Origin of the sequence: Inquilinus limosus DSM 16000, assembly GCF_000423185.1 — a bacterium.
GTDB classification, from domain to species: Bacteria; Pseudomonadota; Alphaproteobacteria; order DSM-16000; family Inquilinaceae; genus Inquilinus; species Inquilinus limosus.
The window spans coordinates 55,702-104,910 of record NZ_KE383987.1; the positions used below are offsets into that span (position 1 = coordinate 55,702).

49 protein-coding genes, 1 tRNA gene and 1 riboswitch (1 of these 51 only partly in view) are annotated in these 49,209 nt (G+C 69.9%); of the genes, 30 read left to right on the forward strand and 20 right to left on the reverse strand.

The features are described 5' to 3' along the window. The 9 genes from G537_RS41375 to G537_RS0133405 form a co-directional block, all read left to right on the forward strand. Positions 1–183, forward strand: the 3' portion of a protein-coding gene (locus tag G537_RS41375) for a putative quinol monooxygenase (protein ID WP_051249450.1). 123 nt of this gene lie to the left of the window's left edge; only the last 183 of its 306 coding nucleotides appear in the window; its start codon lies beyond the left edge, outside the window; the stop codon is at positions 181–183. Positions 184–242: 59 nt separating this feature from the next. Further along, the gene (locus G537_RS41380; protein ID WP_051249451.1) at positions 243–1,031 is read left to right on the forward strand and encodes an HpcH/HpaI aldolase family protein; all 789 of its coding nucleotides are present in this window, start codon (positions 243–245) and stop codon (positions 1,029–1,031) included. Positions 1,032–1,035: 4 nt separating this feature from the next. Further along, positions 1,036–2,091, forward strand: a complete 1,056-nt coding sequence (locus tag G537_RS0133375; protein ID WP_026873730.1) for an NAD(P)-dependent oxidoreductase — start codon at positions 1,036–1,038, stop codon at positions 2,089–2,091. A gap of 122 nt (positions 2,092–2,213) precedes the next feature. Further along, positions 2,214–3,869 carry an extracellular solute-binding protein gene (locus G537_RS0133380; RefSeq protein WP_026873731.1) on the forward strand — a complete coding sequence of 552 codons (1,656 nt, stop codon included), beginning with the start codon at positions 2,214–2,216 and terminating at the stop codon, positions 3,867–3,869. A gap of 165 nt (positions 3,870–4,034) precedes the next feature. Continuing rightward, entirely contained in the window at positions 4,035–4,874 is an 840-nt protein-coding gene (locus G537_RS0133385) for a carbohydrate ABC transporter permease (RefSeq protein WP_026873732.1), read from the forward strand. Next, complete coding sequence (locus tag G537_RS0133390; protein WP_026873733.1) at positions 4,874–5,737, forward strand: carbohydrate ABC transporter permease; 864 nt, start codon at positions 4,874–4,876, stop codon at positions 5,735–5,737. Before G537_RS0133385 ends, G537_RS0133390 begins: the two co-directional genes overlap by 1 nt. A gap of 13 nt (positions 5,738–5,750) precedes the next feature. Then, positions 5,751–6,851 (forward strand): ABC transporter ATP-binding protein, encoded by a 1,101-nt coding sequence (locus G537_RS0133395; RefSeq protein WP_026873734.1) that lies wholly within the window; start codon positions 5,751–5,753, stop codon positions 6,849–6,851. A gap of 219 nt (positions 6,852–7,070) precedes the next feature. Next, the gene (locus G537_RS0133400) at positions 7,071–9,224 is read left to right on the forward strand and encodes a ferredoxin family protein (protein WP_026873735.1); all 2,154 of its coding nucleotides are present in this window, start codon (positions 7,071–7,073) and stop codon (positions 9,222–9,224) included. Between the two features lie 5 nt (positions 9,225–9,229). After that, positions 9,230–10,777 (forward strand): indolepyruvate oxidoreductase subunit beta family protein, encoded by a 1,548-nt coding sequence (locus G537_RS0133405; RefSeq protein ID WP_162146189.1) that lies wholly within the window; start codon positions 9,230–9,232, stop codon positions 10,775–10,777. 164 nt (positions 10,778–10,941) lie between these two features. Here the strand turns inward: G537_RS0133405 and G537_RS0133410 are convergent, their stop codons facing one another. Continuing rightward, positions 10,942–11,445 carry a MarR family winged helix-turn-helix transcriptional regulator gene (locus G537_RS0133410; RefSeq protein WP_026873737.1) on the reverse strand — a complete coding sequence of 168 codons (504 nt, stop codon included), beginning with the start codon at positions 11,443–11,445 and terminating at the stop codon, positions 10,942–10,944. A gap of 40 nt (positions 11,446–11,485) precedes the next feature. Next, positions 11,486–12,277 carry a cyclase family protein gene (locus tag G537_RS0133415; RefSeq protein ID WP_026873738.1) on the reverse strand — a complete coding sequence of 264 codons (792 nt, stop codon included), beginning with the start codon at positions 12,275–12,277 and terminating at the stop codon, positions 11,486–11,488. A gap of 356 nt (positions 12,278–12,633) precedes the next feature. Between G537_RS0133415 and G537_RS0133420 the strand changes: the two genes are divergently transcribed. The 3 genes from G537_RS0133420 (at position 12,634) to G537_RS0133430 (ending at position 15,491) form a co-directional block, all read left to right on the forward strand. Further along, on the forward strand, positions 12,634–13,422 hold the full coding sequence (locus G537_RS0133420) for an ABC transporter substrate-binding protein (protein ID WP_026873739.1): 789 nt from the start codon (positions 12,634–12,636) through the stop codon (positions 13,420–13,422). Between the two features lie 104 nt (positions 13,423–13,526). Beyond that, positions 13,527–14,204 (forward strand): amino acid ABC transporter permease, encoded by a 678-nt coding sequence (locus tag G537_RS0133425; protein ID WP_026873740.1) that lies wholly within the window; start codon positions 13,527–13,529, stop codon positions 14,202–14,204. Between the two features lie 33 nt (positions 14,205–14,237). After that, a complete protein-coding gene (locus G537_RS0133430; protein WP_034853898.1) occupies positions 14,238–15,491 on the forward strand; it encodes a cysteine desulfurase-like protein in 1,254 nt (417 codons plus the stop codon). On the opposite strand, the gene G537_RS41385 is transcribed toward G537_RS0133430, so the two are convergent. Further along, the gene (locus tag G537_RS41385) at positions 15,476–16,471 is read right to left on the reverse strand and encodes a MurR/RpiR family transcriptional regulator (RefSeq protein ID WP_245579195.1); all 996 of its coding nucleotides are present in this window, start codon (positions 16,469–16,471) and stop codon (positions 15,476–15,478) included. The two genes, G537_RS0133430 and G537_RS41385, sit on opposite strands and share 16 nt — an antisense overlap. A 116-nt stretch (positions 16,472–16,587) precedes the next feature. On the opposite strand from G537_RS41385, the gene G537_RS0133440 reads away from it, so the two are divergent. The 7 genes from G537_RS0133440 to G537_RS0133470 all read left to right on the forward strand — a co-directional run bounded on the left by G537_RS0133440 (position 16,588) and on the right by G537_RS0133470 (position 24,132). Then, positions 16,588–18,054: an ABC transporter substrate-binding protein gene (locus G537_RS0133440; RefSeq protein ID WP_245579196.1), complete on the forward strand. Its 1,467-nt coding sequence runs from the start codon at positions 16,588–16,590 to the stop codon at positions 18,052–18,054. Positions 18,055–18,121: 67 nt separating this feature from the next. Beyond that, the gene (locus tag G537_RS44160) at positions 18,122–19,099 is read left to right on the forward strand and encodes an ABC transporter permease (protein WP_026873743.1); all 978 of its coding nucleotides are present in this window, start codon (positions 18,122–18,124) and stop codon (positions 19,097–19,099) included. Continuing rightward, on the forward strand, positions 19,096–20,016 hold the full coding sequence (locus G537_RS0133450; protein WP_051249453.1) for an ABC transporter permease: 921 nt from the start codon (positions 19,096–19,098) through the stop codon (positions 20,014–20,016). The genes G537_RS44160 and G537_RS0133450 overlap by 4 nt, the downstream gene beginning before the upstream one ends. Next, a complete protein-coding gene (locus G537_RS0133455; protein WP_026873745.1) occupies positions 20,013–21,005 on the forward strand; it encodes an ABC transporter ATP-binding protein in 993 nt (330 codons plus the stop codon). Before G537_RS0133450 ends, G537_RS0133455 begins: the two co-directional genes overlap by 4 nt. Continuing rightward, entirely contained in the window at positions 21,002–22,036 is a 1,035-nt protein-coding gene (locus tag G537_RS41390) for an ABC transporter ATP-binding protein (protein WP_051249454.1), read from the forward strand. The genes G537_RS0133455 and G537_RS41390 overlap by 4 nt, the downstream gene beginning before the upstream one ends. Further along, positions 22,014–22,889, forward strand: coding sequence for a hypothetical protein (locus G537_RS0133465; protein ID WP_026873746.1), 876 nt, complete (start codon positions 22,014–22,016; stop codon positions 22,887–22,889). Before G537_RS41390 ends, G537_RS0133465 begins: the two co-directional genes overlap by 23 nt. 31 nt (positions 22,890–22,920) lie before the next feature. After that, on the forward strand, positions 22,921–24,132 hold the full coding sequence (locus G537_RS0133470; RefSeq protein WP_026873747.1) for a M20/M25/M40 family metallo-hydrolase: 1,212 nt from the start codon (positions 22,921–22,923) through the stop codon (positions 24,130–24,132). A gap of 253 nt (positions 24,133–24,385) precedes the next feature. On the opposite strand, the gene G537_RS0133475 is transcribed toward G537_RS0133470, so the two are convergent. From G537_RS0133475 to G537_RS0133500, 6 genes are all read right to left on the reverse strand, one after another. Further along, positions 24,386–24,461 (reverse strand) — tRNA-Glu (locus G537_RS0133475). Between the two features lie 38 nt (positions 24,462–24,499). Then, on the reverse strand, positions 24,500–26,323 hold the full coding sequence (recJ, locus tag G537_RS0133480) for a single-stranded-DNA-specific exonuclease RecJ (RefSeq protein WP_081689226.1): 1,824 nt from the start codon (positions 26,321–26,323) through the stop codon (positions 24,500–24,502). Between the two features lie 26 nt (positions 26,324–26,349). Further along, positions 26,350–27,321 carry a class II fructose-bisphosphatase gene (gene glpX / locus G537_RS0133485; RefSeq protein WP_026873749.1) on the reverse strand — a complete coding sequence of 324 codons (972 nt, stop codon included), beginning with the start codon at positions 27,319–27,321 and terminating at the stop codon, positions 26,350–26,352. Positions 27,322–27,469: 148 nt separating this feature from the next. Further along, positions 27,470–28,762, reverse strand: coding sequence for a homoserine dehydrogenase (locus G537_RS0133490; protein WP_026873750.1), 1,293 nt, complete (start codon positions 28,760–28,762; stop codon positions 27,470–27,472). After that, positions 28,759–29,979, reverse strand: a complete 1,221-nt coding sequence (locus tag G537_RS41395; protein ID WP_051249455.1) for an LL-diaminopimelate aminotransferase — start codon at positions 29,977–29,979, stop codon at positions 28,759–28,761. The genes G537_RS0133490 and G537_RS41395 overlap by 4 nt, the downstream gene beginning before the upstream one ends. Before the next feature lie 217 nt (positions 29,980–30,196). Beyond that, positions 30,197–31,240 carry an OmpA family protein gene (locus G537_RS0133500; protein WP_026873751.1) on the reverse strand — a complete coding sequence of 348 codons (1,044 nt, stop codon included), beginning with the start codon at positions 31,238–31,240 and terminating at the stop codon, positions 30,197–30,199. Positions 31,241–31,376: 136 nt separating this feature from the next. Here G537_RS0133500 and phaC point away from each other — a divergent pair, with 136 nt between their 5' ends. Further along, on the forward strand, positions 31,377–33,203 hold the full coding sequence (gene phaC / locus G537_RS0133505; RefSeq protein WP_026873752.1) for a class I poly(R)-hydroxyalkanoic acid synthase: 1,827 nt from the start codon (positions 31,377–31,379) through the stop codon (positions 33,201–33,203). Between the two features lie 40 nt (positions 33,204–33,243). Here the strand turns inward: phaC and G537_RS0133510 are convergent, their stop codons facing one another. Further along, complete coding sequence (locus G537_RS0133510) at positions 33,244–33,522, reverse strand: hypothetical protein (RefSeq protein WP_026873753.1); 279 nt, start codon at positions 33,520–33,522, stop codon at positions 33,244–33,246. Positions 33,523–33,567: 45 nt separating this feature from the next. Beyond that, a riboswitch (SAM-I-IV-variant riboswitch) is annotated at positions 33,568–33,678 on the reverse strand. A 103-nt stretch (positions 33,679–33,781) separates the two neighbouring features. Here G537_RS0133510 and coaA point away from each other — a divergent pair. The 5 genes from coaA to G537_RS0133535 all read left to right on the forward strand — a co-directional run bounded on the left by coaA (position 33,782) and on the right by G537_RS0133535 (position 36,461). After that, positions 33,782–34,750 (forward strand): type I pantothenate kinase, encoded by a 969-nt coding sequence (gene coaA / locus G537_RS0133515; RefSeq protein ID WP_081689227.1) that lies wholly within the window; start codon positions 33,782–33,784, stop codon positions 34,748–34,750. A 2-nt stretch (positions 34,751–34,752) separates the two neighbouring features. Then, positions 34,753–35,514 carry a phosphotransferase family protein gene (locus tag G537_RS0133520; RefSeq protein ID WP_026873755.1) on the forward strand — a complete coding sequence of 254 codons (762 nt, stop codon included), beginning with the start codon at positions 34,753–34,755 and terminating at the stop codon, positions 35,512–35,514. A 211-nt stretch (positions 35,515–35,725) separates the two neighbouring features. Beyond that, positions 35,726–35,935 (forward strand): cold-shock protein, encoded by a 210-nt coding sequence (locus G537_RS0133525; RefSeq protein WP_026873756.1) that lies wholly within the window; start codon positions 35,726–35,728, stop codon positions 35,933–35,935. 103 nt (positions 35,936–36,038) lie between these two features. Next, positions 36,039–36,203, forward strand: a complete 165-nt coding sequence (locus G537_RS44575) for a hypothetical protein (RefSeq protein ID WP_169516748.1) — start codon at positions 36,039–36,041, stop codon at positions 36,201–36,203. Positions 36,204–36,227: 24 nt separating this feature from the next. Beyond that, on the forward strand, positions 36,228–36,461 hold the full coding sequence (locus G537_RS0133535) for a hypothetical protein (RefSeq protein WP_026873757.1): 234 nt from the start codon (positions 36,228–36,230) through the stop codon (positions 36,459–36,461). Between the two features lie 40 nt (positions 36,462–36,501). Here G537_RS0133535 and G537_RS0133540 read toward each other — a convergent pair whose 3' ends face one another. Further along, the gene (locus G537_RS0133540; protein ID WP_026873758.1) at positions 36,502–37,275 is read right to left on the reverse strand and encodes a transporter substrate-binding domain-containing protein; all 774 of its coding nucleotides are present in this window, start codon (positions 37,273–37,275) and stop codon (positions 36,502–36,504) included. Positions 37,276–37,373: 98 nt separating this feature from the next. Between G537_RS0133540 and G537_RS0133545 the strand changes: the two genes are divergently transcribed. Then, a complete protein-coding gene (locus G537_RS0133545; protein WP_026873759.1) occupies positions 37,374–38,102 on the forward strand; it encodes a DUF6065 family protein in 729 nt (242 codons plus the stop codon). A 181-nt stretch (positions 38,103–38,283) separates the two neighbouring features. On the opposite strand, the gene G537_RS0133550 is transcribed toward G537_RS0133545, so the two are convergent. Together G537_RS0133550 and G537_RS0133555 are read right to left on the reverse strand one after the other, a co-directional pair. Continuing rightward, positions 38,284–39,666 carry a tetratricopeptide repeat protein gene (locus tag G537_RS0133550; RefSeq protein WP_026873760.1) on the reverse strand — a complete coding sequence of 461 codons (1,383 nt, stop codon included), beginning with the start codon at positions 39,664–39,666 and terminating at the stop codon, positions 38,284–38,286. 34 nt (positions 39,667–39,700) lie between these two features. Next, a complete protein-coding gene (locus G537_RS0133555; RefSeq protein WP_026873761.1) occupies positions 39,701–39,901 on the reverse strand; it encodes a hypothetical protein in 201 nt (66 codons plus the stop codon). A 317-nt stretch (positions 39,902–40,218) separates the two neighbouring features. On the opposite strand from G537_RS0133555, the gene G537_RS41400 reads away from it, so the two are divergent. Continuing rightward, positions 40,219–41,139 (forward strand): lysophospholipid acyltransferase family protein, encoded by a 921-nt coding sequence (locus tag G537_RS41400; protein ID WP_051249457.1) that lies wholly within the window; start codon positions 40,219–40,221, stop codon positions 41,137–41,139. On the opposite strand, the gene G537_RS0133565 is transcribed toward G537_RS41400, so the two are convergent. The 3 genes from G537_RS0133565 to G537_RS0133575 form a co-directional block, all read right to left on the reverse strand. Continuing rightward, the gene (locus tag G537_RS0133565) at positions 41,136–41,687 is read right to left on the reverse strand and encodes a gamma carbonic anhydrase family protein (protein WP_026873762.1); all 552 of its coding nucleotides are present in this window, start codon (positions 41,685–41,687) and stop codon (positions 41,136–41,138) included. The two genes, G537_RS41400 and G537_RS0133565, sit on opposite strands and share 4 nt — an antisense overlap. Before the next feature lie 4 nt (positions 41,688–41,691). Then, positions 41,692–42,651, reverse strand: a complete 960-nt coding sequence (gene argC / locus G537_RS0133570) for an N-acetyl-gamma-glutamyl-phosphate reductase (protein ID WP_026873763.1) — start codon at positions 42,649–42,651, stop codon at positions 41,692–41,694. 281 nt (positions 42,652–42,932) lie between these two features. Further along, positions 42,933–44,081: an aminotransferase class I/II-fold pyridoxal phosphate-dependent enzyme gene (locus tag G537_RS0133575; protein ID WP_211230607.1), complete on the reverse strand. Its 1,149-nt coding sequence runs from the start codon at positions 44,079–44,081 to the stop codon at positions 42,933–42,935. 53 nt (positions 44,082–44,134) lie between these two features. On the opposite strand from G537_RS0133575, the gene G537_RS0133580 reads away from it, so the two are divergent. Beyond that, complete coding sequence (locus G537_RS0133580) at positions 44,135–44,692, forward strand: helix-turn-helix domain-containing protein (protein WP_026873765.1); 558 nt, start codon at positions 44,135–44,137, stop codon at positions 44,690–44,692. Positions 44,693–44,782: 90 nt separating this feature from the next. Further along, positions 44,783–45,736, forward strand: a complete 954-nt coding sequence (locus tag G537_RS0133585; RefSeq protein WP_155888900.1) for a hypothetical protein — start codon at positions 44,783–44,785, stop codon at positions 45,734–45,736. Here the strand turns inward: G537_RS0133585 and rpsI are convergent. The 4 genes from rpsI to G537_RS0133605 all read right to left on the reverse strand — a co-directional run bounded on the left by rpsI (position 45,654) and on the right by G537_RS0133605 (position 48,464). Then, positions 45,654–46,130, reverse strand: coding sequence for a 30S ribosomal protein S9 (gene rpsI / locus G537_RS0133590; protein WP_026873767.1), 477 nt, complete (start codon positions 46,128–46,130; stop codon positions 45,654–45,656). The two genes, G537_RS0133585 and rpsI, sit on opposite strands and share 83 nt — an antisense overlap. A gap of 4 nt (positions 46,131–46,134) precedes the next feature. Further along, positions 46,135–46,593, reverse strand: a complete 459-nt coding sequence (gene rplM / locus G537_RS0133595) for a 50S ribosomal protein L13 (protein ID WP_026873768.1) — start codon at positions 46,591–46,593, stop codon at positions 46,135–46,137. 203 nt (positions 46,594–46,796) lie between these two features. Further along, positions 46,797–47,939, reverse strand: a complete 1,143-nt coding sequence (locus G537_RS0133600; RefSeq protein WP_026873769.1) for a helix-turn-helix transcriptional regulator — start codon at positions 47,937–47,939, stop codon at positions 46,797–46,799. Between the two features lie 102 nt (positions 47,940–48,041). Continuing rightward, positions 48,042–48,464 (reverse strand): PaaI family thioesterase, encoded by a 423-nt coding sequence (locus G537_RS0133605; RefSeq protein ID WP_034853901.1) that lies wholly within the window; start codon positions 48,462–48,464, stop codon positions 48,042–48,044. A gap of 197 nt (positions 48,465–48,661) precedes the next feature. On the opposite strand from G537_RS0133605, the gene G537_RS44450 reads away from it, so the two are divergent. Then, positions 48,662–49,209, forward strand: a 548-nt coding sequence (locus tag G537_RS44450; RefSeq protein ID WP_034853902.1) for a hypothetical protein, incomplete at its 3' end; no start/stop codon positions are given.

The window sequence follows — 49,209 nt, forward strand, 5'->3', positions numbered from 1 at the left end:
GACGTGATCGAGCCTGCGGACGGTCCCGACACTGTCCTGCTCTATGAGATCTACGACAACCGCGCCGCCTTCGACGCGCATGTGGCGTCCCGGCACTACGCGAAGTTCGACACTGAAAGTGCGGGCTATGTCGTCGGCAAATCGGTGACGGTGGGCCAACTCGTCTGTGAGGGGTCGGCCTAGGAGTTTCGAACACGCAGCCCAGGACCAAAGGACCGGGCGGAGCAATGGGAGGAACCGGAGTGGCGTACGAAGACCTGAAGACCATGGCCGGCACCAAGGCGCCGAAGTTCGGGCACTTCATCGTCGAATTCGCCACACCGGGCATCGGGCACATCCTGAAATCGGCAGGCTGCGATTTCGTGCTGTTCGACCTCGAGCACTCCGGCTTCCATTTCGAGACGGTGAAGAGCGCGCTGCGCTATTTCGAGGCCGCGCAGCTGCCCGCGATCGTGCGGGTGCCGTCGCGCGAGTACCATCACATCGCCCGGGCGATGGATATGGGCGCCGAAGGGCTGATGCTGCCGATGGTCGGGTCCGCCGTCGAGGCGCGCGAAATCGTGCGCTCGATGAAATACCATCCGGCCGGTGGACGGGGCGTGGCCCTCCAGGTCGCCCATGACCGGTATAGGCCGGGCAGCGTGGCGGACAAGCTTTCCGCCGCCAACCGGCGCTCGACGCTGTTCTGCCAGATCGAGACGGCCGACGGCGTGAGGAATGTCGACGAGATCGCGTCCACCGAAGGCGTCGACGCTTTGTGGGTGGGGCATTTCGATTTGTCCGTGTCTCTCGGCATCCCAGGCCAGTTCGACCATCCCGACTTCCGGCGCGCCATCGACCGCACGATCGAGGCCTGCGAGAAGCACAAGAAGGCGTTGGGGCGCCTGGTGCCGACGGTCGCCCAGGGCATCGAACTCAACGCCGCCGGCTTCGATTTCATCTGCTATTCCGGCGACGTGTGGGTGCTGCACGACGCCTTGGCCGACGCCATGGCGCGCCTCCGCGAAGGCGCAAAGGCCGTGAGGAGCTGAGGCCATGACCACGCCGTTCCGCATCGCCCTGTCGGGCGATTTCCGGAAGGCCGACGGGTCGCCGACCTATCCGGATTTCGATCTCTCGCCCCTGCGCTCGGCCCCGGGGGTCGAGGTGACGTTCCTCGAGCCGGCCGATCCGCTGCGCGCCGACCAGCTCGAGGATGTCGACGCGCTGATCCTGCTGGCCCATCGCTTCACGGCGGACAGCGTGCCGCGGAGCGGCCGACTGGCCGTCGTCGCCCGCTTCGGCGTCGGCTACGACACCGTGGATGTGGATGCGTGCACCAAGGCCGGGACCGCCCTGGTGATCACGCCGGACGGGGTGCGCCGCCCGGTGGCGGTGTCGATCATCACGCTCATGCTGGCGCTCACCGGCAAGCTGCTGATCAAGGACCGGCTGACGCGGCAGGGCGCGGCTGGCTTCGCCAAACGGTCCGAGCACATGGGCATGGGCCTCGTCGGCCGGACCCTCGGTTCGATCGGCATCGGCAATATCGGCGCCGAGATGTTCCGGATGGCGAAGCCGTTCGAGATGAGATTCATCGCCCATGACCCCGCCGCCGACCGAGCGGTGGCGGAGGAGCTGGGGGTCGAGCTCGTCGGGCTGGAGGATGTGTTCCGCCGCGCCGACGTGGTCTCGGTCAGCTGTCCGCTCACGCCGGAGACCCGCCATCTCGTCAACGCCGACCGGCTCGCCCTGATGAAGCCGACGGCCTATCTGATCAACACCGCGCGCGGTCCGATCGTGGATCAGGCGGCGCTCACCCGGGTGCTTCAGGACCGGCGGATCGCCGGGGCCGGGCTCGACGTCCTGGAGCGGGAACCGCCGGATGCCGACGACCCGATCCTCAAGCTCGACAACGTCATCCTGACGCCGCATGCCCTGTGCTGGACCGATCAATGCTTCGCCGGCAACGGGGCAGCGGATGTCCGGGCGGTGCTGGAGGTGCAGCAGGGGCGCGTGCCCCGCGGTGTCGTGAACCGGGCGGTGCTCGACACGCAGCTCTGGCGGCAGAGGCTGGAGGATCTGGGGCGGCGCTTCGGCGCCGGACCGTGAGAGCGGTACCCCTTCCGATCGAGGGCGGTCGCCTGAACGCGGCGCTCGCGGACGGAAGAGAAGAGTGAAGATGGAGTGCAGCCGGCGCTGACGACCGGCAGTTCCAGGGAGGACAGGCGACCATGAACGATCAGAAGAGGCGCGAGTTCGAAGCCGGCTTGGCAGCCGAGGTCGACGCCTGGCTGCGCGGGGAGCCCACCCGGCGCAGCTTCATCAAGAGGTTCGGCCAGATGACCGGCATGCTGGCGGTCTCCGGCCCGCTGCTGGCCTCGATCAGCCGCTCGGCGCTGGCGCAGGCGGCAGCGCAGCTGGCCGACCCGTCGACGCCGCTCGGCCAGGCCCAGGCCGCCGCGCTCAAGGCCTCCACCGAGGGCCCGGCCGACGGATCGGCCTACCGGGCCGTCCAGGCCGCCAAGCAGTACCAGGGCATCGCCCTGAACATGACCTATGAGTCCGGGCTCCAGGCGCTCGATCCGCGGCATTTCTCCGGGCCGCTGTGGGAACAGCTGACCGGCATCAAGTCCAATGTGATCGAGCTGTCGCATCCCGACCAGTATTCCAAGCCGGTGGCCGAGCACATCGCCGGGTCCGGCGCCTACGACATCCTCGACATCGAGCCGGCCTGGACCCCGTCGCTCGCCGAGGGTGGAGTCATCGCGCCGCTGGACGACTACATCGCCCAGTACATGAACAAGGCGGATTTCGACGACTATCATCCGCTGTACAAGGCATTGCCGACCTATAAAGGCAAAATCTGGGGCTTCTTCGATGACGGCGACATGTTCGCCCTGTACTACCGCAAGGACATCTTCGCCGATCCGAAACTCAAGGATGCATACAGCCAGAAGTTCGGCAAACCGCTGGAGGTTCCGAAGACCTGGGAGGACTACGCCCAGGTCGCCCAGTTCATCACGGACCAGATGGCCCCCAATCTCTACGGCGCCGGACATTTCCGGAAGGCCGGCAGCCCGGGCAACCAGTTCGATTTCCTGCAGCAGTTCCGGGCGAACAAGGGCGAGCTGTTCGACGGCAACATGAAGGCCCAGCTGGCCTCGCCTGCCGGAATCAAGACGCTGGAGAACATGATCGCGGCCAACAAGGCCTCGATCCCGGGCAACAACGAGCTCGACGCCGTGTCGCTGTGGGCCGCCTTCCTGCAGGGCAAGGTCGCCATGATCTATTCATGGCCGCCCACCGGCCGCATGACCGCGAACTATTCGCAGAGCGACGCGGCCATCAACTTCATTCCGCGCTCCTCCATCGCCGGCAAGGTCGGCTATGCCGTCGTCCCCGGAAATCCGGAGCACGCGTCCGGCTACACCAAGGCGCTCGCGGCGGACTCCGCCAACCCCGAGGCCGCCTATCTGTTCATGCAGTGGGCGACCTCCCCACCGGTGTCGCTGGCCCGTACGATTTTGCCTTACGCGCTGCGCGATCCTTATCGCCTGTCGCACTACAAGTCGGAGCTGTACGGCGCCCTCTGGCCCGATGCGAAGGAGTACCTCGCCAATCTCAGCAACTCGGCCAATGTCGGCCTCCTCGACATGATCATGCCCGGCTGGCAGGACTACGCGCTCAGCCTCGATCGCATGTGCTCCTCAGTCTGGGCCGGCGCCGATCCCAAGGCGGCGCTGGAGACGGCGGCGGCGGAATGGGACCAGACGACGGAGCGGCTCGGCCTCGACAGCCAGAAGGCGTTCTACGAGGAATACAAGAAGCTCCCCGGCTCCTCGGCCGATCACACGGTCGAGGCGCTCGGGATGACCGTGAAGCTGTGACGCGACGGCGGCGGCGGACCGCAGGATCCGCCCCGTCGGCCATCATCATCGACGGGTAGCGGCATGATGTCTGACGCCTCCCCCGCCCTCTCCTCGACACGGCGCCTGCCGCGCCGAAGGGCGAGCTTTTCCGAATGGAGCGATCGGCACTTCAGATGGCTGCTCGTGATCCCGGCCGTGCTGCTGATCCTGTCGCTGTCGATCTATCCGCTCGCCTTTTCCCTCTGGGTTTCGTTCGTCAATTACGACTTCCAGATCCCGGGCCATGCCTTTGTCGGCCTGAAGAACTTCTCGATGGTGGTCTTCGACCCGGTGGCGCAACGCTCGCTGGTTCTGACGATCCTGCTGTCGGCGGCCAGTGTCGCCATCGAGCTCGGGCTCGGCCTCGCGCTCGCGCTGGCCATGGTGCGTCGCTTTCCGGGGCGCGGGCTGGTGATGTCGATCCTCATCATCCCGCTCTTCATCAGCCCGGTCATCGTCGGACAGGCCTGGACCCTGCTGCTCCAGCGCCCGTTCGGGCCGACGAACTATCTGCTCAGCCAGCTTCTCGGGCAGGAGGTGACGATCAGCTGGCTCACCCAGGCCCCATGGCTCTACATCGCGCTGATCATCGCCGATGTGTGGCAGTGGACACCGTTCATGTTCGTCATCCTGCTGGCAGGGCTGACGGCGATCCCGCCCAATCTCTACGAGGCGGCCGAACTCGACGGAGTCGGCGGCTGGCAGGCGTTCCGACTGATCACGCTGCCGCAGATCGCCCCGATCATGACCGTGGCGGTCATCTTCCGGCTGCTCGATGCAGTGCGCCTGTTCGACACGATCTTCATCATGACGGGAGGCGGGCCCGGCACCAAGACCTACACCAGCTCCTACTACCTCTACACCGTGGGCTTCACGCAGTTCCACCTGTCGCAGGCGACGGCGGGAAGCTGGATCTTCCTGATCCTGATCTCCGTCCTGGTCGGGCTGCTGGTGAAGCGCCTGGTGAAATCGGAGCCGGCCTGATGTCGACCATCCCGCAGACGCGGCCCGTGCCCACCCGCCGGCGACGCCGCCGCCGGCCCGCGATCGGCCGCTTCCTTTTTCTCGGCCTGTTCGTCGCCTTCGTGCTGGCGCCGATCTATTGGATGTTCGTGACCTCGATCAAGCCGAGCGACGACTATCTGGCCATCCCGCCGGTCTGGTTCCCGGCGGAGCCGACCACCGTGCACTACACCGCCGCGCTCTTCGCCTATCGCGGGCTGCAGGGCCTGATCAACAGCCTGGTCGTGTCGCTGGCGGCGACCGTGCTGTCGGTGCTGATCGGGACGACGATGGCCTACAGCCTCGCCCGCTTCAACACCGGCGGGAGGCACCTGTCCTTCTGGGTCCTGTCGCAGCGCTTCCTGCCGCCGATCGCGGTGGTGCTGCCGATCTTCCTGATCTACCGCAGCGTGGGCCTGCACGACACCCGACTCGGCCTGATCATCGCCTACACCGTCTTCACGCTGCCCGTATCGGTCTGGATGATGCTGGCCTATTTCCGCAGCATGCCGCGGTCCATGGAGGATGCGGCCCTGGTCGACGGCTGCACGCAGTGGCAGGCCTTCTGGCAGGTGGCGGTGCCGCTGGCGGCGCCCGGCATCGTCGCCGCAGCCGTCTTCGCCTTCATCGCCTGCTGGACCGAGTTCTTCTTCGCCCTGGTCCTCACCAGCCGCACGGCCTTCACCCTGCCGACCGTGTTCCGCGCCTTCCTCGGCTTCCAGGGCGCGCAGTATGGCGAGGCCAGCGCTCTCGCCATCGTCTCCCTCGCGCCGTCGATCGCGCTCGGGGTGCTGGCGCAGCGGCATCTGGTGCGCGGGCTGACGCTCGGCGCCGTTCGCGGATGAAGGGAGCGCGTCGATGGCGGATGTGAAGATCAGCGGCCTGCACAAACGCTTCGGTCCCTTCCATGCCGTGCAGGGGATCGACCTCGAGATCGCCGATGGCGAGTTCACGGTGCTGGTGGGGCCGTCCGGCTGCGGCAAGAGCACGCTGCTACGGACGATCGCCGGGCTGGAGGAGGCCAGCGAAGGCACCATCATGATCGGCGGCGAGGTGGTGAATGACATGCGGCCCCGCGACCGCGACGTGGCCATGGTCTTCCAGGACTACGCCCTCTATCCGCATCTGACGGTCGAGAGGAACATCGGATTCGGGCTGCGGGCCAGGAAGATGCCGGCGGACGAGATCGGCCGGCGTGTCAGGCGCGTCGCCGGGATGCTCGGCATCACGCCGCTGCTCGACCGCTATCCGCGCCAGCTGTCCGGCGGCCAGCGGCAGCGCGTCGCCATCGGCCGCGCGATCGTGCGCGAGCCGCAGATCTTCCTGTTCGACGAGCCGCTGTCCAACCTGGACGCGCAGCTGCGGGACGAGATGCGCGGCGAGATCAAGCGGCTGCATCGGGACATCGCCACGACGATGATCTATGTCACCCACGACCAGATCGAGGCGATGACGCTGGCCGATCGCATCGTCCTGATGCGCGACGGCCGGATCGAGCAGATGGGGTCGCCGGCGGAGCTGTTCGAACGGCCGGCATCCCGCTTCGTCGCCGGATTCCTGGGCTCGCCGAGGATGAGCTTCCTGCCGGGAAGCGTCGTCCGGCGGGAAGGAGAAACGGCCGTCCTGGTCGACGGCAGCGAAACGCCCCTGTCTTTGCCGGCTGGGCGTCTCCCGGACGCGATCCTGGCCGGAACCCGCGTGCTCCTCGGGCTGCGGCCGGAGCATGTCGGGCGGGCACGGCACGGCGTATCGTCGCCCGGCTTCGTCCGCATCGATGCGACCATCGAGCTGCTCCAGCCGACCGGCTCGCGAACATTCGCGACGTTCCGCCTCGGCGAGACACCCGCGCTCGCGGAGCTTCAGGCTCACGACGTCAGCAGCCCCGGCGAGACCATCGGGCTCGAGATCAACCTCAACCGCGCGTCGGTGTTCGACGAGGAAACCGAGCGGGCGCTGTAGCTCCAGGGCGGCGCTGTGCCATCTCGAGAACGGCGTGCATGATTGTGCCTGCATCCACCGCCTGCTCCCGGATTCGGCGTTGTCGGGCAGAGAGATTGTCCATGCAACCTCTAGGCTCGTCTCCAAGCACGGCGATCGATCCCATGTTGACAACAACCTGCCGCAAAATATGCTGCTGCAAATAATTTGCGCCGCAGGGGTCGCCGGCGGAGGATCGCCATGGCCGAGCGTTCGTTCGCACGTGAAGTCGAGGATCTGAAGCTCGGGGACGGTGAAACCTTCCGGGGCGAAGGCATTCTCGCGATCACCAAGGCCCTGTTGCAGTCCGGTGTGGCCTATGTCGGGGGCTATCAGGGATCCCCCATCTCCCACCTCATGGACGTGCTGTCGGACGCCAAGGACGTGATGGAGGAGCTGGGCGTCCATTTCGAGACCTCCGCCTCCGAGGCGGCGGCCGCGGCGATGCTGTCGGCGTCGGTGATGTATCCCCTCCGCGGCGCCGTGACCTGGAAGTCCACCGCCGGCACCAACGTCGCCGCCGACGCGCTCTCGAACCTGTCGTCGGGAGGGGTCACCGGCGGCACGCTCGTCATCATCGGCGAGGACTACGGCGAAGGCTCCTCGATCATGCAGGAACGGAGCCACGCCTACGCGATGAAGTCGCAGATCTGGCTGCTCGATCCGCGCCCGAATCTGCCGTCCATCGTCGAGGCTGTCGAGGCCGGGTTCGAGCTTTCTGAAGCCTCCCGCACTCCGGTTATGCTGCAGGTCCGCATCCGCACCTGCCATGTGCACGGCCAGTTCGTCGCCAAGGACAACAGGCGCCCGGCCTTCACGCTCAAGCAGGCGATGGAGAACCCGGTCCGGGACACCAACCGGATCGTGCTGCCGCCCGCCTCATTCCTGCATGAGAAGGAGAAGATCGAGCAGCGCTGGCCCGCGGCGGTCGAGTTCATCAAGAGCCGCAGGCTCAACGAGACCTTCGGCCCGGCCGAGGGCGATGTCGGCATCGTCGTGCTGGGCGGGCTCTACAATTCGCTCATCCGCTCGCTGCAGCTGCTGGGCCTGGCCGACGTCTATGGCTGTTCCCTCGTCCCGATCCATGTGCTCAACGTCGCCTATCCTCTGATCGACGACGAGCTCGCGGGTTTCTGCGCGGCCAAGCGCGCGGTGCTGATGGTCGAGGAAGGCTCGCCGGACTACATCGAACAGTCGCTCAACACCATCCTGAAGCGCCGCGACATCCAGACCCGGGTCTCGGGCAAGGACGTGCTGCCGATGGGCGGCGAATATACCGCGCCGGTGCTGATGAAGGGGCTTTCGGCCTTCCTCGAGGCCCATGCGCCGGCGCTGCTGGGCAACCGGCCGCCGCGGCCGGACGCCTCGGCGGTGCTGGCCGACCCGCGCGTCAAGGCGCTGGCCGAGGTCGTGCCGCCGCGCCCGGCCGGCTTCTGCACCGGCTGCCCCGAACGGCCGATCTTCGCCGCGCTCAAGCTGGCGGAGAAGGAGCTCGGGCCCCACCATGTCTCGGCGGATATCGGCTGCCACCTGTTCTCGATCCTGCCGCCCTTCAACATCGGCGCGACCACGATGGGCTACGGCCTCGGCCCGGCCTCGGCATCGGCCTTCAACGTCAAGGCGGAGAAGCGGGCGATCTCGGTGATGGGCGACGGCGGCTTCTGGCACAATGGCCTCGCCTCCTCGATCGGCAATGCCGTCTTCAACAAGCATGACGGCGTCATCCTGATCGTCGACAACTACTATTCCGCGGCGACCGGCGGCCAGGACATCCCGTCCTCCCGCGCCGACAACCCGCGGCGCCAGACCAACAACGCGATCACCGACGCGGTCCGGGGCGTCGGCGCCAAATGGGTGCGCCAGATCGACCGGACCTATGACGTGGCCCGCCTGCGCGACACCTTCCTCGAGGCGCTGACGACCCCGGAGCCCGGGCCGAAGATCATCGTCGCCTCGTCCGAATGCATGCTGAACAAGCAGCGCCGGATCCGGCCGCTGCTGGCCCGGGCGGTGAAGGAAGGGCGGCGCGTGGTCCGGCAGCGCTTCGGCGTCGACGAGGATGTCTGCACCGGCGACCATGCCTGCATCCGGCTGTCCGGCTGCCCGTCGCTGTCGGTGAAGCACACCGACGACCCCCTGAAGGACGACCCGGTCGCCGCCATCGACCAGTCCTGCGTCGGCTGCGGCAATTGCGGCGAGGTCGCCGAGGCCGCGATCCTGTGCCCGTCCTTCTACCGGGCCGACATCATCCAGAACCCGAACCGGGCCGACCGCCTGCTGGCGCGGCTGCGCGGGGCGGTGATCGGCTGGCTGCAGCGCCGCCGCGAGGGCCGCCGCATCGCCTTCGCCGAATGAGCGCCATGGCCGACCCGCCGCCGGACCGTTCGCTGCTGTCCCAGGACCGGCCGCTGGCCATCGCCATCCTGGCCATGGGCGGCCAGGGTGGCGGGGTCTTGGCCGACTGGATCGTGGCGCTGGCCGAGGCCAATGGCTGGGTCGCCCAGTCGACCTCGGTGCCCGGCGTGGCGCAACGCACCGGCGCGACCATCTACTATATCGAGATGATCGCCGCGAAGCCGAGCGCCGCGCCGGTCCTCGCGCTGATGCCGACGCCGGGCGATGTCGACGTGGTGATGGCGGCCGAGCTGATGGAGGCCGGGCGCGCCGTGCTGCGCGGCTTGGTCACGCCCGACCGCACCACGCTGATCGCCTCGACCCACCGGTCCTTCGCCGTGGCCGAGAAGGAGAAGCCGGGGGACGGCACCGGGGATCCCGTGGTCGTCACCGATGCGACCGGCTTCGCCGCCAGGCGCACCATCGCCTTCGACATGGAGGCCGTGGCCGGCCGCCACGGCAGCGTGATCTCCGCCGCGATGTTCGGGGCCCTGGCCGGGGCCGGGGTTCTGCCCTTCCCCCGCCAGGCCTTCGAGGCGACGATCCGCGCCGGCGGCCGGGGCGTGGAGCCGAGCCTGGCCGCCTTCCGCGCCGCCTGCGACCGGGCCGCCGCGCCGCAGACCGAGGCCGTCTCCCGTGCGCCAGGGAAGCGCTTCGACGCGCTGCCGGCAGCTGCCGGGCACCCCGTACTGGACCGCCTCGTCGCGCGCATCGCGCAGGAGTTTCCGACCTCCGCCCATCCGATGCTGTTCGCCGGGGTGAAGCGGCTGACCGATTACCAGGACCCGGCCTATGCGGACGAATACCTGACCCTCCTGGCCCGGCTGCAGGCCGAGGACCTGGCCTGGGGCGGCGCCGGGAGGGGCTTGGCCTTCACCCTGGCGGCGGCCAAGCATGTGGCGGTCGCCATGGCCTATGACGACCCGATCCGCGTCGCCGACCTGAAGATCCGATCGCGCCGGTTCGAGCGCGTGCGCCAAGAGGTCGGTGCCGGCCCGGACCAGATCGTCACCACCACCGAATACATGCATCCGCGCATGGCGGAGGTCTGCGGCTCCCTGCCGAGGGCGCTCGGCGCCTGGATCGAGGCGAGGCCGGGCCTCTTTGCGCGGCTCGACCGCCTGGTCAGCCGCGGCCGGCGCGTGCGCACCGGGACGATCCTCTGGTTCCTCGGCCTGCAGGCCGTGTCGGGGCTGCGCAGGGTCCGGCGCGGCACGCTGCGCCATGCGCGCGAGACGGCGCATCGCGACGCCTGGCTGGCCACTGCCCTCGGCGTGCTGCGCACCAACTACGACTTGGCGGTCGAGATCCTGAAATGCCGGCGGCTGGTCAAGGGCTATTCCGACACCCATGCCCGCGGCGAGTCGAAGTTCGAGCGGGTGCTGTCCGGCCTGCCCCTGCTGGTCGGCCGCGACGACGGCGCGGCCTGGCTGCGCCGGCTGCGTCAGGCGGCGCTGGCCGACGAGGACGGCACGGCGCTGGAGGGCGCGCTGAAGACCATCGCGACGCTGTAAGCGCCTGGACCTCTCAGACCAGCGGCCTTTGAGGTCGACGCCTCCCCTTCCCCGTCATGGCGAGGCGCGGAGCGCCGTGGCCATCCAGAGGCCGGTGCGAGCCGCCCTGGATGGCCACGCCCCTTCGGGGCTCGCCATGACGGTTGAGAACTCGGGCCGCCCTATCAGATGTCGTGCTTGCGGATGTTGCGCAGGATCTTGTGCAGGGTGGCGACGAAGGCGACGTATTCGTCGCCGTCGACGCCCTCGAACATCTGCGTCAGCAGCGCGTACATGGTGGGCCACACCGCGTCGAAGACGGCCCGGCCGTCCTCGGTGATGGCGATGTCGCGCACCCGCATGTCCTCGGCCCGCGGCTGCCGGCGGATATAGCCCTGCTCCTCCAGCGCATCGAGCGTCCGGCTCATCGTCGACTGCTCGGTGACCGCGTAGACCGACAGCTCGTTGATCGTCAGCGTCGACGAGATGCTGAGGATGGCGAGCGCCCGCATCTTGGTGGTGGTCATGTCGTGCGCCTTCAGCGCCTCGGACATGTTGGCGTTCCACCGCGCCATCACCCGGTTCATCAGATAGGGCGCGAACTGGTTGAGGCCGATCTCGCCCAGGGTCGGCCGCGTGTCGCCCTGGTCCGGCCGTCGCAGCACCGTTCCGGCAAATCTGTCGGTCATCGCTCCCATCTGCTTCCAGCCAATCGGACTTGTGCCGGCCCTACCTTGCCCGCGGCACCAGCGCAAGCGCGCGCACCGGCGAGCCGGTGCCGCCGACGAATTTCAGCGGCGCCGCGATCAGGATCGCCCCCTTCGGGGGCAGCTCGTCGAGATGACACAGGCTGGCCAGGCCGTAGCGGTTCGCCTTGTGCAGCAGGTTGTGGGCGGGAAAGGGTGGCGTCATGCCGCCGGCCGAGCCCGCATCGGTGCCGACCGTCTCCGAGCCCCAGCCGACGATGCCTTTCGACAGCAGGTATTCGATCGCCTCCGCGGTCGGGCCGGGCGAATGCGGGCCGGTCTCGTCGGCGTTCAGGAAGGTCTCCGACGACCCGTTGCGCTTGTACCAGTCGGTGCGCAGCAGCACCCAGCTCCCCGCCTCGATCGCGCCGTGCTCGGCCTCCCAGGCCTCGATGCTCTCGACCGTCAGCAGATAGTCGGGGTCGGCGGCCGTCTCCCGCGAGCGGTCGATCACGTTGGCCGGCGCGACGAAGCTCTTCGGCGGGATGCGGTCCGTGGTGCCATCGGCATGGTCCCGGCCGGTGATCCAATGGACCGGGGCATCGAAATGCGTGCCCGTGTGCTCGCCGAGCTCGAGCCAGTTCCAGGCCCAGAACGGGCCGTTCTCGTCGTAGTGCGAGATGGCGTGGACCTTCACCGCCGGGGTGTTCCGGCCGATCTGGGGCGGCAGTTGGATGACCGGCGTCTCCGGCCCGAGCGGCGCGGTGAGATCGACCACCCGGATCGAGCCGTCGAGCAGTGATGACGCCAGGCCGGCGAGATGATCGGTTGCCATGATTGCCTCCCGTTTTCGAATGGTTCTGCCCGGCCGGCCTGCCCCCTCCCGGCGGGACGGATCGCGGCCGCCGGTCTGGAATCTTAGGCCAGAATATCTGCAATCACAATTAACTTGGCCGCATGCTTCAGTCCTTGACTGGCCGGAAACATGGAATTGCATGGGAGAAGCTTCAGGCCTAAAACAATGCGATTGATCGGGGACACCCGCCATGATCACCTAGCGCGACCAACGAGGCGGCGTTCCAGCCTGCCCGCCCAGCCAGCGGACGGCCATCGGCCGGAGCAGCGCCTGCCTCTTCGGCGACGACAAGCCAAGAATGCCCGCGATGCGGGCCAACAGAGGAGGCGAGCACGATGAAGCTCTTCGGGACGCTGGGACTCCTGGTCGCGTTCGGCGTGACGGCGGCATCGCCGGCGCTGGCCGAGACCGTCACGGTCGGGGCCTACCCCGCCAACCCGCCCTGGGAATACAAGACCGACAGCGGCGCCTTCGAAGGCTTCGAGGTCGACGTGGCCAAGGAGGTGGCCAAGCGCATCGGCGTCGATGTCGAATTCCAGGACCTGGGCTTCCAGGCGCTGTTCGCCGCCACCAGCTCCGGCCGCATCGACTTCGCCATCTCCTCGATCTCGGTCACCAACGAGCGTCTGCAGAACCAGGCCTTCACCCAGCCCTATTACGACAGCGACGGCACCATCGTCGGCAAGGCGGATTCGCCGATCCACTCGCTCGACGACCTGAAGGGCAAGACCATCGGCGTGATCTCGGGATCGACCGGCGAGGCCTTCGCCAAGGCGAATGGCGAGAAGCTGGGCTTCGCCGAGGTCAAGAGCTACAACGCACAGCAGGACCTTCTGCTGGAGGCGCAGAACGGCCGGATCGACGGCGGCGCGGGCGAACTGGCCGGCTTTCAGTACGCGATCAAGCAGATGCCGGCGCTGAAGATCCTGGTGCGCATCCCGACCGGAGAGCGCTTCGCCATGATGACGCGCAAGAACCATCCGCTGCTGGCGAAGGTGAACGACGCGATCAGCGCGATGAAGACCGACGGCACCCTGGCCGCGATCCACAAGAAATGGTTCGGGGTCGATCCGGAGCCCGGCACCAGCACGGTGACACCGGGGCCGATCCCGCAGGCCCAGTAACCGCCCCGCCGGGCGGCACGCCCGGCCCTTCCGTCACACCACCGGGCCGGGCGCCGCGCCCGGCCCTTCCGTCACGCCGCTGGGCGCGCCATCCGGTCCGGACCATGGAACTGATCGACACCTTCTTCAACGGGCCGGTGCTGCTGCGCGCCGTGCCGATCCTGCTGCGCGGCCTGGGCAACACCATCCTCCTGGGCTGCGTCAGCATCGTCTGCGGCACGCTGGCCGGGCTGCTGGTGTGCCTGGTCCGGCTCTACGCACCCCGGCCGCTGCGGCTGCTGGCGATCGGCTATATCGACGTGTTCCGGGCGCTGCCGATCCTGGTGCTGCTGATCCTGATCTACTACGCCCTGCCCTTCATCGGCATCCGGCTGTCCTCCTTCGTCTCCGCCACCCTCGCCTTGTCGATGGTGCTGGCGGCCTTCACCGCCGAGGTCTGCCGCGCCGGCATCGAGAGCATCCCGCGCGGGCAGTTCGAGGCCTCCGCCGCGCTCGGCCTGCCGTTCTGGCTGGCCATGCGCAAGGTCATCCTGCCGCAGGCGATCCGCGTCATCATCCCGCCGCTGACCAGCAACTGCGTGTCGGTGTTCAAGGACACGGCCCTGGCCTCGGTCGTCGCCATGCCGGACCTGCTGAAGCAGGCCACCGACGCCCAGGCGCAGATGGCCAACCCGACGCCGCTGATCGGCGCCGCGATCATCTATCTCGCCTTCCTGTGGCCGCTGGTCCGGCTGATCGGCCATCTCGAGACCCGCGCCAAGCTGCGCGCCGGACGGTCCTGACCGCGCCCATCCACGGAGATCATCGTGACCCCCATGCCAGCCGACGCCTTCCCGATCGATGCGGTCCGGGCCCAGTTCCCGGCCCTGCAGAAGGCCGGCGAGTTCATCTTCCTCGACAATGCCGGCGGCGCGCAGATCCCGCAGAGCGTGCTGGACGCCGTCACCCGCCACCTGGTCGACCACAACGTCCAGCGCGGTGGCCGCTACGACAAGAGCCGCGCCGTCGACCGTGCGGTCGCCGAGGCGCGGGAGAGCGTCGGGCTGCTGATCAACGCGTACCGGCCGGCGGAGATCTGCTTCGGCATGAACGCCACGTCCTTCATCCGGCTGGTCAGCCTCGGCATCGGCCAGACGCTGGGCGAGCGCGACGAGATCGTGGTCACCGACATGGACCACGACGCCAACATCGCCACCTGGCTGGCGCTGGAGAGCGCCGGGGCCAAGTTCGCCTGGTGGCGGATGCGCGAGGACGGCACGCTGCGTGCCGAGGACCTGGTGCCGCTGCTGTCGCCGCGCACGCGGCTGGTCGCCTGCACCGCCACCGCGCATTCGATCGGCACCATCGTCGACATCGCCGCGGTGTCGCGGGCGGCGCAGGCCGTGGGCGCCGAAGTCTTCGTCGACGGCGTCCATTACGGCCCGCACGGGCTGATCGACGTGCAGGCCTGGGGCTGCGACTACCTGGTCTGCTCCGGCTACAAGAATTTCTCGCCGCATATGGGCTTTCTCTGGGGCCGCTTCGACGCGCTGAAGCGCCTGCCGACCTTCCGCGAGGACTTCATCCCCGACGAGCCGCCCTACAAGGTCGAGGCCGGCACCTTCGTCTACGAGAACGTCGCCGGCATGGACGCCTCGGTGCGCTATCTCGAAGCCCTCGGCCGCGGCTTCACCGGCCCGTCCACCGGGTCGCGCCGCGGCGACATCATCGCGGCCATGGCCGCGATCCGGGCCTATGAGGCCGAGCTGTCACGCGAGATGCTGCGCCAGTTGAAGGCTTGCGGCGCCACGATCTACGGCATCGCCGACGAGGCCCGGGTGCACGGGCGGGTGCCGACGATCTGCTTCAACATCCCCGGCCGGTCGCCCCAGGCGATCGCCGACGCGATGTCCGACGCCGGCATCGGCATCCGCGACGGCCACATGTACGCGCCGCGGCTGATGCAGCGGCTGGGCCTGCCCATGGCGACGGGCGCACTGCGCGTCTCGATGGTCCATTACAACACGATCGGCGAGGTGCGGCGCTTCGGTGACGCGCTGGCGGCCTATCTGCGTCACTCCGGCCGATAGCTCTCGGCCAGCTTCCGGTGCACGTCGATCCCTTCGGAGCGGCGATTGGACACGGCGGCAATGATGCCCTCGGCGATCGCCACCGCCGCCGTCGCCGAGTTCGGCAGCAGCGCCCGTTCGGCCTGGGCATAGAAGACGACATCGGCGTATTTCGTCAGGGGGCTCGTCGGCCGGTCCGTCAGACAGATGATCGTGGCCCCGTTCTCTCGGCCGATCCTAGCAATGTCCAGTGTCTCGGCCGAGTAGCGCGGGAAGGAGGCCAGGATCAGCAGGTCCTTCGGTCCGCAATGAACCACCCGCCGCATGGCGGAATTCGCACCGCCGCCAGCCCCCATCTCTGTCGCATTGCCCCGGCAGAACGGTTCCAGCCCGTGGATCAGCAGCCCTGCCACATGCCGGCTCAGGCCCATGCCGAAGGCGAAGATCCGCTCCGCGGTCAGGATCAGCTCGATAGCGCGGGTGCAGCTCTCCTCGTCGACGCCGGCCAGCGTCCGGTTCAGGTTCGCCAAGTCCTGCCGAAGCCCGTTCTGGATGACATCGAAAGGACTTGCGGTCTCGTCGATGTCGTCCCGCAGCTTTGTCGCCGGCGACAGATCGGTGCGCAGCGCGTCGCGCTGGGAGGCGCGGAATTCGGCGAAGCCTGAGAAGCCGATCGCCTTCGGGAACCGGTTGGCCGTCGCGTTCGAGACCTCGCAGCGGGCCGCCAGCTCGACATTGTTCAGCGTCGCGGCCTCGGTGGGGTGCTTGAGGATGAAATCGGCGATGCGGCGATGGCCGGGGCTGAGCCGGTCATAGGCCTTGGCGACCAGTTGCGCGACCTCTGAGTAGTAGACCCGGCCCATGCCGCGCACTCCCACTTGACTCCCAGAATTTTCACGTTTTTCATTGCGACGAAAAAAATTATTCGTCAATGCAAGACGCGCACAGCCAGAGGGGGCTTCCCGTGGATATCCGGCACTGGGCAACCTGCGCTGCAGCACTTCTCCTGCTTGGGACCAACCCGGCCTCGGCCAAGGATTTGACCATCGGGCAGGCCGCCGAACCGTCCGCCGCCGACCCGCACTACCATGATGTCTCGTCCAACAATGCCTTGGCGATGCACATCTTTTCCGCGCTCGGCGCCTCGGACGAAAACAACAACGTCAAGCCTGATCTCGCCAAATCCTGGAAGGCCGAGGACGACCACACCTGGGTCTTCGACCTGCGCAACGACGTGAAGTTCTCGGACGGCTCGGACTTCAACGCCGATGACGTGATCTTCACCTTCTGCCGGGTGATGAACAACGAGGGCAGCGTCAACGCGTCGTTCTCCGACGAGGTCAGGAACTTCGCCTCGGTCGAGGCGCCGGATCCCTATACGCTGCGCATCACCACCAAGGCGGTGGAACCCCTCCTGCCAGAGCTGCTGTCCGAGATCGCGATCCTGAGCGAGGGGATCGTCCAGCACGGCAAGATCAGCTTCGACCTCGCCAACGATTGCGGCGTTACCAGCCCCTGGCCCAGCGTCGACGACTTCAATTCCGGCAAGGACGCGATCGGCACCGGGCCCTTCGTCCTGGACAAGTTCGAGCACGGCAGCGGCATCACCCTCAGCCGTAGCCCTCGCTACTCCGGCAAGACGCCGGAATGGGACCATGTGAAGTTCGTCCCGGTGCCGTCCGGCGGTCCGCGCCTCGCCGGGCTGCTCTCGGGCGACTACGACTTCATCGACGCGCCGGCCGCCCGCGACATCGAACAGATCAAGCAGCGCGACGACCTGGCTTACACCGCCAAGGCGTCGAGCCGGGTGATCTTCCTGCAGATGGATATCGGGCGCGACAAGAGCCCGTTCATCGAGACCAGGAACGGCGCCAACCCGTTCCAGGACGAGCGCGTGCGCAAGGCCATGTCGATGGCCATCGACCGCAAGGCCATCGTCAGCAGGATCATGGACGGCTTCGCCGAACCCGCCTACCAGTTCGTGCCGAGCACGATGTTCGGTGCCCTCCCCGACCCGCAGCCGCTGGCCTATGACCCCGACCAGGCGAAGAAGCTGCTCGCGGAAGCCGGCTATGCCGACGGGTTCGAGGTCACGCTGCACGCGACCAACAACCGCTACATCAACGACTCCCAGGTCGCCCAGGCGGTGGCGCAGTTCCTCACCCGCGTCGGCATCCGGACCAAGCTCGACGCGATGACCAGCTCGATCTTCTTCACCCGGCGCGCCAAGCGGGAGTTCAGCTTCGCGATGGGCGGCTGGGGGTCGACCACCGGCGGCGCGGCGTCCTTCCTGCGGCAATACGTGACGACCGACAACGACGCGCTGGGCATCGGCGCCTCGAACTACGGCGCCTGGTCCGACCCGGATTTCGACAAGGTGCTGATCCAGGCGATCGGGACCGTCGATGAGGGCAAACGCGCCGAGCTCCTCCGCCAGGCCACGCAGATGGCGATGGACAAGCTCGGCTTCATCCCGCTGCATTTCGAGAGTTCGCTCTGGGCTTTCCGCAAGGGGCTGCACTACGAGGGCCGCATGGACCAGTACACGCTGGCCCAGGACATCACCTCCGTCGCGGCGGACTGACCTCCCTTCCGTCTCATGGCCGGCGCGCCCGACGCGCCGGCATCCCCCCTTCACGGGCCCGGCAGACATGACGCTCTACGCCTTCCAGCGCCTTCTGCAGAGCATCGCCGTGCTCTTCGCCGTGTCCGTGGCCGTGTTCCTCGCCGTCTACGCCATCGGCAATCCGGCCGACCTGCTGATCAGCCCCGACGCCACCCAGCTCGAGCGGCAGGAGCTGATCGCGCGCCTGGGCCTCGATCAGCCGATCTGGACGCAATACGCCACCTTTCTCTGGAACGCGCTGCACGGCGACATGGGGACTTCTTTCGTCCATGGCGAACCGGCGCTGCGCCTGATCCTCACCCGGCTGCCTGCGACCTTCGAGCTGGTGACGCTGTCGCTGCTGGTCGCCAGCCTCGTCGGCATTCCGATCGGCCTGTGGGTCGGTCTGAACGACGGCAGCCGCATCTCCGGGGCGGTGATGACGGGCTCGATCTTCGGCTACTCGATCCCGAGCTTCTGGAAGGGCCTGGTGCTGATCCTGGTCTTCGCCGTCTGGCTCCGCCTCCTGCCCGCCTCCGGCCGCGGCGACACGGTCTCGATCCTCGGCATCCCGTTCAGCTTCCTCACCCTCGACGGATGGCGGCACCTGGCGATGCCCGTGCTCAACCTGTCGATCCCCAACATCGCGCTGATGATCCGGCTGACCGCCGCCGGCGCGGCCGAGGCCCGCAGCCAGGACTACGTCAAATTCGCCCGCGCCAAAGGCGTCCGCAGCGAACGGATCGTCCGCCGCCACATCCTGCGCAACATCCTGAGCCCGATCATGACCATCCTGGGCATGGAGTTCGGCTCGCTGCTGGCGTTCTCGACCATCACCGAGACGGTCTTCGCCTGGCCGGGCATGGGCAAGCTGCTGATCACCAGCATCTACCAGCTCGATCGCCCGGTCATCGTCTCCTACGTGATGCTCGTGACCTTCATCTTCGTCGTGATCAACCTGCTCGTCGACTTCGCGTATGCGGCGCTCGATCCACGCGTAAAGCTGGTGGAGCGCCTGTCGTGACCGTCGCCCGCCGCACCGAAGGCGAGGCCCTGCGCCCGCCGCTGGCCGACACGCCCGCGCGCCGGGCGATCCTCGCCGGGCTGAAGCGTCGCCCGCGGATCCGCGGCGCGCTTGTCGCCCTCGCCGTGATCGTCGCCATCGGCCTGCTGCTTCCGCTGCTGGCGCCGCAGAACCCCTATGACCTCGCCTCCTTCAGCGTCATGGACAGCCGCCTGCCGCCGGGATCCGAGGGCATGGACGGCACGGTGTTCTGGCTTGGCACCGACAGCCAGGGGCGCGACATGCTGTCGGCCATCTTCTACGGGATGCGCATCAGCCTGCTGGTCGGCCTGGCCTCGACCGCGATCTCGCTCGCGATCGGCGTCACGGTCGGGCTGGTCGCGGCCGTGCTGGGCGGGCGCGTCGAATCCCTGCTGATGCGGATCGTCGACTTCATCCTGGGCTTTCCCACCATCCTGGTGGCGCTGGTCCTGTTGGCGGTGATCGGACGCGGCGTCGACAAGGTCATCATCGCCATCGTCGTGGTGCAGTGGGCCAACTACGCCCGCATCATGCGCTCGGCCGCGCTGAGCGAGCGCGCGAAGGAATATGTCGAGGCCGCCTACAACCTGGCCTATCCCCAGCTCCGGGTGATGTTCCGCCACATCATGCCGAACAGCCTGAATGCGGTGCTGGTGGTCGCGACCGTGCAGGTCGCCTCGGCCATCACCCTCGAGGCGACGCTGTCCTTCCTCGGCGTCGGCGTGCCGGTGACCCAGCCGTCGCTCGGCCTGCTCGTCGCCAGCGGCTTCGACTATCTGATGAGCGGCGACTACTGGATCAGCTTCTATCCCGGCATCGCGCTGCTGATCCTGATCTTCTCCCTCAACCTCATGGGCGACCGACTGCGGACGGCGCTCGACCCCAAACGCGCATGACCGAGAACCGCCGCCCCGTGCTGGAGGTGAAGAACCTGCAGACGGTCTTCCACGACGTCCACGGGGCTTGGCCCGCCGTGAACGGGCTCAGCTTCACGCTCGATGCCGGCGAGGTCCTTGGCCTGGTGGGGGAATCCGGCTCCGGCAAATCCGTGGCCGGCTTCTCGATCCTCGGCCTGATCGATCGGCCGGGAGAGATCACCCGGGGAGAGGTGATCTTCAAGGGCCGGGATCTCCTCGCCCTGCCGCCCGAGGCGCAGCGCCAGCTCAGGGGCGCGGCGCTGGCGATGATCTTCCAGGATCCGTTGACGACGCTGAACCCCGTTCTCACGATCGGCGAGCAGATGGCCGAGGCGATCGTGGAGCACGCCCGCGTCGCCCCCGCCGAGGTCCGCCGCCGGTGCCTCGACAGCCTGCGCAAGGTTGGCATCACCTCTCCCGAGACCCGGCTTTCGCAGTATCCGCACGAATTCTCGGGCGGGATGCGCCAGCGGGTGGCGATCGCCATCGCCCTGCTCAACAATCCCGATCTGATCATTGCCGACGAACCGACCACCGCGCTCGACGTGACGATCCAGGGCCAGATCATCGCCGAGATGCAGGCGCTGCAGCGCGAGACCGGCACGGCGATGATCTGGATCACCCACGACCTCGGCGTGGTCGCGGAGCTCGCGGACCGGATCGCGGTCATGTACGCCGGCGACATCGTCGAGATCGGCGCGACCGACGACGTGCTCGACCGGCCCCGCCATCCCTATACCCGCGGCCTGCTGAACTCCGTGCCTGGCGATACGGCGCGGGGCGAGAAGCTGCGCCAGATCGACGGCGTCGCGCCGCCGCTGTCCGCACGCCCGGCGGGTTGCGCCTTCCATCCGCGCTGTGACCGCGCGACCGACATCTGCCGCCGGGTCGAACCGCCCGAGACCGCCGGCCCGGCCGGCCGGCGCTGGCGCTGCCATCACCCGCTGCCCGAGGGTGCCGCGGCATGACCACTGACGCGATCCTCGACGTCGAAGGCCTCGGCCGCACCTTCACCCGGCAGCCGCTCCTGGCCGAGCGCCTGCTCGGCCTGATCGGGCGCCGGCCGGAGATCCCGCTGGCGCGCGCGGTGCGGTCCGTCGATCTCAGCGTTCAGCGCGGCGAGGTGCTGGGCCTCGTCGGGGAATCCGGCTGCGGCAAGTCCACGCTGGGGCGGATGATCACCGGCATCACCCGGCCGACCGCCGGCCGCATCCGCTACAAGGGCGTTGCGATCGACGAGATGCCGCCCAAGGCCCGGCGCGACTTCACGCTCGGCGCCCAGATGATCTTCCAGGATCCTTACGCCTCGCTCAACCCGCGCCAGCGCGTCGGCGACATCTTGGCCGAGCCGCTGCGCGTCCATCGCCTGGCGCAGGGCCAGGCCGCCATCCGCGCCCGGGTCGACGCGGCACTGGCGGAGGTCGGGCTCGACCCGTCCTACCGCAACCGCTACCCGCACCAGTTCTCCGGCGGGCAGCGGCAGCGGATCGGCATCGCGCGGGCGCTGATCGTCGAGCCGGACCTGCTGGTCTGCGACGAGCCGATCGCAGCCCTCGACGTCTCGATCCAGGCGCAGGTCATCAATCTGTTCCTCGAGCTGCGGGCACGGCGCGCGCTGACCTACCTGTTCATCAGCCACGACCTCTCGGTGGTGCATCATGTGGCCGACCGCGTGGCCATCATGTATCTGGGCCAGATCGTCGAGCTCGCGCCCGCCGCCGAGCTGTTCGCCGATCCGGCCCACCCCTACACCCGAATGCTGCTGGCCGAGATCCCGTCGGTCAGGAACCGCAAGCGCCGCTTCCACGCCGTGAAGGGGGAGCTCCCTTCGCCGCTGCACCCTCCCCCGGGCTGCGCCTTCCACCCGCGCTGTCCCTTCGCCATGGACCGGTGCCGCACCGAGGCGCCGACGCTGCGCGCGATCGGCACCGGCCGCACGGTGTCCTGCCATCTCTTCGCCGACGAACGAGGCCCGAATGACACTTCAGTCCCTTCTTGAGAGCCACGGGACCGGTGCGGTCTCCTTCCCTTTCAAGGGACAGCCCGGCCGCGAGATCGTGCTTCACACCTACCGCTCCGCGGGCTACGCGCCGGGCAAGGACGTGGTCTTGGTTCAGCACGGCATGCTGCGCAACGGCGACGAGTACCGCGACTTCTGGATCCCCGCGGCGGACCGGCACGGCCTGCTGATCGTGGCCCCGACCTTCTCCAATGAGGGCTTCAAGGGCGCGGAGAACTACAACGACGGCATGGTCCGCGACCAGGCGGGGCAGGTCACGCCGGCCGACACCTGGATCTACCGGGTGCCGGCGCTGGTCGCCGCAGCGCTGGTCGATGCCGGGGTGATGGCGCCGGGCCGCGCCCGGATCTTCGGCCACTCCGCGGGCGGGCAGTTCCTGCACCGGATGGTGTCCTTGATCGGCTTCGGCCCGTTCGCGGCCGTGGCCGCCGCCAATGCCGGCTGGTACTCCCTGCCGACGCTCGATACACCTTTTCCTGCCGGCCTGGCCGGCACGGGGCTCGGCGAGGCCGGCCTGAAGCGGCTGCTGGAAAGCCCGCTCCATGTGATGGCCGGCCTGATGGATTGCGAGGCCACAGCCGAGAACCTTCCCTCGCAACCCGAGGCGATGGCCCAGGGGCCGGGCCGCCTGCATCGCGCGCGCAACTACTACGCCACAGGCAAGAGGATGGCTCAGACCCTCGGCTGCGCCTTCAACTGGCGGTTGACCGAGGTGCCCGGCGTCGCCCATGACGGCCGCGCCATGTCGGCCGCCGCCGCCGGGGTCTGGTTCGAAGGCCGGCTGCCCGACGCCGCCGTGCTCGGCGCCGGCCCCGAGACCGTCAACGCCTGAGTCCTCCCGACAAGCCCGCCGAAGGCACTCCATGACCTATGAGATCCCGCAGATCATCGCCTCGCCGCAATTCCAGGCGGCCGTCGCAACGCTCCGCAGCCAGCATGACCGCCTGGTCGAGGAGATCATCACGCTGACCGAGATCCCCTCCCCGCCCTTCAAGGAGGAGCGCCGCGCAGTCGCCTATGAGGCGATGTTCCGGGAGCACGGGCTCGAGGAGGTGGGCCGCGATGCGATCGGCAACGTCATCGGCCTCCGCCGCGGCCGGGCCAATGGCCAAGTGGTCGTCGTCGCGGCCCATCTCGACACCGTCTTCCCCGAGGGCACGGACTGCACCGTCCGGCGCGAGGGCACGAAGCTCTTCGCCCCCGGCGTCGGCGACGACACCCGCGGTCTGGCGGTGCTGCTGGCCTTCATCCGCGCGCTGGACGCGGCGGGGATAGAGACCGAGCAGGACCTCCTCTTCGTCGGCGATGTCGGGGAGGAGGGCAAGGGCGACCTGCGCGGCATCCGCCACCTGTTCACCGAAGGCCCGTTGCGCGACCGGATCACGGCCTTCTTCACCATCGACGGGCTGGAGCTTGACTCGATCACGACGGCGGCCGTCGGATCCTACCGCTACCGCGTGACCTTCCGCGGCCCGGGAGGGCATTCGCTGAATGCCTTCGGCACCGTGAACCCTGCGCATGCGATGGCCGGCGTGGTGATGGGCCTGTCGCGAGTCGAGGTGCCGGCCGAGCCACGCACCACCTTCTGCGCCTCGGTCTTCGGCGGCGGCACCTCGATCAACGCGATCCCGAACGAGGTCTGGGTGGAGATCGATCTCCGTTCCGAAAGCCAGTCGGAGCTCGACCGGCTCGATGCCCGCCTGCACGCTCTGGTCGACGAGGCCGTGGCCGGGGAGAACGCCCGCGGCGACACCGCCGCCGGCCGGATTACCGCCGAGATGACGCGCATCGGCAATCGCCCGGCCGGGCGCACCGATCATCGCGAGCGGATCGTCCAGGCCGCACTCGCGGCGCTCCCGGCCTTCGGCTTCGCCCCCACGACCAGGGCCAGTTCCACCGATGCCAACATCCCGATGAGCCTCGGCGTGCCGGCGATCTGCCTCGGCTCAGGCGGCACCGGTGGCCGCGCGCATTCGCTCGAGGAATGGATCGACGTGGAGCCGGAACTCTCGCTGCGCGGCCTCTCCGCGGGACTGGCGACGATCCTCGGGACCGCCGGGATGCGACTAGACTGACGGTCGCCACGGCCGAGGGTTGTGTCCAGGATCTCTGCAAAGAGATCAGCGCCGCTGGTGTCTGCGGTGCGGGCGCGGCGCCGTCAGGTTGCGCAAGCGCCCGCACCGCCAGCCGCCGTCAGGCGGCTTCGGCCTGCTCGATCGAAGGTCGGGAGATCCGGATCACGGGCTCGAAAAATGAGCTTCTGAAGGCGCTTACTGCCGCCGCCGACGTGGAAAAGCGGCGTTCGGAGTGCCCAGTCTTATTCCGAAGTGGCGACCCCTACGGGATTCGAACCCGTGTTACCGCCGTGAAAGGGCGATGTCCTAGGCCTCTAGACGAAGGGGTCGGCGCGGCGCAGAGACCTAACGGCAGCGGGCGGGGAAATCAAGCGCTTTCCGCCCAGAGCGGAGCGACGTCGTCGATGAACAGCTGCACCCGCGTGTTGCCGTTCCAGCGGTCAAGCCGAAGCGTGCCGGCGACGTGCAGCAGCGCGTCGCGCCGCAGCAGGGCCCGGCCCACCGGCTGGTCGGCGCAGCGGAAGGCGATCGCGCGCAGGCGCCCGCCGTCCGGCCCCACCAGCGTGCAGGCGACATGGCCGCCCCCGACCACCGACGGCGCCACCACCCGCACCCGCGGCAGGGCGAAGCGCGGCTCCGGGTTGCCGGCGCCATAGGGGCCGAGCCGGCACAGCGTCTCCGCCAGCTCGACCGTCGCCGCCTCCACCACCAGCGTGCCGTCGAGCTCGATCACCGGCACCATCGGCTCGTCGGTCTGGCCGTCGACATGCTCGGCCAGGAAGCTGCGCAGCTCGGCCAGCCGCTCCTGCCGCACGGTGAAGCCCGCAGCCATGCGGTGGCCGCCGCCGGAGAGCAGCAGGCCGGCCTGGCGCGCCGCGATCACCGCCGCGCCGAGATCGACGCCGGGCACCGAACGGCCGGAGGCCTTGCCGACACCGCCCTCGATCCCGACCACGCAGGAGGGGCGGCCATAGCGCTCGCGCAGCCGGCCGGCGACGATGCCGACCACGCCCGGATGCCAGCCCTCGCCCGCCACCAGGATCATCGGGCCTGACTCCGATGCCTCGACCTGGGCGATCGCCGCCGCCATCACCTCGGCCTCGACCGTCTTGCGGTCGACATTGTGCTCGTCCAGCAGCGCCGCGATCCGCGCCGCCTCGGCCCGGTCGTCGGTGGCCAGCAGCCGGGCGCCGAGATCGGCCCGGCCGATGCGGCCGCCGGCGTTGATCCGCGGCCCCAGGATGTAGCCGGCATGATAGGCGTCGACCGTCTCGGTCACCCGCGCCACGTCGGCCAGGGCGGCGAGGCCGATGTTGCGGCGCTGCGCCATCACCTTCAGCCCCTGCCCCACCAGCGCCCGGTTGAGCCCGGTCAGCGGGACCACGTCGCAGATCGTGCCCAGCGCCACCAGGTCGAGCAGCGCCAGCAGGTCCGGCTCCGCCCGGCCGGCGAAAAACCCTGCCTTGCGCAGGGTGCGGTTCAGCGCCACCAGCGCCAGGAAGGTGACGCCGCAGGCGGCGAGCTGGCCGAGGCCCGGATCCTGATCCAGCCGGTTCGGGTTGACCACCGCCGCCACCTTCGGCAGCCGCGGCTCCGCCGTGTGGTGGTCGAGCACGACGATGTCGAGCCCGTCGGCCCCCTCCAGCGCATCGAAGGCGGTGGTGCCGCAATCGACCGTGACCACGAGGCCGGCGCCGCCGGCGCGCAGCTTCTCCAGCGCCTGGGCGTTCGGGCCATAGCCTTCGGCGATCCGGTCGGGGATATGGATCTGCGGCTCGACCCCGAGCGCGCGAAGATAGCGCACCAGCAGCGCGGTCGAGGTGGCGCCGTCGACGTCGTAGTCGCCGAACACGGCGATGCCCTCGCCGGCCGTCACCGCGCGGGCGATGCGCTCGGCGGCGCGCTCCATGTCGCGCAGCACGGAAGGATCGGGCAGCAGCGCCCGCAGCGTCGGGTTGAGGAAGGCGGGCGCGTCGTCGAGGCCGACGCCGCGCGCCGCCAGCACCCGGGCGACCAGCTCCGGCAGCGCATGGCGCTGGGACAGCGCCAGCGCCAGCCGGTCGTCGGCGGCGCGGCCGATCCACCGCGCGCCCTTGGCGGAGCATTCGACGCCGAACAGCGCCGGCGCGCTCACAGCCTCCGCCTTGTGGTCATCGCCGATCCCTCCCCGGCCGCCCCCGTCGGCCGCCATCCGTCAGCGGTCCCTAGCCGCCACCATCATCCACCAACAAACTCGAACCCGGCCTTGCGGCGGAAATCGTGCCGCGCTTCGATGGTGCGGACCGTGCCGCTCTTCGACCGCATCACGATCGAATGGGTCACCGCCCCGCCCGGGAAGATGCGCACGCCGCGCAGCATCGGGCCGGTGGTGACGCCGGTCGCGGCGAACATCACGTCGCCGCCGGCCAGGTCCATCAGCCCGTAGACGCGGGTGAAGTCCTCGACGCCCTGGCGCTTGGCCCGCTCGCGCTCGTCGTCGTTGCGGAACAGCAGGCGGCCCTGCATCTGGCCGCCGATGCAGCGCAGCGCCGCGGCCGCCAGCACGCCCTCGGGCGCGCCGCCGGTGCCGAGATACATGTCGACGCCGCTCTCGGGCTGGGCGGTGGCGATGACGCCGGAGACGTCGCCGTCGGAGATCAGCATGATCCGGGCCCCGGCCTCGCGGATCCGGGCGATCAGCTCCTGATGCCGCGGCCGGTCGAGCACGCAGACCACGAGGTCGGACACCTCGACTCGCTTGGCCAGGGCCAGCGCCTTCAGGTTCTGGGACGGGCTGGCGTCGATGTCGATCAGGTCGTGCGGCAGGCCGCCGCCGACCGCGATCTTGTCCATGTAGACGTCGGGGGCCTTGAGGAAGCCGCCCTTGTTGGCCATGGCGATCACCGCCAGCGCGTTCGGGCCGCCCTTGGCGGTGATGGTGGTGCCTTCCAGCGGGTCGAGGGCGATGTCGATCTCCGGTCCCTCGCCGGTGCCGACCCGCTCGCCGATATAGAGCATCGGCGCCTCGTCGCGCTCGCCCTCGCCGATCACCACCTCGCCGTCGATGGCGAGGCTGTTCAGCGCCTGGCGCATCGCGTCGACCGCGGCCTGGTCGGCCTGGCGCTCGTCGCCGCGGCCCATCAGCCGCGAGGCGGAAAGGGCAGCGGCTTCCGTGACCCGCACCGCCTCGAGCGCGAGGTTGCGGTCCATCACCTGGGGCTTGGCTTCCGGCCGTTTCATCGTCCTCGGATCCTCTTCGGGCTCGTAACCGCCGGGTTCCGCCCCTGCGGGACGACGCGGCGGCTACCTCTCAACGACGGGTGTACCGGCTTTCGGTGGCGGCCGGTACCGGGAATGATCACAACTCTTCGATGCGGATGACATGGGGCGGCTCGAGAACCGCGTCCAAGGCGTCGAGCGCGGCCAGGAGGCGGGTCATCGCCGCCTCGTCGGTCTCGTGGGTGATGATCACGACGGGCACCGCGTCGCCGGGCGACCGGCCGCGCTGCAGCAGGCTTTCGACCGAGATCTGCTGGTCGCGCATCGCCGCGGCCACGTCGGCGATCACACCCGGCCGGTCGACCACCATCAGCCGAAGATAGTAGGCACCGCGGCGATGATCCATCGGCGCCGTGGCGGCCCGCTCCAGCCGCGCGGCCGGGGCGCCGAGCACCGGCACCTTGAGGCCGCGGGCCAGATCGACCAGGTCGGCGACCACGGCCGAGGCGGTCGGGCCGGCGCCGGCGCCGCGGCCGGTCATCATCACCTGGCCGACGAAGTCGCCCTGCGCCACCACGGCGTTGAACACGCCCTCGACATGCGCGATCGGCGAGGCCTCGGCCACCATGCAGGGGTGGACGCGCAGCGACAGCCCCTCCGGCGTGCGGCGGGCGATGCCCAGCAGCTTGATGCGGTAGCCCAGCTCCTGCGCATAGGCGATGTCGAGCGCCGAGACCTTGCGGATGCCCTCGATGTGCAGGTCGGCAAAGTCGACCCGGGCGTTGAAGGCCAGCGCCGCCAATACCGCCAGCTTGTGCGCGGCGTCGATGCCGTCGACGTCGAAGCTGGGGTCGGCCTCGGCATAGCCGAGCTTCTGCGCCTCGGCCAGCACCTCGGCGAACTCCCGTCCGGTCGTCCGCATCTCCGTCAGGATGTAGTTGCAGGTGCCGTTGAGGATGCCGAACACGCCGTCGATGCGGTTGCCGGCCAGCCCTTCCCGCAGCCCCTTGATCGCCGGGATGCCGCCGGCCACCGCCGCCTCGAAGGCCAGCGCCACGCCGGCCTCCTCGGCCCGCTCGGCCAGCGCCGGTCCGTGCATGGCCAGCAGCGCCTTGTTGCCGGTGACGACGTGCTTGCCATGGGCGATCGCCGCCTCGCACACCGCCTTGGCGATGCCGTCGGAGCCGCCGATCAGCTCGACCACCACGTCGATCTCGGGGTTGGCGGCCATGGCGACGGCATCGTCGTACCAGCGCACGCCGTCCAGCTTCACGCCGCGGTCGCGGTGCCGGTCGCGGGCCGAGACGGCGGCGACGACGATGCGCCGGCCGGCGCGCTGGGCCAGCAGGTCGGCATGGGCCTGCAGCAGGCGCAGCACGCCGCCGCCGACGGTGCCGAGGCCGGCGATTCCGATCTTCAGAACAGGTGTCACGACACGGCCTTCAGGCTGACGGGCTGCGGATCGTTGCGGCGCCGCCCGAGGAAGGCCTTGATGTTCTTGCAGGCCTGGCGGATGCGCTGATGGTTCTCGACCAGCGCGATGCGGACATGGCCGTCGCCGTATTCGCCGAAGCCGACACCCGGCGCCACCGCCACCCCGGCCTCCTCCAGCAGCAGCTTGGAGAAGGCGAGCGAGCCCATATGGGCGTAGGCCTCTGGGATCTGCGCCCAGACGAACATGCTGGCCTCCGGCTTCTCCACCGGCCAGCCGGCGGCGCGCAGCCCTTCGATCAGCGTGTCGCGGCGCAGCCGGTACCGCGCCCGCATCTCGTCGACGAACTCCTGCGGCCCGTTGATCGCCGCGGTCGCCGCCACCTGCAGCGGGGTGAAGGCGCCGTAGTCGACATAGGACTTGACCCGCGCCAGCGCCGCGATCAGGCGCTTGTTGCCGGCGGCGAAGCCGATGCGCCAGCCGGCCATGGAGTAGGTCTTGCTCAGCGAGGTGAACTCGACCGCGATCTCGCGCGCCTCGGGGATCGCCAGGATCGAGGGCGGCGGCGCCGTGTCGAAATAGATCTCGGCATAGGCCAGGTCGGACAGGATCCAGATGCCGTGCTGGCGGCAGAACTCGACGATCGGCCGGTAGAAGTCGAGGTCCACCACCTCGGCCGTCGGGTTCGACGGGTAGTTCAGCACCAGCGCCGTCGGCTTCGGCACGCTGTGCCGCACCGCCCGCTCCAGCACATCCATGAAGTTGGCGCCCGGCGTGATCGGCAGCGACCGGATGGCGGCGCCGGCGATGATGAAGCCGAACATGTGGATCGGGTAGCTCGGGTTCGGCACCAAGATGATGTCGCCGGGGCTGGTGATCGCCTGGGCCAGGTTGGCCAGCCCCTCCTTCGACCCGATGGTGACGATGATCTCGCTCTCGGGGTCGAGCTCGACCCCGAAGCGGCGCTGGTAGTAGGCGGCCTGGGCCCGGCGCAGCCCCGGGATGCCGCGCGAGGTCGAGTAGCCGTGGCTGCGCGGGTTCTGCGCCGCCTCGGCCAGCTTCTCGATCACGTGCCGCGGCGGCGGCCCGTCCGGGTTGCCCATGCCGAGGTCGATGATGTCCTCTCCCCGAGCTCGCGCCGCCGCCTTCATCGCGTTCACCTCGGCGAACACATAGGGCGGCAGGCGCTTGATTCGGTGAAAGTCCTGGTCGGTCATCGACATGTCCCCCCGACGCCCGTCGGGGCGTCCGGTGATTGGTTCAGGGTCCGCCCGAGAACCGATGTTCCAAACGAGGAAGCCTTCTCCATCTTGTCATTGCCGGGCTTGACCCGGCAATCCAGAGGGTGTCGACGCTCTCTGGATGCCCGGGTCAAGCCCGGGCATGACAGTTTAGGGGTTACCCGCGTTCGGCTCATCGGCCTCGGACAGACCCTTAATTGGCGAGATAGATTTCGACGCGGGCGGCTTGGCCGTCGGTGATGTTCGGCCGGGTGTCGGCCGAGCCGCCGGTGACGATTCGGGCCGGGTCGACGCCGGCCGCGCGCAGCGCCGCGGCCACCGCCTCGGCCCGCGCCTTGGCCTGGGCCGCGCCGTCGCCGGCGCCGTAGCCGACCACCCGCAGCTTCGGGCTCTGCGCCGTCTTGGCGATGTTCTCGATCGTGCTGTTGGCCGAGGCCGGCAGGGCCGTGCTGCCGCCCTCGAACTTGACCGAGCCGGCGAGGCGGTTGTTGAAGCTGAAGGCCGGCTTCGACTCCTCCGCCGGGGCCGGCGCCGCGGCCTGCTGGCCGGCCGTCCGGCTGCCGAAGCTGAGCGCGCCGGGCGCGCCCGAGGCGGCGCGGTCGGCCTCGAGCTGGCTGCGCACCTCGGCCTGCTGCTCCGGCGTCGGCAGGTCGGTCGGCTTCTCCGGCACGTTGCCGAGATTGGGGTAGCTCTGCGGCGAGGCCGGGCGCGGCATCGCCTCCATCGCCGCGGGCGCCTGGGTGTCGCGGCGCTGGCCGAAGGACAGCGGCGCCACCGTGCCGGTCGGCTGCTGCTGTTGCGCCTGCTGCGCCGCCGCCTGCTGCTGCGCCATCTGCTGCTGCCGCTGGAAGGCGGCCTGGCGCTGCTGCTCGATCTGCGCCCGACGCTGCTGCTGCGCCGCCTGCTGCTGCGCCCGCGCCTGCTGCATCGCGGCGCGGTCGGCGTCGGTCTGGGCCAGGGCCGGCAGCGTGTAGGTCCGGGCGTCGGCCGATTGCGGCGCGCCCAGGGGGCCGCCGACGCTGGGCACCGGCGCCGGCTCGGCCGGGCCGAGCGGCGTGACCTCGGCGGTCTGGGCCGCGGGCACGGAGGCCTGGACGTCGCCCGCATAGGGCGTGCTGTCGAAGATGCGGCCGCCGCAGCCTGCGAGGGCGAGGCCGAGGACGGCGGCGGTGACGGCGCCACGCGCCGGAAGGCCGGGGCGGGCGGGGGCGATCGGGAAGGAACCGGTGCGACGCATGGGCACGTGCCTAGCACACTTCGTTGAAAGGGTGGACTGGAAAGAGGATGCCCATGCAAAGTGGCGGATAAGCGGCATTCTGCGCCAGGAACCCCGCCCCGGGGCAGGCGCCGCGGCGAGAGAGGGACAGCCGCCCATGACTGAGCGCGCCCGCGCAGGATCCGATCGGACGAAACCCGGCACGCCGGAGCCGGAGGCCGCGCCGCCGGCGGACCCGGCCGAGCTGGCCCGCCGCATGGTCGAGATCGCCGAGCGCAGCGCCCGGCTGGTCACGGCGTTCCTGGAGAAGCAGCGCGGCGGCGCGCCGGAGATCGACCCACTCAACATCGGCTCGGCCTTCCTGGCCATGACCTCGCGGCTGATGGCCGACCCGACCCGGCTGCTGCAGGCCCAGATGTCGCTGTGGCAGGACTATGCGACGCTGTGGAGCCGCACCGCCCAGCGCCTTCTGGGCCAGGAGGCGGAGCCGGTGGTGACGGCGGAGAAGAGCGACAAGCGCTTCAAGGACCCGGCCTGGAGCGAGGTCGCCGTCTTCGACTTCATCAAGCAGTCCTATCTCCTGACCGCGCGCTGGCTGCAGGGGTCGGTGCGCCAGATCGAGGGGCTGGACGCGAAGACGGCGAAGAAGGTCGACTTCTACACGCGGCAGTTCATCGACGCGATGGCGCCGTCCAACTTCGTCGCCACCAATCCGGAGGTGCTGCGCAGCACGCTGGAATCGCGCGGCGAGAACCTGGTGCGCGGCCTTGAGAACATGCTGGCCGACCTGGAGCGCGGCCAGGGCCAGCTCGCCATCAGCATGACCGACCGCAGCGCCTTCGAGATCGGCCGCAACATCGCCGTGACGCCGGGCAAGGTGGTGTTCGAGACCGAGCTGATGCAGCTGATCCAGTACGAGCCGGCGACCGAGACGGTGGCGCGGCGGCCCCTGCTGATCATCCCGCCCTGGATCAACAAGTACTACATCCTCGACCTGAAGCCGCAGAACAGCCTGATCCGCTGGGCGGTGGAGCAGGGCCACACCGTCTTCGTCGTCTCCTGGGTCAATCCGGATGCGCGGCTCGCGGGCAAGGGCTTCGCCGACTACATGCTGGAGGGACCGCTGGCGGCGCTGGGCGCGATCGAGCAGGCGACCGGCGAGCGCGAGGTCAACGCGATCGGCTACTGCCTGGGTGGCACGCTCCTGGCCTGCACCTTGGCCTGGATGGCGGCAAAGGGCGAAGACGACCGGGTCAAGAGCGCGACCTATCTGACGACGCTGACCGACTTCACCGATCCGGGCGAGCTCGGCATCTTCGTCGACGAGGAGCAGCTGCGGACGATCGAGGCCCGGATGGCCGAGAAGGGCTATCTCGAAGGCTCGGCCATGGCGACGACCTTCAACCTCCTGCGCGCCAACGACCTGATCTGGTCCTTCGTCGTCAACAACTACCTTCTCGGCAAGGACCCCTTCCCCTTCGACCTCCTGTACTGGAACAGCGACGCGACCCGGATGCCGGCCGCGATGCACAGCTTCTATCTGCGCAACATGTATCAGGAGAACCGGCTGGCGCGGCCGGGCGGGATCACGCTGGCGGGTGTGCCGATCGACCTGACCACGATCAAGACCCCGACCTTCATGCTGTCGACCCGCGACGACCACATCGCGCCCTGGGCCTCGACCTATGCCGCGACCCAGCTGTTCGGCGGGCCGGTGCGGTTCTGCCTCAGCGCCTCGGGCCACATCGCCGGGGTGGTCAACCCGCCGGTGGCGAAGAAGTACTGCCATTGGGTCAACACCCGCACGCCGAAGAACCCGGAGGCCTGGCTGAAGGGGGCGCGGCAGGTCGAGGGCTCCTGGTGGCCGGAATGGCAGAAGTGGGTGTCGCGTTACGCCGGCGGCCAGGTCCCGGCCCGCCGCCCGGGCGACGGCAAGCTGACCCCGATCGAGGACGCCCCGGGACGGTACGTCCGGGCGACGTAGGGCAGCCTCGACACCCACAATCGTCACCGCGAAGAGCGGCTCACGCCGCCAGATCGTCCAACCGCGCATAGTCCCGCCGCAGCTCGGCCAGGCGGTCGCCTTCCAGGACCTGGTCGAGATGGATCTCCGGCCGCGCCGGGGCTGTCGCGAGGACCACGCGGTACAGGTGCGTCCACAGCCCGGCGCCGCGATGCACCACGGCGTAGAGGATCTCGCGCCGGCCGGGATCGCGCCGGCCGGGACAGGGGCGCTCGTCGAGCCGCTCGATCGTGTCATCGGGGCCGGCGAGCGGGATGGCGGCGGAAGCGGATGCAGACATGAAAAACCCTCCTTCGCGGTGGCGAGGAGGGCTGACGCGCGGCTTGACGACCCGTTTGGTTGCCGGTCCGGCCGCATCGCCCCTCTTGCGAGAGGCCACCACCTTGCCCGGGGAGGCAGGTTGGCGTGGGCGTCAGCCCAGCTCTGGATGCAGGGTCCGATGTACCGCGGGGTGGGGCGCGGCGCAAGAGGGATGGCGGCCCTTGCCTCCGCCCCCCGGATCGTCCGACCCTGGACCACCCTCCTGCGGCGAGCCGTCGATGTCCGATCCGTCTCCCTCCCCCGCCCGCCCCGTGCCCGACCTGTTCGCGCGGCCCGCCGCCTATGACCGCTTCACCCGGGCCGAATGGGCGGCGCTGCGGGCGTCGACGCCGATGACCCTGTCCGACGCCGACCTGGCCGAGCTGCGCGGCCTCAACGAGCCGGTGTCGCTGGCCGAGGTCGCCGACATCCTGCTGCCGCTGTCGCGCCTCCTGAACCTGCACGTCGCCGCCGCCCGCACGCTGGACGGGGTGCAGGACGCCTTCCTCGGCCGGCCCGGCCCGCCGCCGCCCTACATCATCGGCATCGCCGGCAGCGTCGCCGTCGGCAAGAGCACCTTCGCCCGGCTGCTGCGCCTGCTGCTGTCGCGCTGGCCCGACCACCCGCGGGTCGAGCTGGTGACCACCGACGGCTTCCTCTGGCCGAAATCGGTGCTCGAGGAGCGCGGGCTGATGCGGCGCAAGGGCTTCCCCGAGAGCTACGACCTGCGCCGGATGATCGGCTTCCTCTCGGCCGTGAAATCCGGCCGGCCGGAGGTGGAGGCGCCGGTCTACTCCCACCTCGCCTACGACATCCTGCCCGGGCGGAAGCAGGTGATCCGGCAGCCGGACATCCTGATCTTCGAGGGGCTGAACGTGCTGCAGGCCCCGGCCGGCGCCTCGGTCGTCACCTCCGACTTCTTCGACTTCTCGGTCTATGTCGACGCCGAGGAGGAGGACATCGCCCGCTGGTTCGTCGAGCGCCGCCTCCTGCTGCAGCGCACCGCGTTCCAGCAGCCTTCCTCCTATTTCCACCACCAGCGCGACCTGCCGGAGGCCGAGGCCCGCCGCGTCGCCCGCGGGATTTGGGATGAGATCAACGGGGTGAATCTGCGCGAGAACATCCTGCCCACCCGGCAGCGCGCCCGGCTGGTGCTGCACAAATCGGCCGATCATTCGGTCGACGCCGTCGCCCTGCGCCGGATGTAGCCATGGATCTGCCGCCGATCGGACGCCTGCTCGGATCGGGCAAGGAGGCCGAGGTGTTCGACGCCGGCGCCCTGGCTGTCAAGCTGTACCGGACGACGGCGACCGCGCCGAAACGGGCGGCGTTCCGCGAGGCGGCGGTGCTGGCGCAGGTGGAGTCTCTCGGGCTGCCCGTGCCGTCGGCCCGCGCTGTCGGGCAGATCGATGGCCGCTGGGGAATCGCGATGACCCGCGCCGAGGGGCCGTCCTTCGCCGACGCGATGGAGCGCCGGCCCGAAGAGGCGCCGGCCTGTCTGCAGCGCATGGTCCGGCTGCAGATGGACATCCACGGTCACCCGGGAACGCATCTCGGCAGCCTGAAGGCCCGGCTGGCGGCGAATATCGGCCGGGCCGGGACGCTGGATGAGAACCTGAAGCGCCGGCTGCTGGACCGCCTGGCCGCGCTGCCGGAAGGCGACCGGCTGTGCCACGGCGATTTCCATCCCTGGAACATCCTGGGGCCGCCGGGCCGGGAGGTGGTGGTCGACTGGCTGGACGCCTGCGCCGGCGACCCGGCGGCCGATGTCTGCCGCTCCTATGTGCTGATCCGGCCCGTGGCGCCGGACCTCGCCGCCGCCTATGTCGACGCCTATGCCGCGGCTTCGGGCGAGAGACGGGACCGGATCCTCGCCTGGCTGCCTTTCGTCGCCGCCGCCCGTCTGGCCGAGGGCGTGCCGGACCAGGCCGAGGCGCTGCTGGCAATGACCGAATCCCGGCCTCCACCGTGACGCGCGATCCGGATGCCGGCACAGGGCGTCCGGGGCGATTCTGCCGTCGAACTTGCCATCGCGCCCGCCGTCCCCCATGTTTAGGGGGTCATTCTGGTTCGGACGGCCGGCCTGCTATGCCCTCGCGGCCGCGGATCCCTCGCCTTTCCCCTTCCCGTTTGATGCGTCGCGCACTCCCGCGCGGCGCCACCCCTCGACTGGAGGAAAAGCGATGCCGATCGGCACCGTGAAATGGTTCAACAGCACCAAAGGCTTCGGGTTCATTCAGCCGGAGAACGGCGGCCCGGACGTCTTCGTCCACATCTCCGCCGTCGAACGCGCCGGGCTGCGCGGCCTCAATGAAGGCCAGCAGATCTCCTATGAGGAGCAGCGCGACCCGAAGCGCGGCAAGACCTCGGCGGAGAATCTGAAGGCCGTCTGAGCCTTCGATTGCGGAGCGGATCAGGAGCGCCCGAGCCGTCGGGCGCTCCTTTTCTTGGCCCAGACCGGCGATGCGGACGCATCGCGCCAGACCGGAGGCCGTCATGCCGTTCAAGCCGAACTACAATCAGCAGCGCAGCGAGCGCAACCGCCTCAAGGAACAGAAGAAGCAGGAGAAACTGCAGAAGCGCGAGGAGGAAACCGCGCGCCGCAAGGCCGCCCAGGAGGGCGACGCGCCACCGCAGGACGACGAGACCGAGCCGTCCTGACCCGAACCGTCACCGGAGAGCCCCATGGCCCGGAACAACAAGAAGCAATCCAACGACAGCGGCTTCGTGCTGTTCAACATCGTCTACCAGGACGGCACGCTGAGCTCAAACCGCAAGGTCCCGCGCTCCGAGGCCGACGGGCTGGACGGCGACGCCCCGGCGCGCGCCTTCATCGAGGCCCAGGACCGCAAGATCGCCGAGATGTCCGGCAATCCCCGCGGCCCGATCAAGACCATGACCCGGCTGCGCGGCCAATAGGCCGACCGGCGCGGCGGCCCGCGCCGCCGCCTCTCCCCTTCTACCCCATCCACGCCGCGCTGAACTTGGCGTGGCTGCCGTCATGCAGGCGCAGATGCAGCCACTGGTCGACGAAGGCCTTGAACACCACGTCGCCGCGCGGCAGCAGATAGGCCTTCTCGGCGAAGGTGAAGGGCTGGTCGGGATGCACGGCGCACAGGCCCGGGCGCAGCTTCTGCTGCAGCCGGGTCTCGCTGGCGTCGGTGATCATCACGTCCGCCCGGCCGGCCAGGATCTCGTCGAAGATCTTGGTGTTGTCCGGGAAGATGGTGACCTTCGCCGACTTGATCCGCTCGCGCACGAAGGCCTCGTTGGTGCCCCCCGGCGGCTCGATCACCGTGACGCCGGGCTGGTCGATCTGCTCCACCGTCTGGAACTTCTCCACATTCTCGCATTTGGTGATCGGCGTCTTGCCGTCGACATCGATCGGAATGCTGAAGAAGGCCTGCTTCTGGCGCTGCAGCGTGACGCTGATGCCGCCCATGGCCATGTCGCAGACGCCGCTGGTGAAATCCGCCATCAGCGTCTTCCAGCTGGTCTTGACGAACTCCACCTTCACGCCGAGCGCGGCCGCGAGGTCGCGGGCCATGTCGATGTCGATGCCCTCATACTCGCCCTTGGCCGGGTCGAGATAGGTGAAGGGCTTGTAGTCGCCCGTGGTGCAGACCTTCAGCACCCCGGCCTTGGCCACGGCGTCGAGCGTGTCGGTGCGATCCGCCGCGCTGGCGGCGGCGGCAGGCAGGACGAGCAGCAGAGCGGCGGCGAGCAGACGCATGATTCCTCCCGGTCTTGAGTCGGCGAGGATCTTAGTCGGACAAATGCGCCGCCACCAACAGGGTCGTCCCGGCCGGCCGCCGCCGCTAGGATCGGGCCATGAAGCTGATCGCCTACACCATCGGCGGGGCGCGCCCCGAGATACGGCCGGCCCCGGCCACGCGCGACTGGATGTCGGCGACGCCGGAGGGCTTCGCCTACCGCTGCCTGCCGCTGAACATCGCCAACGCCCATGGCTGGGAGATCCTGTGCCCGAGCCCGATCCGGGCCTGGTGGGACGGCGGCACGGCGCCGGATGCGGTGCGGGTCGAGGCCGAAGGCGACGGCCCGGCGCCGGCGCTGGGGCATTTCGGGTCCGGCATCCTGACCTTCCACGTGCCGCTGCTGCTGCGCACCGAGCCGGGCGTGAACCTCTGGGTCTCCGGCCCGACCAACGCGCCGAAGGACGGCATCGCGCCCCTGACCGGCGTGGTCGAGACAGACTGGTCGCCCTACGGCTTCACCATGAACTGGCGCTTTACCCGGCCGAACCACCTGGTCGAGTTCGCGGCCGGCGAGCCCTTCTGCCTGTTCTTCCCCCTGGCGCGCGACGCGGTGGAGGCGGTGGAGCCGGAGTTCCGGCCCCTGTCCGGAGATCCGGAGCTGGAGGCGCGCTACTGGGCCTTCCACCGGGGCCGCGCCGATTTCCTGGCCGACCTCGCCGTGCCCGGCACCGAGGCCAATGAGGCGAAGTGGCAGAAGGGCTACTATCGCGGCCTCGCCCCGGACGGCACCGCCGCCCCGCAGCACCAGACCAAGCTGCGGCTGAAGCCGTTCCGGGAGGAATGATCCTCAAGCCTCAAGGACAGGCCAATCCATTCGCGTTGCCTCTCCCGCCTGGCGGGAGAGGTCGGGCTCGCGCAGCGAGACCGGGTGAGGGCTGGCCCAGGCCTCGACGAAATCCCCTCACCCGGAGCCGCTTCGCGTCTCCGACCTCTCCCGTAAACGGGAGAGGCAACACATCACGTCCTCAGATGTTCGCTCGGGCTTCGGCGGCGGTCGCCCCCGCCTCGTCGCCGGCCAGGCGCAGAGCCCGGGCGGTTAAGCGCCAGTTGAAGGGGCTGCCGGGCTTGGCGTCGGTGCGTTCCGCCGCCAGGGCGCGGGCCAGGTCGGCTTGGCCGCCGCGCAGCGCCGCCTCGATCAGGGTCAGGCTCAGCACGTCGCGCTGGGCATGGCTGCCGCCGAAGCGATGCGCCACCGCCCGCACCGGCGCCAACAGCTCGACCGCCGCCCCGTAGTCGCCGGCGCCGAAGGCGCGCAGCGCGCGGCACACCGGCAGCCCGACCTCGGCCGTCATCGCCGCGTTGGTGCCGCCCGCCGCGGCGCGCCGGGCCTGGGCCGCCAGCAGCCGGTCGGCATCGGCGTCGCGGCCGGTGGCGACGAAGGCCATCATCGCGTGCATGTCGTTGAAGGCGTAGTAGCCGTCCTCGGCCATCGGCGCCCAGGTCTCGGCCAGCTCGGCCCAGCGGGCGCCGCCCCCCTCCCCGACATCCACGCCGCGCAGATGCAGCCGCCACAGCAGCGCCGTGGCGTCCAGCGTCTCCAGCGCCAGGGCCGAGGGCTGCGGCCGGATCGCCTCGTCATAGAGCCGCAGCACCGTGCCGGTCTCGCCGAGGTCGAGATGGTAGAGGGCGAGATGCCACCAGTTGTGGAAGGCGAACATGTTGTCCGGCGCCCAGTCGCCGGTGCGGCCGGTCAGCCAGCCGATGCCCTCCGGCAGCCGTCCCTGCATCTCCATGACATGGGCGACGGCGTGGATCGCCCAGGGGTCACGCGGCTGCAGCGCCACGGCGCGGCGGCCGGCGGCCTCGGCGGCGCGGTAGTCGCCGGTCTCCTCGAGGCCGAAGGCGTGCATGCCGAGCACGTAGCCGTAGCCCGGCACCGCCTCGTCCCAGCCCGGCAGCGCCCGTGCGATGCGGTCGCGCAGCAGCTGGGTGTGGCCGAGATAGAAGTCGCCGAGATGGGCCGCCTGCAGCGCCAGCCCGTCCCGCGGCCAGGCCTCCGCCACCCGTCCCCAGGCGTCGACCGCGCCGGCGAAGTCGCCGTCCAGCCACGCCCGCAGCGCCACGATGTGGCCGCGCTCGCGCTCATTGGCGCCGGCCGCCAGCGCCTCTGCCGCCTCGACGCTCTCGCGCAGCGGCGCCTCGGCCGCCTTCTCGGTCGCCAGCGCCATCAACGTGCCGCGCAGGCAATGGCCCATGACGAAGCCCGGATCCTCGGCCAGCGCCGCCTCGATCTCCGCCAGCGGGTCGCGGAAATAGCTGTGCAGCCGGTCGAGGGCTGCCTCATACCGGTCCAGCGCCGCGCGGCTGGCGGTCGAGACCGGAACGTCGCGGCTGTCGCGCAGGCCCATGGCCTGATCCTCCATTGCTCTGGATCAGGATAGCCTAACCTGCCCGTCCCACGCTGCTTGTGTCCCGCGTCACCCCGGAAACGGCGAAGCCCCCGTCCGGATGGCGGGGGCTTCGGTGCTTGTCCTTGCGGCTGTAGACCTTGCCGGACGGGACGATCTTGTGGCCGAGCCGGCGGGCGATCAGGGCATGCGGATCGCGCCGCTTCGGCCCGGCCTTGAGCACGGGCTTCTTCATTGGCCTCTCCTTTCGGGCTGGGCCGCCGTCATATGGCGCTTCGCCGGTCCGGCGCAAGGCGACGATGCCATTTGTGAAGAAATATGCGGAAACGCGAAACATCTGGCGCCGGACAGACGTTCGTGTCACGAGTAGGCTCCAACGAACGCCGCCGCGGACCGCTCGAGAACCGGGTCCCAGCAGAACCGAGGCATCCCATTTCCCGTACAGATGTTTCCCCTGAACCGGCCCGGCCGGTCTGGTCCGCGCGCGTCGCGCGTCTCCGGAAACAGTGGCGCCGCCGTGGCCGCCACCATGTCGCCGCAGCCGCGCAGGCGGTGCCCCTCTACGCGCTCTACGGGCTGATGCGGCTGCTGCCGCTCGACGCCGCCTCCGGCCTCGGCGGCTGGGTCGGCCGCACCCTCGGCCCGCGCCTCGGCGCCTCGCGCCGGGCCGATGCCAATCTGCGGCTGGTGATGCCGGAACTGTCGGCCGCGGGTCGCGAACGCGTCATCCGCGGCATGTGGGACAATCTCGGCCGGGTCATCGCGGAATTCCCGCATCTCGGCCGGCTGCGCCGCAGCGAGGCCCGGCGCCCCCGCCGCGTCCAGGTCGAAGGCATCGAGCATTTCCTGGCCGCCCGCGAGGGCGGCCGCGGGGTGGTGATGGCAATCGGCCATTTCGGCAACTGGGAGGTCGGGGCCGCGGTCGCCGCCAACCACGGCGTGCCCTTCACCGCCATCGCCCGGCCGCCGAAGAACCCGCTGGTCGGCTGGCTCTTGCACCGCATCCGCAGCTCGGTCGGCACCATCCTGCTGGAGAAGCGGATGGAGGGGTCGGACGCCAAGCGCGCCCTGTCGGTGCTGCGCGCCGGCGGCGTGCTCGGGATGATGGTCGACCAGCGCTACAATGGCGGGCTGAAGGTGCCGTTCATGGGGCATGACGCCATGACCTCGCCCGGCGCCGTCGCCATGGCCTATCACCTGGGCTGCGCCGTCATCCCGGTCCGGATCGAGCGGCTGGCCGGCGCCCGCTACCGCGCGGTGTTCGAGCCGCCGCTGGCGCTGCCGCGCACCGGCGACCGCAAGGCCGATATCGAGGCGGCGACGATCGCCCTCAACGGCGTGGTCGAGGGCTGGGTCCGCGGCCGCCCCGAGCAGTGGCTGTGGCTGCACAAGCGCTGGATGATGCCCCGCCCCCGCAAGCTGCGGCAGCGCGTGCTGGCCTACAAGGCCAGCCTGGCGGCGCTGGAGGATTAGAGCGCCGTCCCGGCGTCCAGCACCACATTGGCGCGGTATTCGACGCCGAGGGCGACGTAGCCTTCGGCCAGCTTGCAATGGTGCTCGTGCTCCTCGTCGGTGAGGGCGCGCACGAAGCGGGCCGGGCTGCCGGCCCAGAGCTGCCCGGCCGGCACCCGCTTGCCGGGGGTCAGCAGCGCCCCGGCCGCGACCATCGCGCGGCTCTCCACCACCGCCCGGTCCATGACGCAGGCCTTCATGCCGACGAAGCTGCGGTTCTCCAGCGTGCAGGCGTGGATCAGCGCCATATGGCCGATGGTGACGTCGTCGCCGATATGGGTCGGGCCATCCGCCGCGGCGACATGGATCACGGTGCCGTCCTGGATGTTGCTGCGGGCGCCGATGCGGATCGGCTGCATGTCGCCGCGGATGACGCAGCCGAACCAGACGCTGGTGCCCGGACCGATCTCGACATCGCCGATCACCACCGCGCCGGGCGCGATGAAGGCGTCGGGCGCGATCCGCGGCTGCTTGTCGCGATAGGGCAGGATCACCGCGCCTTGGGGCATGGGATCACGCCGCCGCCGGCCGGGCCGGCAGCAGCCCCGCGGTGGGCTCCAGCCCCAGCGCCAGGTTCAGGTTCTGCACCGCCGCGCCCGACGCCCCCTTGCCGAGGTTGTCGAGCTGGGCGACCAGCAGCGCCTGCTCCGCCTTGGCGTTGGCGAAGACGAACAGCCGCAGCTGGTTGGTGCCGTTCAGCGCCTCGGGCTCCAGTTCCGGCATCGCCTCGGCGTCGGCCAGCGGCGCGACGGTGACGAAGGGCTGGCCCTGATAGTGCTCGGCCAGCGCCACGTGCAGGTCGGCGGCCGAGGGCCGCTTCGGCAGCGACCACAGCGGCAGCGGCAGCGACACCAGCATGCCCTGGGCGAAGCGCCCGACCGAGGGCACGAAGATCGGCGGCCGCGCCAGGCCGGACCAGCGCTGCAGCTCCGGCACGTGCTTGTGCGCCAGCTTGAGGCCATAGAGATAGAAGGGGGCGCCCTTCTGCTCGGTCTCGTATCGGGCGATCAGGCTCTTGCCGCCGCCGGTGTAGCCGCTGACCGCGTTGACGGTGACGGGATGATCCGCCGGCACCAGGCCGCGGTCGACCAGCGGCCGCAGCAGGGCGATGCCGCCGGTCGGGTAGCAGCCTGGGTTGGAGATGCGCTTGGACGCCGCCACCGCCTCGGCCTGGCCCGGCGCCAGCTCGGGGAAGCCGTAGGTCCAGCCTTCCGCGGTGCGATGCGCGGTCGAGGCGTCGATCACCCGGACATCCGGGTTCTCGATCATCGCCACCGCCTCGCGCGCGGCGTCGTCGGGCAGGCACAGGATCGCGGCGTCGACCGTGTTCAGCATCCGGCGGCGGGCCGCCGGGTCCTTGCGCTCGGCATCGGCCAGGCTGACGATCTCGACATCGGCGCGGCCGGCCAGACGGTCGCGGATCTGCAGCCCCGTCGTCCCAGCCTCGCCATCGATGAACACCGTCGCCGGCATCGCCTTGCCCTCAATCAGGATCAGTCGGGGATGACTTAACACATCCGGGGCCGAGGCCGAACCGGCAACGCGGTCATGGCCGATATTTGCGGGAGGATGGTTGAACGGCGAGCGCCCGACCTTGCCCTTTCCTTGCCGTCATTGCGAGGAGGCGAAGCCGACGAAGCAATCCAGGGGCCACATCAAACGGCCCCTGGATTGCTTCGCTGCGCTCGCAATGACGGCGGTCGGGAACTGTGAAAAGATCTCCGAGGAGAGGCAAACGGGCGCGGCCTCCGCCCTCAGCCACGCCCCATTTTCAGCTCGCGCAGCACGGCGGCAATGCGGTCCAGCGCGGCCGGCGCATGCTCATAGCCATGGGTGATGCGCAGATGATGCTCGGCGCCGAGATACAGGCCCGGCGCCACCAGCACCGAGGATCGGCGGCGGATGGCGTCGGCCACTGCGACCGAGGACAGGTCCAGATGCACCCGGACGAAGCCCAGCGCGGTGGCCGCGGGCGGCACTGCCGAGACCAAGTCGGCGTTCGCGCCGATCCAGCGCTCCAGCCCCTCCCAGCCGCGGCGCGACAGCTCCCTCTGCCGGGCCACCAGCCGGGCGCGGGTCGCCGGTTCCAGCGCCAGCTCGGCCAGCAGCATCGACGGGCCGGCGGTGGCGATGACGACATATTCGTGCCGGCGCCACGCCGCCTCGACCAGATCCTTCGGGCCCAGCAGCCAGCCGACGCGCAGCCCGGCGAGGCCATAGGCCTTGGACAGGCTGCCGACCACCACCGTGCGCTCGTACCCGCCCCAGAAGCTCGGCGTCTCCATGTCGGTCAGCCGCTCGGTGCCGCGATAGACCTCGTCGACATGCAGCCAGGCGCCGGCCTTCGCGGCGATGGCGGTGATCCGCGCCGCCTCCTCCGCCGTCAGGATGCTGCCGGTCGGGTTGTTCGGGTTGACGATGGCGATCATCCGGGTGCGCGGCCCGACCGCGGCCTCCAGGGCGTCGAGGTCCGGCCGCCACCCCTCCTCCGGCCGCAGCGGGAAGCTCCTCACCGTGCAGCCGAGATTGCGGGCGATGCCCCAGACCTGGCGGTAGCCCGGCTCCATCACCACCACCTCGTCGCCCGGCGACAGCAGCGTCTGGCACAGGATCTGGTTCGCCTCCGACGCGCCGGCGGTGACCAGCACCTGGTCGGCCGCGGCACCGTCATAGAGCCCGGCGATCCGCGCCCGCAGCGCGTCGGTGCCGTTCACCTGCGGATAGAACAGCACCTGGTCGAGCAGCCGGTCGACCGCCTCCGGCCCCAGCACCTCGCGCACCGCGGCGCAGCGCACCGAACTGTCGGCCAGGTTGTACTCGACCGTGTGCTCCCACTCCGACTGCCACTGCTCGAGCTCGAAGGGCTGGAAGGTCATCGCCGCTGCCTCAAAATCCGTCGCCATCCGACATGCAATATATTACATCTCTATGTGCAACAAGATGCGAGTGGCGGCCGATGACATCGTCGCAGGAAGTGCTGCAGCGGATCGCCCGGCGGCTGCGGCAGGAGCGCCAGGCCCGCGGCCTGACCCAGGCGGCGCTGGCCGAGCGCAGCGGCGTGTCGCCCCGCATGCTGGCCCTGATCGAGAAGGCCGAGACCAACCCGAGCATCGCCACGCTGGCGGAGATCGCGGCGGCGCTCGGCATCGGCTTCGGCGATCTGGTGGGCGGCGAAGCGGCCGCGCCGGCGCGGGTCATCCCGCCCGATGACTTCGCCACGGTGTGGCAGTCCCCGGTCGGCAGCGCCCGCCTCCTCGCCTCCGGCGGCCGGTCCGAGCTGTGGGACTGGGCGTTGGCGGCCGGCGCGCGCTACGACGCCGCCCCGGATCCGGCCGGGACGGTCGAGCTGATCCTCGTTCTGGAGGGGACGCTGGTGCTGGAGATGGACGGCTCCGCCCTCGCCGCCCCGGCCGGCCACGCGCTGCGCCTGGCCAGCGACCGGCCCTACGCCTACCGGACGGAGGACGGCCCGGCGCGCTTCGTCAAGGTGGTGAGTCCGGTCGGCCGGGGCTGAGTCACGCTGCCTCACCTGAGAAAGTATGCTTGCCTCGCTTGGCTTCGGCCGGCACAGTGCGGGCCGCGGATTCACCAGAGCGGCGATCGGATGTCCTCATCGCGACGCAACGCCGTGCTGGCCATCGTCGCCGGCAGCCTGCTGATGACGGCCGCGCCGGCGAACCATCCCTCGGCGCCGGATCTGGCTGTCTCCTTCCCGCCGCTCGGCCCCGCCATCCAGCCCGCCCCCGACGTCCCGGCGGACATCCCGCATTCGAGCGACGAGGCCTTCGCCGACCTGCTGGCGGCGGCCGAGAGCAGCCGCGATCCCTTGCAGATGAACAAGGGCGGCTATGCCGGTCTGTTCCAGCTCGGCGAAGCGGCGGCGGCGATCGCCGGGATCTACGACCCGGGCGAGCCGCTGACGCCGGAGGACACGCGCAACCGCTGGCGCGGCACCTTCCACATCCCCGGCTATCCCGAGGTCAGGTCGATCGGCGACTTCCTGGACACGCCGGCGGCGCAGATCGCGGCCTTTCGCCTGCATCTCGACCATCTCGACCGGGAGATCGCGCAGCGCGGCCTGGACCGGCGCATCGGCGGCTATATCGCCGGGGTGCCGATCACCTGGGACGGGCTGCGCGCCATGATGCATCTCGGCGGGCCGGACGGGACCGAGCGCTTCCTCGCCACGGGCGGGGTCTACGACCCGGCCGACGACAACGGCGTGCGCATCAGCGACTACGGCCGCCGCTTCGCCGGCGTCACCGCCATCGAGCCGACCCGGCCGGCGATCGTCCCGACCGTGGCGACGCCGGCTCTGGCCGCGCACGCCCCGGCGGCCCCGGCCGCGGTGACCCCCACCCTGGTCGCGACCACGCCCACGCCTCGCCGGCGTCCTCCGGAACGACGCCCCCTGGAACGGAGAAGGGGCGCCCGAAGGCGCCCCTTGCCGAACAACACAGGATCCGAAGTGCGGATCAGCGCTTGGAGAACTGGAAGCTCCGGCGGGCGCCGGCCTTGCCGTACTTCTTGCGCTCGACCACGCGCGGGTCGCGGGTGAGGAAGCCGTGGGCCTTGAGCGCGGCGCGCAGGCCGGGCTCGTAGGCCACCAGGGCGCGGCTGAGGCCGTGCCGGACCGCGCCGGCCTGGCCGGACAGGCCGCCGCCGGTGACGGTGCAGACGACGTCGAACTGGTTCGACCGGTCGCACACCAGGAACGGCTGCTGCAGCAGCATGCGCAGCACCGGGCGGGCGAAATAGACCTCCTGGTCACGGCCGTTGACGGTGACCTTGCCCGTGCCGGGCTTGATCCAGACGCGGGCGACGGCGTCCTTGCGGCGGCCGGTGCCGTAGGAGCGGCCCTGGGCGTCGCGCTTCGGCTCGACCGGCGCGGCCTCTGCCACGGCGCCTTCGAGGGTCGGCTTCAGATCGGAGAGGGACTGCAGATCGGCCACGGCCTTACCTCTTGTTCTTCGGATTCATGGCAGCGACGTCCAGCACCTCGGGCTGCTGCGCCTCGTGCGGATGCGACGGACCCGCATAGACCTTGAGGTTGCCCATGACCTTGCGGCCCAGGGGCCCGCGGGTGATCATGCGCTCCACCGCCTTCTCGATCACGCGCTCCGGATGGGCGCCGTCGAGGATCGCGCCCTTCGACCGGCCCTTGATGCCGCCCGGATAGCCGGTGTGCCAGTAGAAGACGTCGTCCTGGCGCTTGTTGCCGGTCAGACGGACCTTCTCGGCATTGACGACGATCACGTTGTCGCCGGTGTCGACGTGAGGGGTGAAGGTGGTCTTGTGCTTGCCGCGAAGGCGCATCGCGATGATGCTGGCGAGCCGACCGAGAACGACGCCGTCGGCGTCGACCACGATCCACTTCTTCTCCACCTCGGCGGGCTTGGCGGAATATGTCTTCATGACGGGCCCTTGATCGAGGGTCGGGAACGGATGCCGCCGGGCGCCCCTTAGGCAGGGGTCCCGGCGAGACGCGGCTGTCTACGCGCCAAACCTGCCCGCGTCAACGGAAAAAAGCGGCGAAACGACAGCGACTTAGCGGAGCGGTATTTTAATACCTTCGCCGCAGGCCGCAGGATCGCTGGCGTTCGGCACCATACCGATATTTACGCCGCGGCAAAGCCCTGCATCACCAGCCGGACCAGATCGGCCTGGCGGTGGGTGCCGGTCTTCTCGAAGACGGCCTTGAGATAGCCGCGGATGGTGTTGACGCCGATGCCCCACTCCTCCGCCAGGCCGCCGACCGTCGCGCCGGAGGCGAGCCGCGCCGCCACCTCCGCCTCCCGCGGCGTCAGCCCGTAGGCGGCGATCAGCGCGCGCTCGTCGATCGACCGGGGCGAATCCGGCGCCGCGACGAAGATCGCCGCCCGCGCCGGACCGCACCGCCCGTCCACCGGATCGATCGCGGTCACCGGCGCGACCGTCAGCACCAGGGGCGCGCCGCCGTCCGGATCCGACAGGCACAGCCGGGCCGAGGCGGCAGCGGCGGAGCGAGACAAAACGGTGTCGACCGGCCGCGCCACGATCGCGGACATCGCCGCCACCACCTGGCGCAGGAAGTTGGTTTCGGCCGGCAGCGCCGCCGCCACCCCGGACGAGGACAGGCGCAGGCCGCGATGCCGCCGGGCGATCTCCGCCGCCCGCCCGTTGACGAAATGCGGCCGACAGTCGGAATCGACCAGGATGACGCCGCCGTCCAGCGCCTCCAGCACCGATCGGCTCTCGGCCACCAGCAACTCGCTGGCGGCCAGCCTCCGCCGCAGGCGCTGTGCCGCCGCGAAATGCGGCATCACGAGCTGCAGCGCCTTCAGCTCCGCCGGTGCGAAGTCCTTGATCCCGGGCGGCCGGCAGACGGCCACGTATCGCGACCGCATCCGGCCGTGCCAGGCGAAGACGCCGGCGCGGAAGCCGTTCATCGGCCGGACGATCTCGTTGTACATCTCGGACCGCAGGAAATCGGCATCGGCCACGATGCTGGACGACGCTACCGCCCGTCCGGCGGGAATGGCGCGAAACCACGCATCCGCCATGCCGCCGCTGCCGGCCGCATCGGCCAGGCGGTCCAGGGGGCCGCGGTCGACGCCGACGCCGATTCCATTGGCCCGCCGCCCCGTCTCCTGGGTCAGGAGCACCACGTGGTCGGCCCCGACCAGGCCGCGCACGGCTTCAAGCCCGTCCTTCCATCCATCCGGCCGCAGGGCCGCGTCATAGATCCGCTCGACAGCGCCAAATACCGCCTCGCCCAACATGCTTGTCTCGAATGCCCCCAACGAAAGGGGCCTACAAGACGAGCGGAACATGGCAATCCTCGGGTCCACATTGTGGCCGATCTGCCATAACCCGGCTGAGGGTTAGGGGCGCGGCGGGATCGAATAGGTGCCGGTGGCGTGGGCCACCGGTTCGTCCTCGCCCTCGGAGAACAGCAGCACCTCGCCATAGGCCAGGCGCTTGCCGAGCTTGAGCAGGCGCGCCTCGGCGATCACCGGCACCAGGGCCGGGCGGCGCAGGAAGTTGATCGCCATCGAGGTGGTGACCGCCAGCTCGACCCGGCCGATCCGGCTGAGCACCGCGGCGTAGAGCGCGACATCGGCCAGGCCGAACAGGGCCGGGCCAGTGATGGTGCCGCCAGGCCGGACGAAATCCTCGCGGCAGGGCATCAGCAGCGTCGCCGTGCCGGCGCCCAGCGCCGTGACCGTCACACCAAAGGCGCCGATCAGCGGCACGCCCTCGCGGATGATCGCCTCCATGGTCGCCGCCTCGATCGCCGGCTGCATGCCGTCCTCCCCACCGGTTTCCGTCAGTAGGGCGGAGCGTGGCGACCGCCGCAAGCCTCTGCTCACGGTCCCTCCGTCATCGCGAAGGGCGCGGCGCCATGGCGATCCAGCTGCCGCCGCCCGCGCCGGCGTCGGGCCGGTCGAGTTAACGCAATGTTCATTGCTTAACTCCAGGCGCCTCGTTCATGATATGTTCCATGACAGAGGCGCCATCCGATCTCGACATCCAGGCGTATTGCCGCGGCCTCGCGCTGCAGCAGGTCGAGATGCTCTCGCGTCTCGCCGAGATCGGCATGCGGCTGGCCGAAGGCGCCGGCGCCCGCGCCCTCGCCGCTCAGGCCCGGGCTGCTGAAGCTCCAGCCGAAGCGCCGGCCCCGGCGGAATCTCCGGCGTCGGCCGGCCAGGACCCCGGCCTGGACTTCGCCCGCTACGCCCATCTGGTGCGCCAGACCCTGGCCCAGCGCGCCCGCGCCGCCCGCGACCTCTGCGCCGAGGACCGCGCCCGCACCGCCGAGCGCGAGGCCGACCGCCCGGCCCGCCGCGACCGCCACCGCGACGAGGTCGAGCACGTCCTGAAGTGCATGATCTGGGACGAGGTCGAGGATCTCGACCGCGCCGAGGCCCTGTCCGACGAGCTCGCGGAGCAGGTCGAGCACCTCTACGAGGACGAGGCGGCCCGGGTCGAGGACCGGCCGGTCGGCGCGGTGATGGCCGGGCTGGCCTGCGGCCTCGGCCTGTCCGAGGA

What these genes read in the sequence shown, in the direction of transcription:
- G537_RS0133375 (WP_026873730.1), top strand. Translation starts at nt 1,036, where the DNA reads ATGACCACGCCGTTCCGCATCGCCCTGTCGGGCGATTTCCGGAAGGCC.
- G537_RS0133380 (WP_026873731.1), top strand. Translation starts at nt 2,214, where the DNA reads ATGAACGATCAGAAGAGGCGCGAGTTCGAAGCCGGCTTGGCAGCCGAG.
- G537_RS0133390 (WP_026873733.1), top strand. Translation starts at nt 4,874, where the DNA reads ATGTCGACCATCCCGCAGACGCGGCCCGTGCCCACCCGCCGGCGACGC.
- G537_RS0133395 (WP_026873734.1), top strand. Translation starts at nt 5,751, where the DNA reads ATGGCGGATGTGAAGATCAGCGGCCTGCACAAACGCTTCGGTCCCTTC.
- G537_RS0133400 (WP_026873735.1), top strand. Translation starts at nt 7,071, where the DNA reads ATGGCCGAGCGTTCGTTCGCACGTGAAGTCGAGGATCTGAAGCTCGGG.
- G537_RS0133405 (WP_162146189.1), top strand. Translation starts at nt 9,230, where the DNA reads ATGGCCGACCCGCCGCCGGACCGTTCGCTGCTGTCCCAGGACCGGCCG.
- G537_RS0133410 (WP_026873737.1), bottom strand. Translation starts at nt 11,445, where the DNA reads ATGACCGACAGATTTGCCGGAACGGTGCTGCGACGGCCGGACCAGGGC.
- G537_RS0133415 (WP_026873738.1), bottom strand. Translation starts at nt 12,277, where the DNA reads ATGGCAACCGATCATCTCGCCGGCCTGGCGTCATCACTGCTCGACGGC.
- G537_RS0133420 (WP_026873739.1), top strand. Translation starts at nt 12,634, where the DNA reads ATGAAGCTCTTCGGGACGCTGGGACTCCTGGTCGCGTTCGGCGTGACG.
- G537_RS0133425 (WP_026873740.1), top strand. Translation starts at nt 13,527, where the DNA reads ATGGAACTGATCGACACCTTCTTCAACGGGCCGGTGCTGCTGCGCGCC.
- G537_RS0133430 (WP_034853898.1), top strand. Translation starts at nt 14,238, where the DNA reads ATGCCAGCCGACGCCTTCCCGATCGATGCGGTCCGGGCCCAGTTCCCG.
- G537_RS0133440 (WP_245579196.1), top strand. Translation starts at nt 16,588, where the DNA reads ATGCACATCTTTTCCGCGCTCGGCGCCTCGGACGAAAACAACAACGTC.
- G537_RS44160 (WP_026873743.1), top strand. Translation starts at nt 18,122, where the DNA reads ATGACGCTCTACGCCTTCCAGCGCCTTCTGCAGAGCATCGCCGTGCTC.
- G537_RS0133455 (WP_026873745.1), top strand. Translation starts at nt 20,013, where the DNA reads ATGACCGAGAACCGCCGCCCCGTGCTGGAGGTGAAGAACCTGCAGACG.
- G537_RS41390 (WP_051249454.1), top strand. Translation starts at nt 21,002, where the DNA reads ATGACCACTGACGCGATCCTCGACGTCGAAGGCCTCGGCCGCACCTTC.
- G537_RS0133465 (WP_026873746.1), top strand. Translation starts at nt 22,014, where the DNA reads ATGACACTTCAGTCCCTTCTTGAGAGCCACGGGACCGGTGCGGTCTCC.
- G537_RS0133470 (WP_026873747.1), top strand. Translation starts at nt 22,921, where the DNA reads ATGACCTATGAGATCCCGCAGATCATCGCCTCGCCGCAATTCCAGGCG.
- recJ (WP_081689226.1), bottom strand. Translation starts at nt 26,323, where the DNA reads ATGGCGGCCGACGGGGGCGGCCGGGGAGGGATCGGCGATGACCACAAG.
- glpX (WP_026873749.1), bottom strand. Translation starts at nt 27,321, where the DNA reads ATGGACCGCAACCTCGCGCTCGAGGCGGTGCGGGTCACGGAAGCCGCT.
- G537_RS41395 (WP_051249455.1), bottom strand. Translation starts at nt 29,979, where the DNA reads ATGACCGACCAGGACTTTCACCGAATCAAGCGCCTGCCGCCCTATGTG.
- G537_RS0133500 (WP_026873751.1), bottom strand. Translation starts at nt 31,240, where the DNA reads ATGCGTCGCACCGGTTCCTTCCCGATCGCCCCCGCCCGCCCCGGCCTT.
- phaC (WP_026873752.1), top strand. Translation starts at nt 31,377, where the DNA reads ATGACTGAGCGCGCCCGCGCAGGATCCGATCGGACGAAACCCGGCACG.
- G537_RS0133510 (WP_026873753.1), bottom strand. Translation starts at nt 33,522, where the DNA reads ATGTCTGCATCCGCTTCCGCCGCCATCCCGCTCGCCGGCCCCGATGAC.
- coaA (WP_081689227.1), top strand. Translation starts at nt 33,782, where the DNA reads ATGTCCGATCCGTCTCCCTCCCCCGCCCGCCCCGTGCCCGACCTGTTC.
- G537_RS0133520 (WP_026873755.1), top strand. Translation starts at nt 34,753, where the DNA reads ATGGATCTGCCGCCGATCGGACGCCTGCTCGGATCGGGCAAGGAGGCC.
- G537_RS0133525 (WP_026873756.1), top strand. Translation starts at nt 35,726, where the DNA reads ATGCCGATCGGCACCGTGAAATGGTTCAACAGCACCAAAGGCTTCGGG.
- G537_RS44575 (WP_169516748.1), top strand. Translation starts at nt 36,039, where the DNA reads ATGCCGTTCAAGCCGAACTACAATCAGCAGCGCAGCGAGCGCAACCGC.
- G537_RS0133535 (WP_026873757.1), top strand. Translation starts at nt 36,228, where the DNA reads ATGGCCCGGAACAACAAGAAGCAATCCAACGACAGCGGCTTCGTGCTG.
- G537_RS0133540 (WP_026873758.1), bottom strand. Translation starts at nt 37,275, where the DNA reads ATGCGTCTGCTCGCCGCCGCTCTGCTGCTCGTCCTGCCTGCCGCCGCC.
- G537_RS0133545 (WP_026873759.1), top strand. Translation starts at nt 37,374, where the DNA reads ATGAAGCTGATCGCCTACACCATCGGCGGGGCGCGCCCCGAGATACGG.
- G537_RS0133550 (WP_026873760.1), bottom strand. Translation starts at nt 39,666, where the DNA reads ATGGGCCTGCGCGACAGCCGCGACGTTCCGGTCTCGACCGCCAGCCGC.
- G537_RS0133555 (WP_026873761.1), bottom strand. Translation starts at nt 39,901, where the DNA reads ATGAAGAAGCCCGTGCTCAAGGCCGGGCCGAAGCGGCGCGATCCGCAT.
- G537_RS0133565 (WP_026873762.1), bottom strand. Translation starts at nt 41,687, where the DNA reads ATGCCCCAAGGCGCGGTGATCCTGCCCTATCGCGACAAGCAGCCGCGG.
- argC (WP_026873763.1), bottom strand. Translation starts at nt 42,651, where the DNA reads ATGCCGGCGACGGTGTTCATCGATGGCGAGGCTGGGACGACGGGGCTG.
- G537_RS0133575 (WP_211230607.1), bottom strand. Translation starts at nt 44,081, where the DNA reads ATGGCGACGGATTTTGAGGCAGCGGCGATGACCTTCCAGCCCTTCGAG.
- G537_RS0133580 (WP_026873765.1), top strand. Translation starts at nt 44,135, where the DNA reads ATGACATCGTCGCAGGAAGTGCTGCAGCGGATCGCCCGGCGGCTGCGG.
- G537_RS0133585 (WP_155888900.1), top strand. Translation starts at nt 44,783, where the DNA reads ATGTCCTCATCGCGACGCAACGCCGTGCTGGCCATCGTCGCCGGCAGC.
- rplM (WP_026873768.1), bottom strand. Translation starts at nt 46,593, where the DNA reads ATGAAGACATATTCCGCCAAGCCCGCCGAGGTGGAGAAGAAGTGGATC.
- G537_RS0133600 (WP_026873769.1), bottom strand. Translation starts at nt 47,939, where the DNA reads ATGTTGGGCGAGGCGGTATTTGGCGCTGTCGAGCGGATCTATGACGCG.
- G537_RS0133605 (WP_034853901.1), bottom strand. Translation starts at nt 48,464, where the DNA reads ATGCAGCCGGCGATCGAGGCGGCGACCATGGAGGCGATCATCCGCGAG.